Consider the following 44,297-nt stretch of genomic DNA (forward strand, 5'->3'; position numbering starts at 1 on the left):
GGCTACGAATACTCTACCGTTGCTGGCAATCCCGGACACTGTATGACGAGTCGAAGTACCTGAAGGCCCTTCAAAAGCGAGGCTCGCCACTGGTAGCTGCGGCGGCATGAAATCGTTGACTGAACACCTCAGGGAATGAAACGTTTTCGCAGCACATGAACCAGGTGCGGGCCGATGCACTGGTGTCCGTGATGGAGCATTTTCTGGCCTCGGGACCGGATTATCGGGGCCTGCAGGGCCTGAAGGGGTCGGAACGCTGCCAGGTGGTGCTGCACGTGGACGTCAATACCCTGCGCGAACAGCGCTCGGGGGTGTGTTGCACGCACGGGCGGGCGCACTTCGAGGACAAACCGTGGCTGGCGCCGTCTACCGCGCGGCGGCTGAGTTGCGATGCATCCCTGGTCACGGTACTGGAAGACGACGCCGGCAAGGTGCTGAATGTGGGCAGAAAGTCGCGGATTGTGCCGGAGCGTATCCGCCGTGCCCTGCGCGAGCGGGACGGGGTGTGTCAGTATCCGGGCTGCCAGGAATCCGAGTACGTGGACGCCCATCATATCCGCCACTGGGCGGACGGGGGCGAAACGCGGCTGGATAACCTAACGACCCTGTGTCGATTCCATCACCGGCAGCTGCACCGGGGATGCTTTGATATTCGTCTCAATGACGGCTCCGCAGAGATAATCGACGCTTGAAAATACAACCCGGAGTCATTCCGCCAGGCAGTGTAGCCAGGGCGGCACCGGTGATACGAAAACGGCAAGTTCTCCATCTTGCCAGCAGGCAACGCGTCGATAGGGGTTGGTGCTGCTGGAGTTATCAAGAATATCGCAACGATCGCACAGTGGCAGGGCTTTGCTGACGTTGTTCAGGGTTCGTGCGATTCGCTCACGTATTTTCCGCTCCGGCACGGTGTGGCCTCCGTCAGCAACTCGTTGCGCGACGCGCGCGACGTTCAGGTCGGCCATTTCGAGATGTATGTAGATCATGTTTATCTCGTAACCCAAACCCTTTGCTTTGGCGAGGAAGTCGATTTTGCTCGGGTGCGAGAAGACTGTTTCGAAACAGAAACTGATACCCCTGGCGAGCAGGTTCTCCCGCAGCTGCTGTGCAAGTCGCGCCGCGGCATAGCTGTGGCCTTCCGGATCATTCGGAAAAAGGGACTTGGCGAGCAGGTCGGCGTTTACGAAGGGGAGGCGATTCAGGTAAAGCTTCTGGAAAGTGCTTTTGCCAGCGCCATTTGCGCCCGCAAGCAACCAGAGGCGCGGACGCAACGGGACAGGATCAGCCGCCATGGCCTGCTCGATGCGGCTGCAAGCCGGAATCGGGCAGGAATTGGCCGTTCTCGAAGCGGCCGGTTGTACGCCGCCCATCGCTGTCTATCTGTTCCAGCAAACCGGGGTGATCGAGGCTGGCCTGATAGCGTGTCTGGCTGCTGCTTACGCGATCCGCCAGCCGCCCCGCCTGGCGATCACGCTCGACAGCGGCAAACAGCGCATCTGGTTCTGGCCCGGGATCGTTGTGATATTGAGCGGAAGCTTCAGCGACACCGCTGCTGATCGCGAGGAGGTCGTTGCCTGACAGCGTCTGCGCAGCCAATTGGCCAATAGTGGCCCAGTATTCGATCTGCTTGGCACTGCTTCGGTGCTCTATCCGACCGGCCAGCTCTGCGGCTTCGTAGAGGCTGCGGCTGACGCGGACTGGTGGTACGGGCTTGGACATCAAACACCTCTCCAGACAGAAACGGGGGCTTTGTAGCAAAACGCAGCAAAATAGTAGCGTAATGCGACATTGAGGTCAAGATCAAGGGGTCAGGCTACCCCAACCTCTGGCCCCGCAGCCGCAGCGCATTGCTGATCACGCTGACCGAGGACAGCGACATGGCAGCCGCGGCGATCATCGGTGACAGCAACATGCCGGTCAGGGGGTAGAGGACACCGGCGGCAATGGGCACCCCGAGGGCGTTGTAGGCGAAGGCAAAGAACAGGTTCTGGCGGATATTGCGCATGGTCGCCCGCGACAGCTGCAGGGCATGCACGATCCCGTTCAGGTCGCCCCGCAGCAGGGTGATGCCGGCACTTTCGATGGCGACGTCGGTGCCGGTGCCCATGGCGATACCGACATCCGCGGTGGCCAGCGCCGGCGCATCGTTGATGCCGTCGCCGACCATGGCGACAATCCGGCCCTCATCCCGTAGCCGTTTGACCACATGGCTCTTGTCTTCCGGCAGTACTTCCGCCTCTACCTCATCGATCCCCAGAGTGCGCGCCACCGCCGCAGCGGTGGTGTGATTGTCCCCGGTGAGCATCACCACCCGTATGCCCGCCTGCTGCAGGGAACGAACAGCGGCTTCGCTGTTTTCCTTTACCGGATCGGCAACCGCCAACAGACCGGCGAGCGCCCCGTCCACTGCCGCGAAGATAACCGTAGCCCCCGCTGTGCGCAGTTCCTCGGCCGCGGCATCCTGCGCTCCGGTGTCAGCGCCTTCCGCATCCATCAACAAGCGATTCCCCACTGCCAGGCGCTTGCCGTTGACCTGCCCGGTGACCCCCTTGCCGTTCCGGGCATCGAAATCCGATGCGTCCGGCAGGGTCAGCTCCAGTTCCCGCGCCCGGTCGACGATGGCCTGCGCCAGCGGGTGTTCACTGCCCTGTTCCAGCCCTCCGACCAGTGTCAGCAGGGCCGCGTCGTCATAGCCCTCGGCGGGCCGCACTGCCGTGACCGCTGGTTTGCCTTCGGTGAGGGTTCCGGTCTTGTCGATCACCACCGTGTCGACTTTCTCCATGCGTTCCAGTGCCTCGGCGTCCCGAACCAGCACGCCCAGGCCCGCGCCGCGGCCGATGCCGACCATGATCGACATCGGAGTGGCCAGCCCCAGGGCGCAGGGACAGGCGATGATCAGCACGCTGACCGCCGCGATCAGGGCAAAGGCCATGGGCGGTTGCGGGCCCAGCAACGACCAGGCGATGAAGGCGACCACGGCCACGGCGATCACCGCCGGCACAAAGTAGCCGGCAACCTTGTCCGCCAGGCCCTGGATCGGCGCGCGGCTGCGCTGGGCGCTGGCCACCATCTGCACGATGCGGGCGAGGAGGGTGTCACGACCGACCTTGTCGGCGCGCATGATGAAGCTTCCCTGGCCATTGATGCTGCCGCCGATGACACTGTCGCCGACCTCGCGGGTGACCGCCAGGGGTTCACCGGTGACCATCGATTCGTCCACCGTCGAGCGACCTTCCAGGATCTCGCCGTCGAGGGGGATCTTGTCGCCCGGGCGCACACGCAGCCGGTCGCCTACCGCGACCTGGTCCAGTGACACATCCTGCTCTCCACCCTGTCCATCGAGACGCCGTGCACTGGCCGGAGCCAGGTCCAGCAGGGCGCGAATGGCGCCTGAGGTCTTTTCCCGTGCCCGCAGTTCCAGCACCTGGCCCAGCAACACGAGGACGATGATCACGGCTGCAGCTTCGAAGTAAACGGCGACTGAGCCATCGGGCTGGCGAAAGGCTGGCGGGAAGATCCCCGGCGCCAGGGTCGCGACCACGCTGTAGCTCCAGGCGGCGCCGGTACCTACTGCAATGAGAGTGAACATGTTGAGGCGGCGACTGAGAATAGAGCGCCAGCCGCGCAGGAAGAACGGCCAGCCGGCCCACAGCACTACTGGTGTGGCCAGCGCCAGCTGGATCCAGTTGGATTGCTGCGGAGCCAGCAGTGCTTCGGTGGCAAAAAGATGGCTGCCCATTTCCAGCAGGAAAACCGGCAGTGCCAGCACCAGGCCGATCCAGAAGCGCCGGCTCATGTCCAGCAGTTCGGCCGAGGGGCCGGTATCTGCAGTGACCTCCTCGGGTTCCAGTGCCATCCCGCATTCGGGGCAGTCGCCGGGACCCTCCTGACGCACCTCGGGGTGCATGGGGCAGGTATAAATGGCGCCGGGAATGGCAGCCTCGGGCTCCTTTTTCTCACTCAGGTACTGTTCCGGGTCGGCCTCGAACTTTTCCCGGCAGCGCGCGGCGCAGAAATACCAGGTCTGGCCCTTGTGCTCGCTGTGATGTTTGGCGGTGGCCGGGTCCACGGTCATGCCGCAGACGGGGTCACGGGTCTGGTCTGATACGGCGGCCTCTGTGGTCATGATTCGCCTCCTGCATTGTCGGGGGCAGTATACGTCAGTCTGGGTAATGGTTATTGCCACCCTAACCCGTAGCGGGCCAGCGGGCCAGCGGGCCAGCGGGGCTGTTTGCTGCCCGCACTGCGGCTGCGATGTTATTATCTCTGCTTCAACCATCCGGTACGGACAGACTCCCCATGACCACCATCGGCACGCCACTCACCGCCAACGCCACCCGCGTCATGCTGCTTGGCAGCGGCGAACTGGGCAAGGAAGTCAGCATCGAGCTGATGCGCCTGGGCTGCGAGGTGATCGCGGTGGACCGCTATCCCAACGCGCCGGCGATGCAGGTGGCCCACCGCAGCCATGTGCTGAATATGCTGGACGGGGCTGCGCTGCGGGCACTGGTGGAGAGGGAGCAGCCCCGGTTCATTGTCCCGGAAATCGAGGCCATCGCCACCGATGAGCTGGTGCAGCTGGAAGCCGAGGGCTGGCAGGTGGTGCCCTCCGCCCGCGCCGCGCAGCTGACCATGAATCGCGAGGGGATCCGGAGGCTGGCGGCGGAGGAGCTGGGACTGGCAACCTCTCCCTATCGTTTCGCGGCCACCCGGGAGGAGTATCTTGCCGCCATCGAGGCGATCGGGTTGCCCTGCGTGGTCAAGCCCATCATGTCGTCGTCAGGCAAGGGCCAGAGCACAGTGCGCAGCCCCGCTGATATCGACCAGGCCTGGGACTACGGCCAGGCCGGCGGCCGCACCGGGGCCGGCAAGCTGATTGTCGAGGGCTTCATCGACTTCGACTACGAGATCACCCTCCTGACCGTGCGCCATCGCGACGGCACCAGTTTCTGCGAGCCCATTGGTCACCGTCAGGAGAAAGGGGATTACCGCGAGTCCTGGCAGCCCCAGGCCATGAGCCCGGTCGCCCTCGAAGAGTCTCGCCGCATCGCGGCGGCGGTCACCGGCGCCCTGGGCGGCCACGGCATTTTTGGCGTGGAGTTGTTCGTCAAGGGTGATGCGGTCTATTTCAGCGAAGTGTCGCCGCGGCCCCACGACACCGGCCTGGTCACCCTGATTTCCCAGAATCTGTCGGAGTTCGCCCTGCACGCACGCGCGATTCTCGGCCTGCCGGTACCGGCTATCCACCAATTGGGTCCCTCGGCCTCGGCGGTGCTGCTGGTGGCGGGGGATTCGGCCGACATGCGCTACGGCAACCTGGCGGCGGCGCTGGCGGAGCCTGATACCGACCTGCGCTTGTTCGGCAAGCCGGAGGTGCGCGGTGAACGGCGTCTCGGTGTTGGTCTGGCCCGTGGCGACTCTGTCGAAGACGCGATACAGAAGGCGCTGCGGGTGGTCGGCGCAATCGAGGTCACACTGTGACGCGGGCGTCCGTTGGTCGCCCGTTGCCCGCCGCTCCATGAACGCTTCGCACCTGCCACCAGCGCTGTTCCTCCACGACCTGCCTGCGATCCAGGCACAGCGGCAGCCAGATGCCGTGGCCCTGTGGTGGCAGGGCGCGCCGACCACCTATGCCCAGCTCTACAGGCGGGTCGCGGAGCTGGCGGCGCGCCTTGCCGCGGTTGGCGAGCGGGGAGACCGCATTGGCGTCCTGGCCTGGAACGGTCCGCGGTTCATTGAGCTGATCTACGCCTGCGCCGCCAGTGGCCGTATCCTGGTGCCGCTGAATGCCCGCCTGGCGCCGGCGGAATGGTTGTACCAATTGCAGGCGGCGGGCATAGGCATGCTGTTCGCAGACGGCGACCTGTTACAGTCCCTGCGCAAACATCCGGAGTTTCCGCCCGGGCTGGCGACCATCGACCTGCAGGCGGACCATGACCGCTGGCTGCGGGAGGGCCCGGTGGCGCCGCTGCCCGCGTTGCACGCGCAGGATCCGGCCTGGATCCTCTTTACGTCGGGCTCTACCGGCCGACCCAAGGGCGCCGTACTCAGCCACCGCTCCTTTCTTGCCGGCCTGGAGTCCGCCGCTCTGGCGCGGCCGGTAGCGGCTGGAGACAAATACCTGTATCCCTTTCCCCTGTTCCATGTCGCGGCCCACAACGTGCTGCTGCAGCACCAGCACGGCGCCGCGGTGGTATTGCTGCGCGCGTTTGCCGCAGAGGAAACCCTGCGCGCCTGCCGCGAGCTGGGGGTCACCACCCTGTCCCTGGCGCCGACCATGATTGCCATGCTGCTGGATCACCCGTCCTTCAGCCCCGGGGATTTGGCGAGTGTGCGCACCATTGGTTACGGCGCTTCGGCGATGCCGGAGACCCTGCTGCGGCGTCTGTTGGACGAGACCGGCGTCGGCCTGTGCCAGAGCTATGGCATGACCGAATTGTCCGGCAGTGCGGCTTTCCTCACGGTGGAGGATCACCGGCTGGCAGCCGCAGGGCGGCCCGAACTGCTGCAGTCGGTAGGAAAACCGCTGGCCACCGTGGAACTGAAGGTAGTGGACGAGAGTGGACGCGAATGCGTTGCCGGTGATGCCGGGGAGATCCTGGTGCGGGCGCCCCAGTGCATGCAGGGCTACTGGCAGCAGCCGCAAGTGACCGCGGCGACGCTGGTCGAGGGTTGGCTGCACACCGGCGATATCGGTCGTTTCGATAACGAGGGCTATCTCTACATCGTCGATCGCAAAAAGGACATGATCATCAGCGGCGGCGAAAACGTGGCCTCCCGGGAAGTGGAGGAAGTGCTGCGTCAGCATCCGGCGGTCAGGGATTGCGCCGTCATCGGCCTCTCGGATTCGCGCTGGGGCGAGCAGGTCTGCGCGCTGGTGGTACTGACTACGGAGGCCAGCGACGCCGAGCTGGCGGCCCACTGCCGCAGCCTGCTGGCGGGCTACAAGACCCCGAAAACCTGGCGCCGGGTGGAGGCGCTCCCCCTGAATGCGGCGGGCAAGGTAGACAAGCCCGCATTGCGGGAAGGGTTATGGGCGCACTGGGGATCAGGTCTCGCAAGGTAGCATTCCTCCGTCATGCGGTCAGGCGAGATCCGACCTTCACCTGGTCTTGAATGACTGATAAAAGTACCCTTGCGATGTACCTTGCCTGTCGATGCTCCTGCACACTGGATTCTGGCCAGGTACCGGCAGGGAGGCTATGATTGTGGCTACGTTGGCGTTCGACACACTGCAGTATGCCCGCCGCCTGAAATCGGCGGGAGTGCCAGAGCAGCAGGCTGAGGTACAGGCAGAACTGATGGCAGAGGCGTTTGGTTTCTATGCGGATAACCTGGTGACCAGGGATTACCTGGACGCCCGGCTGGATGCGCTCGAGAGCCGCATCAGCCAGCGCTTTGCAGAGCAGGACGCGCGGATCGACGAGCGATTCGCGGAACAGGACGTTCGGTTCGAGCGGCGCTTCTCCTCTCATGAAGTGCGCATGGCGGCGCTGGAGGCAACCATGAAAGGCGGGTTCCGGCTGCATTCGGTACTGCTGGGCCTGGTGCTGACAGCGGTTGTGATCCCGCTGGCGCGGGACCTGTTACCCTTCTAGCAGTCAGTTGTCTTCCTGTTTCGCGCCGCCCATTGCCTTGCCGACATAGGCCATGAACTCCTTCATGTTGGCCTGCTGGTCGGCATCCACCTGCTTCGACACGGCATCTTCGGCCATGCGTGCGTCCCACTCTGCGAGGCCGGGCACCGCAGGCAATACATCCCACTGCAGCTGGCTGGGACCCACCAGTTTGGGAATGGCCAGTACGTAGCGCAGGTAGATGTCCGCCAGGGACAGCTCGTCGCCACAGACCCAGGGCTTGAACCGCGCCAGCTGGCCGAGACTCGCGGTGCCCTTGTCCAGGGTGAGCCGTACCTCCTTTTTGACCGCGTCGGACACTGGCACATTGCCCAGCACCGCGGGTAGCAGTCGGCGCGCTGGCAGCTCCAGGTACAGCTCCGCCATTTTCATGACCTGCCGCACCTGTGCCCGCTGCTCCGGATCTTTCGGCAGCAGGGGCTTGTCGGGGTAGGCTTCCTCAATGTACTCGATCAGGACGCTGCTTTCGGACAAGGTTGTGCCGCTGGCAGTTGTCAGCGCGGGTACCTTGCCCGCCGGGCTCAGAGCCACCAGCTCGGGCATGCCCGGGTAGACCAGATGCTCGTCGAAGGGCACGCCCTTGTGCAGCAGGCAGTGCTTGACGATGTTGTAGTAGTTGCTGGAGGAGAAACCGTGCAGTGTGAGCATGAGTGGTTGTCCGTGCTTTGAATGATGAACCGAGTGTACACCAGAGCGCCTGGCCAATGCAGTGCAGCATCAGGCAATGCGACGATCAGGCAATACGACACCTGACCACAGGTCCACGCTGCAGTAAACTGGCACCATCAGGGCCCGCCATGGGGGCGGGCCCGCAGCGAGCAGGGCAGCGTTGGTGACGAAATCGACACAGTTGGGAACAGGGGGCGCGGCGCCGGGAGAGCGCATCGTCTGCAAGTTTGGCGGCTCCAGCCTCGCCAGCACGGAGCAGATGCGCAAGGTACGGGCGATTATCGATGCGGATCCGCGCCGCAGCATCGTCGTGCCCTCGGCGCCGGGCAAGCGCGACAGCAAGGATACCAAGATCACCGACCTGCTGTACCTGTGCCACCACGCCGCCAGCATGAACGCCGATTTCAGCGGTCCCTTCGACCAGATCGTCGAGCGCTTCACGGGCATTGAGCGGGAGCTCGAGATCGCGCCGGTGATCGCGCAGCACCTGGAGCAGTTCCGGGCGCAACTCGCTGCCGGCGTCAGTGCCGATTTTGCCGCGTCTCGCGGTGAACACTTCTGCGGCCTGTTGCTGGCGGCCTGGCTGGGCGCGGAGTTTGTGGAGCCGGCGGAATGCATTGTCATCGGCGGCAACGGTCTGGTGGATCCGCAGACCTGGACCCTGCTGGGGTCGCGCCTGGCGGACCCGGGCAAGCGCTACGTCCTGCCCGGTTTCTATGGCCGCGATCCGGAAGGCCAGGTGCGGACCTTCTCCCGCGGCGGCTCCGACGTCAGCGGTGCGGTGGCCGCCCGTGCCGCCCACGCTGCGCTGTACGAGAACTGGACCGATGTTTCCGGGCTGTTGATGGCGGACCCGCGCATCGTCAGCCAGCCGCGGCCGATGGAGGAAGTTACCTACGCCGAGATCCGCGAGCTCGCCTACATGGGCGCCAGCGTGCTGCACGACGAGGCCATGGCGCCGGTGCGTGAAGTGGGTATTCCGGTCAACATCCGCAATACCAACGAGCCCGGGCACCCGGGCACCCGCATTGTCGCCGAGCTGTCGCCGGAGATTATCCAGAGCACCCAGATCGCCGGTGTCGCCGGCAAGACCAGTTTCTCCATGATCACCATCGGCAAGCACCTGATGAACCGCGAGGTGGGCTTCGTCTACCGCCTGCTGGGGGTGCTGGAACACAACGGCATACCCTTCGAGCACTGCCCCTCGGCCATCGACAGCGTCAGTGTGGTACTGGAGTCGAAGTGGCTGGAGGGCAGGGTAGAGCAGGTGCTGGATGAAATCCGCCGCACGCTGGAACCGGACGAGATCGATTACGTACCGAATATTGCCCTGATCGCCGTCGTGGGCGAGGAGATGGCGCGTACCCCCGGGATTGCGGCCAAGGTCTTCACCGCACTGGCGGCGGCGGGTGTCAACGTGCGCCTGATCAATCAGGGGGCGTCGGAGCTCAATATCATCGTCGGCGTGGCCCCGGACGATTACCCGCTGGCGCTGCGGGCGATCTATGGGGCGTTCGTGGCGCAGCCCGGGTGATCGCGGATCTGGGTGGCTTACTGTGGGAGCACACTCTGTGCGCGATCGCCCGCTATCGCCCGCGGACAAGGTGAATGGCCGCGCAGCGGCCAGAGAAGGTGGCCTGGGCCACAAGGTGAATGGCCGCGCAGCGGCCAGAGAAGGTGGCCTGGGCCACAAGGTGAATGGCCGCGCAGCGGCCAGAGAAGGTGGCCTGGGCCAGCGGGCTCCCACATCGGGCTCCTACCGTTGGCCGCCCGCGAGGCGGTGCAGCAGCACCGCGGCACGCTTGGCCTGCAGGGGTAGCGCTGGCAGGTAGCCGGTTTCATCGACGGTGTGCCCTTCGGTTCCGCTCATGCCGAGGCCGTCGATCGCCATTTCCACATGGTCGGCGGCAAAGGATATGTCGGCGGCGCCCGCCCGCAGCGGGTTGACCGCCGTGACTTCGCCAAAGCCCAGGTCTTCGCTGACCTGGGAGAACAGCGTCAGTAGCCGCAGGTTGCCCGCTCCCGGCGCCATGGGCGGATAGCCCTCGTCGAAGCTGATGCCGGCGCGGGTGCCGGGCAGGTTGTCCGCGACGATTGCCGCCATGCGGGCCTGGGCACGGGCGAGTTGCTCTGCCGACAGCGCCCGGATGTCCCCCTCCACCCGCGCCGATTCGGCCACCACGTTGTTCTTGCCAAAAGCACTGGTGGTGTTGTCTGCATCGTTGTTGTGCAGGGTGGTGCCACCGGCAATGCGGCCGGGGTTGAAGGTCAGGAATTGTTCGCCGCGGAGTGTATCGTCTTCGTGGAAGCCGTGGAGGATGCGGGCAGCCTCGTAGATGGCGCCGGAACCGATGTCCTCGCGGAATACCTGCGACGAGTGTGCCGGGGTGCCTGTTGTTTCCAGGGTCCAGCCGCTGCTGCCGCGGCGAGCGACATTGGCGGTGCGGTAGTCGCCATCGCCGTTTTCGAAACCGATGGCAATATCGGCGTCTGTCGCGGCCTCCACCAGGGCCTGCTTGGACAGTGCCAGTGGACTGCCACTCAGTTCCTCGTCCCCGGTCAACACCACGGTGACATCCAGCTGCTCCAGGGCGCCGACTTCACGCAGCGCGGCCAGGGCACGCAGCATGATCACGTTGCCGCCCTTCATGTCGGCTATGCCGGGTCCGGTAGCGTTGTCGTCATCAACCCGGGTAAAGGTCTGGAACGGGCTGTCCGGTTCGAACACGGTATCGAGATGCCCGATCAGCAACACCTTCACCTGCGCCTCGTTGCCCCGATAACGGGCCAGGAGGTGCCCGGCGCGTTCGAAGCCGCTGCCGTCCAGCCACTCCACCTCGAACTCCAGCGCGGCGAATTCGGTACCGAACAGTTCACCAACTTCCCGAACCCCCGCCAGGTTCATGGTGCCGCTATTGATATTGACGCTGTCGACGAGGAGCTCCAGTGCCGCGGGATTGGTCGCGTCAATGAACTCCACCATGCGCTTTTCGGTGTCGGAAAGTACGGCGGTCACAGCCTGCGTCGGCAGCATCGCCAGCATTATCGCCATGCAGCAGAACAGTTTTTTCATGTTTTCATCCTCTCAGTCACTGTATTCCTGTCCCGCCACCAGCACCCGGGTGGCGAGCTGCACTTCCTTGATCAACAGCAGCAGCGCCGCGATCAGCAGCAACATCGCCAGCACGAATGTCACCACCACGAAGGTCTCGATATGGAGGGACCAGAAGTCACCCACGAACAGGCCCACGACCACAATGCACACCATCAGCGCGGAGGCGGTGCACATGCCGATAGACCAGTTGATGATGTGCACCCGCCGCCAGAGGGTGCGCAACTCGCGGCTGGCGCGCTCGATCCTGGCGGCATCATTCAGCGTGGTTACCCTGCGCTCCACCACCCGCGCGCGATCGACAATCCGACCGAGGCGCCCCGACATGACATTGAGAAAGCCGGCGATGCCCGCGAGCAGGAACACCGGTGCCACGGCGATCTGGATGATGCTTGCGAGTGCGGTGAGGGAGTCGTCCATGGTGCATGGTCCCGGAAATATCTTGGGGGCAGGTGTTGCATTGTAGCAGTCCGCGCACAACCGTGAGCCCCAATCACGCTGCTGGCATGCCCGGTTCCCGCATCGAATATTGATCCAGCGCAGGTAAAACCGCCATGCACCGCTCCGGACCGGGTTCCCGGCTCCCCCGGCCAGCCATTTTGTGTTATTTAAATGCAATCAACGGTGAGTGTCTGCTTCTGCAGTGCACTTGAGGTCGCCCCGCATAACCATAACAGGGAGGGGATGATGAGGTTGCTGGCCATTGCCGCCCGTGCGCGGGTGCTGTTGATCGCGGGTATTCTGCTGCCGGCCGCAGTGCCAATATCCGCAGTGGCGGAACAGGCGCTGTTGCTGCCACGCGCCAGCGAGAGCCTGTTGCTGGATGTAAAGCGGGCCGGGGAGCGGCTGGTGGCGGTCGGGGAGCGTGGGCACGTCCTGTTGTCAGATGACCACGGAGCCAGCTGGCGACAGGTCGAAGTGCCGACAGCGCGGATGTTGACCGCGCTCTGGTTCGTGGACGAGCGCCGCGGCTGGGCGGTGGGCCACGACGGAGTTATCCTCGCGACAACTGATGCCGGCAGCAGCTGGACCTTGCAACGGGGTGGATTGGCAGGGCGGGCGCTGGAGCCCCTGCAGGATCCGCTGTACACCTCACCCCTGTTGGCCGTCTGGTTCGCAGACGCCGACCAGGGCATCGCGGTGGGTGCCTATGGGCTGTATCTGGAGACCCGTGACGGCGGGCGCAGCTGGCGTACCCCCGAAGAGCCACCCGACAACCCCGACCAATTGCACCTGTACGCGATCGCCTCGCCCGACGGCCAACGCCTGCTGCTCGCCGGTGAGAGCGGGATTCTCTACCGCTCATGGGACCGGGGCCAGTCCTGGGAGTCGCTGCCGCCCGCCAAGGCTGGCACCCTGTTCGGTCTGGTGGCGGAGCCGGATTCCGATTGGGTCACCGCCTTTGGTCTCGAGGGTAGTGTTCTCGTCTCGACGGACTTCGGTGACCGCTGGGTCGCTCTGGACAGTCCCGTCGCGGTCGTCCTCGCCGGCGGTACCCGTCGCGCCGACGGAGGCGTGCTGATTGCTGGCAGCGTGGGCACCCTGCTTGAGGTCGATCCCCGCTCCGAGGTGGTCAGCAGCTGCGACACCGGCACGGTCACCGGCAATTTTGCCAGGCCAATCGAGGCGCTGGATGGCGGCATCGTGCTGGTCGGCCAGGGCGGGGTAGTCCGGTTGGCGCCGTTGAGCCCTGATGAGTGCCACAGCCGGGGCGTGGCGGCAGGCTCGGCAGCGGGCGCCAGCCAGGATACCAACGCGAGCCGCGTCGCGGCCGACGGGAACCTTCGATGAGCCCGACGCGTACCGGCGCCGATCCGGTCGGGCGCCATGAGGAGGCGGTGCTGGAGACGCTGATCTTCGGCCGCAGGCGCCTGCTCATCACCCTGTTCCTCATCGCCACCGGCATTTTTGCCTGGCAGGCGTCAAAGCTGCGTCCCGATGCCAGCTTCGAGAAAATGATTCCGATGCAGCATCCGTTCGTGCAGACGATGATGCGCCACATCGAGCATCTGGGCGCCGCCGGCACCTCGATCCAGATCGCCGTGGAGAGTCGCGAGGGTGACATCTTCGATCCGCATTACCTGGACGTCCTGCGCCAGGTAACCGATGAGGTGTTTTATCTCGAGGGGGTGGATCGCAATCGACTGAGCTCCCTGTGGACGCCCAATGTGCGCTGGACCGAAGTCACCGCGGCCGGATTCGAGGGGGGCATGGTCATGCCCGACACCTACGATGGCTCGCCGGAGAGCCTGGCACAGCTGCGCCGGAACCTGCTGCGCTCGGGCCAGGTTGGTCGCCTGGTGGCGGACGATATGCGTTCCAGTATCGTCGAGGCACCGGTCTTCGACCGCGATCCCATCACCGGCGCGGCGCTGGATTACCACGCGTTCTCGCAGCAACTGGAGTCGCGCATACGCGATCGCTTTGAACGGGACGGCATCCGTATCCGCATTGTTGGCTTCCCCAAGATGATCGGCGATCTGCTCGCCGGGGTGACCGCAATTCTCCTGTTTGCCGTGATCACCCTGGCGGTCACCGCGGCGCTGCTGCTGCTCTACACCCGCTGCCTGACGGCCACGATCGCGCCCCTGCTGTGTTCGGTGATAGCGGTGATCTGGCAGCTGGGACTCCTCAATATCCTCGGTTTGGGGCTCAACGCCTATTCGATCCTGATTCCATTCCTGGTGTTCGCCATTGGCGTCAGCCACGGCGTCCAGGTGGTCAATGCGACAGGCGCCGAGACCGCTGCCGGCAGGACCCGGGTAATGGCGGCGCGGCTGGCCTTCCGCGGCCTGTACATCGCGGGTATGGCGGCGCTGGTGTCGGATGCGGTCGGATTCCTCACCATGATGTTGATCAACATCGAGGTTATCCAAGACCTGGGCATTGCCGCCAGTGTCGGCGTTGCGGTCATCGTGCTGACCAACCTGGTACTGCTGCCTGTGCTGATGTCCTACCTGGGCATTGGCCAGCATGGCATCGACAGGGTGCGACGCCGCCAGCAGGCTGACCCGTGGCTGTGGGGGGTACTGGCCCGCTGCGCGACTCCGCGGGTGGCCCTGGTCTCGGTGCTGGTGGCTGCAGCGGGCTTTGGCATCGGTTACCTCGGTGCCCGCAACCTGCATATCGGCGATCTCGATCCCGGTGCGCCGGAGCTGCATCCCCACTCCCGCTACAACCTCGACAACCAGTTCATCACCGAGAACTATGCCACCAGCTCGGATGTGCTGGTGGTGCTGGTGGAGACGCCGCCCGAGCAGTGTTTCCTGCATCACAACCTGGAGCGCATCGATCTTTTCACCTGGGTGATGCGCAATGTGCCCGGGGTCGAATCTGCCATCTCCCTCGCCGAGGTTGCTCGCCTGGTGACCATGGGCTACAACGAGGGCAGCTTGAAATGGGCGGCGCTGATCCGCAATCAGCGGGCTCTGGATACCACCTTCGGCCAGGTCCCGCCGCAGCTTGTCAATCGCGACTGCAGCCTGGCGCCGGTGGCGCTGTTTCTCAGCGACCACAAGGCCGAGACTCTGGAGCGGGTGGTGACCGCGGTCGAGGATTTTGGCGCCAGCCACAACAGCGATGACATTCGTTTCCTGCTGGGTGCCGGCAACGCCGGGATCCAGGCCGCCACCAACCAGGAGATCGCCACCGCCCGCACCCAGATTCTCATCCTGGTCTACAGCGTAGTCGCGGCGCTGGTATTTTTCAGCTTCCGCTCTTTATCGGCGGTGATCTGCATCATGGTCCCGCTCGGGCTTACCGGCGCTTTGTGCAACGCCCTGATGGCCTGGCTGGGTATTGGTATCAAGGTGGCGACCCTCCCGGTGATTGCCCTCGGGGTCGGTGTGGGGGTGGATTACGGTATCTACATCTTCAATCGGCTGCAGGGTTTCCTGCGCCAGGGCCTGGACCTGCCCGAGGCCTACCTGCGGACCCTGCGCGGTACCGGCGCCGCCGTCGGTCTGACGGGGTGCGCCCTGGCGGTGGGGGTGGCGACCTGGATCTTCTCGCCGATCAAGTTCCAATCCGATATGGGCATGCTGCTCACTTTCATGTTCCTGTGGAACATGCTCGGGGCGCTGTGGCTGCTGCCCGCGCTCGCCCATTTTACCCTGCCGCGCAGTGTGCGGGAGTGATGCCGGTGGCACGCAAGCATATGAACTCACAGGCAGGTATTACCGAGGGAGATAAACCATGACCATGAACCTCACCGGGCGCAGCAGGCTTGCCCTCCTGCTCGGCAGCGCCCTGCTGACCTGGCCCCTTCGGGCCCTGCCGCTCAGCTGGGAAGCCACCTCCGGCTGGACCATGGACCTCGACACCACGCTGACCTACGGCGCTCAGTGGCGGGTGCAGGGCGCGAAGGCGAGCCAGTTGCGGCGCCCCGGTCCGGAACTCGACTTTGCCCAGCGGCTTGCCTTTCTGAGCGAGCAAAACACAGTGATTGCGCAGAATATGGATGATGGCAACAACAGTTTCGATACCGGACTGGTCTCGAACCGGGTCAGCGCTGTCTCCGACCTGGAGCTGCGGTATGGCAATCTCGGCGCTTTCGTTCGCGGCCGTGCCTTCTACGATCGGGTATACCGGGACCAGCGCAGCGATATGGATGCGGTTGGCGCTCTTACCTGGAACAATCGCGACAGTACCGACCTCGGCGATTTCGTCGACGCTGCCCGGCGTGAGCACGGCGCCAAGGTAGAGTTGCTGGACGCCTGGGTCTACGGCAATTTCAGCATCGGCGAACGCAGCGTCAATCTGCGCGTCGGGCGCCAGGCCATCAACTGGGGCGAAGCTACCTTTTTTCCTGGCGTCAACGGCATGCAGAATCGCTTCGATGCCGCCGTCGCCAATGTACCGGGTACCGAAGTCAGGGAGATCCTGCTACCCACGGGCGCGGTCTACGCGCAGTTTGACCTCAGCGCAGCCCTGGCGATGGAGGCTTATTACCAGTACGAGTGGCGCCCGACCCGGCTCAATGCCGTGGGCAGTTATTTCAGTCAGCAGGACTACCTTGGACCCGGTGCCGCCAATTATTTTGTCGGTGCCCTGGAGCTGTTCGGTCTCAATCCGCTCATCCCCCGTCTGGCCGATGACAGTCCCGGTGACCAGGGTCAGTGGGGTACGGCCCTGCGCTACAGCCTCGACTCGGGCACAGAGCTGGGTTTTTTCTACGTGCGGGCGCACAACAAGGCACCGAGCTTTCGGCTTAACAGTGTCGAGCTGGCGGGGTTCGAGTTGCCGGTTGATTATCAGGTGATCTACTTTGATGACATTCACACGATCGCCGCCAGTTTCTCGACCCTGTTCGGCGACGTGCAGGTCAATGGTGAACTCTCCTGGCGTATGGATGCCCCCTTCGCTGATGCCGGCGGTCTGCCTCAGCGGGAAGACCTGGTACAGGCCCAGGTCGGTTTCACCCAGGTTGTCCGCCCGACGCGCTTCTGGGACGACCTGGCGTTGGTCGGTGAGGTGGTGGGTGTGAACGTGGTGGATCGTGGCAGCGCCGATCTGGCCTTTGACGGGGCCGCGCTGGCCTATGCCCTGCGGGCAGAGTTTGCCTATTTCAATGTTTGGCCGGCGCTGGATGTTAGCGTGCCTGTGTTCATCATGCACACCATCAGTGGCACCCTCCGGGAAGCCAATATGGTCGATGGCGCGGTGGTGGCGAGTGTGAGCCTGAGAGGAGTCTGGCGCGACCGTTTCATCGGCGAGTTGAGCTATGCCCACTACGCGGGCGGCGGTTTCGACAACTGGCTGCTCGATCGAGACAACATCGCCTTCAACATCAAGTACAGTTTCTGACGGGAGATATGGCATGCAAAGAAGAATTATCGCGGGATTGATGCTGGCATTGCTGACGGCCGCCGGGCAGGCGCGCGTCAGCGAGGAGGATGTGGCCAGACTCGGCGCGGACCTGACACCCCGCGGCGCGGAGCGGGCGGGCAATGCCGACGGCTCCATCCCCCCTTGGGACGGCTCCCTGCTGGGGCTGCCGCCAGGCCTGGCCTGGGACGGCCCCGGCCACAATTATCCTGACCCCTTTGCCGACGAAGAGCCTCTGTTCTCGATCACGGCCGCCAATGTGGAGGAGTATGCGGAGCGGCTCAGTGATGGCCAGCTGGCACTGTTTCGCACCTACCCTGACAGCTTCCGTATGGACGTCTACCCGACTCACCGCAGTTTCGGTTACCCGGAGGAGGCCGCTGTGCGCACCCGCCGCAACGCCCTGCACGCTGAGCTTTTCAACGGCGACGACGGGATTAATGGCTTCGCGGGTGGAGTACCCTTCCCGATTCCCCGACTGGGAGCGGAGCCGATCTGGAACTCCCGACTGAACAGTCCCAGCCAGCACCAGGAGGGGCTTGGGGATGACGTGGCTGTCTACGCCAACGGCAGCCGCTCCCTGCGCCGGGGCCAGACCATCCAGAAGACCCTGTTCTCGGATCCAACCCTGCCCCTGGACGCCGATTTCAAGAGCATCAGCCCGTATTCCGCCTTCGTCTGGTTTGAGGTGCAGGAACCGGTGCGTGACAAGGGCACCATTACCCTCATTCTGGAGCCGCTGGACTACTCGGAGACCCCGCGCACGGTGTGGCGCTATCTGCCGGGTTCGCGGCGGGTGCGCCAGGCACCTAACGTGGGCTACGACACCCCGGATGGTCCCGGCGGAATTCTTACCATCGACGACACCCTGGGTTTCAACGGTGCCATGGACCGTTTCGAGTGGAATATCGTCGCGCGCAAGGAAGTCTACGTGCCGTTCCACAGCTATCGTTTCGACGATCCCGGGCTGACCGAAGACCAGCTGCTGACCGTGCACCATCCCAATCCGGATTACATGCGCTACGAGCTGCGCCGCGTATGGGTGGTGGAAGCCACTCTCCGGGAGGGTTTCCGCCACATCTACGGCAAGCGGCGTTTCTATGTCGAGGAGGATGGCTGGAACATCGTCATTACCGAAAACTACGATGGTCGCGGCGAACTCTGGCGCACAGTGCTACTCAATTCGATCTATGCCTATGACGTCATGGGTTACGAAAAGCGCAGCCAGATCTTCCACGATCTGCGTGCCGGCATCTACAATGCCACGCGCCTCACCAACTGGACCCGGCCCTGGAACTTCTCCGCCGAAGAGCGCCCGGATGACTTTTTCACCGCAGCCAACCTGCGCCGGACCGGCACCCGCTGAGAGCAGCTGTCACTGCCCGTAGCCGAACACCACCGCCAGCACCAGCACCACGGCGGCTGCTGCCATGAGTTTCAGCAGCAGCGGCAGGCAGAAACGGAACCAGTGGCCGTAGGGCACGCCGGCGATGCCGATGATGCCCATCAGCACCGCGTTGGTGGGGATGATCATGTTGGAGAAGCCGTCGCCAAACTGGTAGGCCAGCACGGCGACCTGGCGTGGCACGCCCAGCAGGTCGCTGAGCGGCACCATCAACGGCATGGTGACATAGGCCTGGCCGCTGCCGGAGGGCACAAAGAAATTGAGCAGGGTCTGGATCAGCAGCATCCCCACTGCCGCCGCTTCCGCGCCCACATGGGACAGCGGCAGGGACAGGCCGTGCACCAGCGAATGCAGGATCTGGCCGTCCTCCATCACCAGGGAGATGCCGCGGGCCACGCCGACCAGGATCGCAGTGGGGGTCAGCTCGATGGCGCCGCTGATGAATGTGCTGGCGGCGGTATCGGCATCCAGGCGTCCCAGCACGATGGTCAGCAGTCCCCAGGCGACGAAACAGGCGCTCAGTTCATCCAGATACCAGCCGTGTACCCGGATGCCCCAGGCGATGGTGGCAATGGTCAGCAGGAAACTGCCCAGAATCAGCTTGTGGTTGAATGCCAGCGTTGGGTAGCTGGTCGCTGCCTGGTCGCCGAGCGGACAGGGCAGGCCAGCCATCATCGAGCGCGATGGATCCGCCAGCACTTGCTTTGAGTAGCGCCAGACATGGTGGAAGCCGATCAGCACAAAGGGCAGGAAAATACCGACACGCAGGGGCCAGCCCGACAGTACCGGCAGTTCGGCGATGTTCTGGGCGATGATTACGGTGAACGGGTTGATCGCCGACACGCCATAGCCGATCCCGTAGCCGGCGACAGTCATGCCCACTGCAGTCATGGCATCCAGGCGCATGGCCTTGCACAGGGCCACCAGGATCAACACGAAGGGGATGTACTCGCCGGCGGTGCCGATGGCGCTGGAGGCCAGGGCAAAGCAGAACACGACCATGAAGATGAGTTTCTGCGGCTGCTCGCCAAAGCGCTCCAGCAGACGGCCGATGAGTGCATCGACAGTGCCGGTGGCGCGGGCCACTGACAGCACACCACCGAGAATCAAAACAAAGAAGATCACGTCCTGCGCGCTGGCAAAGGCCCGCGGGATTGCGGTCAGCAGTTGCCAGGGGGTGAGATAGTGACGTTCCTCCACCAGGGCAAAAGTGCCCGGGACCACTGCACTGCGGCCGTTGGCGAGAACCTCGGTTGCGAAAAAGCCCTGGGGCACAATCCAAGTGGCGATCATCGCCAGCACCATCATGCCAAACAGCAGGGTGAGAGTATGCGGTACCTTGAATCGGGTCATGCCAGTCCGCCGTCAGGGAAGATGTACCATTCTGGCTGCAGCGCCACGGTTTTGGAACCCGTTGCCATCTTCACGGTTCGCCGCTCCCCCACGCCTGCATTGCACTCCGCGCTGCTCTGGGCCTAGCATGGAACTATTGCTGCCTGATCCAGGCCAGCCGGAGCATGCTGATGAAACTACTGCGCAAACACGTTTTCCACCTGAGCGCTATTCCCCGTGACCTCGATTCGGTCATCACTGTCGACAGCAGGAAAGAAGTCGATCCCCGTGAGGTTGGCTTGCTGCAGTCTGACGTCGATCGCATCTGGGACGAGATCATCAGGCTGTACAAGACTGGCGTGCACCCGGCGATCAGCGCCTGTATCCGCCACCGGGGCAAGGTTCTGCTGTCCCGCGCCATCGGGCATGCGCGCGGCAATGGCCCCAATGACACCCGGGATAGCGGGAAGGTGCTCGCGACCCCCGATACCCCGATGTGCCTGTTCTCCACCTCCAAGGGCATCACCGCACTGCTGATGCACATGCTGCAGGAAGACGGACTGATCAATGTCGCCGATCCGGTGACGTTCTACGCCCCGGAGTTCGCGCGCAAAGGCAAGGAAAACATCACCATTCACCAGATCCTGGCGCACCGCGGCGGTATCCCGGGGTTACCGAAGAACGTTGCGCTGGAAGTGCTGTGGGACGAGGACCAGACCTGGGAGCTCCTGTGTGACTCCAAACCGATCGTCACGGACGGCTCGAGGCTGGCCTATCACGCCATTACCGGCGGCTTTGTGCTGGAGCGGGTACTGAGGCAGGTTACCGGTGGGGACATCAATGCCTATATCAATCAAAAGATCCGTGAACCCATGGGCATGAAGTATTTCAGCTACGGGATCGAAGCCGGGCACCTCGACGAGCTGGCGCTGAACTACGCCACCGGGCCCCGGCCCGGCCCGCTGCTGGGCGCCTTTATCAAGCGCGCCCTGGGCACCGATATCCGGTCGATAGAAAAGCTCTGCAACGACCCGCGCTTTCAGCAGGCCATCATTCCCGCCGGCAACCTGGTCAGTACCGCCGAGGAGGTCTGCCGCTTTTTCCAGATGATGCTCAACGGCGGCAAATGGGGCCGCCGGCGCATCTGCGCCGAGCGCACCGTGGCGCGCGCCACCCATGAATTCGGCAGCCGCACGCTGGACAGGACCCTTTTCATTCCCATGCGTTTCAGCGCCGGCCTGATGCTCGGGGACGAGCCTTTCGGTATCTGGGGCCCCAATAGCCGGCAGGCCTTCGGCCATCTGGGGCTGATCAACAAATTCGCCTGGGCCGACCCGCAGCGGGACATGTCGGCGGCGGTGCTGACCTCCGGACTGCCCATGATCGCTCACCACGTACCCGCTCTGGTGAGCATGATGCGCAGTATCGGCAATACCATTCCGGTCAGGGGGGGTAGCCCTCAAGCGTGTGCACTGCAAGTCGAGTAGCGGTCGGCGCGGGCCGCCTGTAATGGTCAATGTTCGCGGTTCACCAGCGCCTGCATCTGCAGAATCCGGTCAGTGAAAATCCAGTCGGCACCGCGGTGGGCTTCCCGTCTCAGGGCGCCGGCGTTTTCCACGAATCCGGTGCCGATCCTGCGTCCTGCCGCCCGCAGCAGCGCCAACCGGCGGCTGCCCAGCAGGGCGAAGGAGCCGGCGACGCCGCCGTGCCCCAGCGCCAGGTTCTGGCGGATGATGGCGCCGGCATTCATCCAGGCGACATCCACGAAGGCGGATCTGGGGATGTCGCGAAAGCCTTCCAGGTGGTCGGGCTCAAGCGACAGCAGGTGGTAATCCTGCCCCGGCTCCAAGCCTATGAGCGCGGCGGCAACCCGCGCCGGATAGTCCGGGCGCAAGCGCCAGGACTCTTTCACCTCCAGCATCAGGTGCAGGCGGCCGGCAAAGCGCTGGACTACTTCCTGCAGGTGCGGGATTGCCGGTATCGCCGCGCGCAGGGTGGTGAAGTCCGTGGCGGCAATGACCAGGTCCGGTCGGCCAAACAGGCGTCCGCAGTCGGGGTCATGGTGAATCACCGGTTCGCCGTCGCGGGTCAGGCGGATGTCCGTTTCCACGGCCCAGGCGCCGATGTCCGCGCAGAGCTGGAACCCCGCAAGGGTATTTTCAATGGCGGCATCGGGGCCGTGGGCGCCGCGGTGGGCGACCAGGCGTACATCCTTGCCGCGCAGGCTGCTGCGGGCGCCGGGTGCCAGTGCCCAGGCGCGGTTGGCGAGGTGGTTGGCGATCGCCGACAGGTTGGGCATGGCCAGTCTATTGCCCTCGCGGGCGTTGCACGGTGCGCTTGCTGTCGAACACCGACCAGATGAAGCCGCCGCCGAAGTTCACGGTGTAGTCCTTCTCGAACAGCGGGCTGTGGCGGTTGGCGGCACCCTGGTGGCTGATGATCTGGGTACCGCCGAACACCTGGAAACGGTCGGTGAAGTTCCAGCGCGCGAACAGGCTGAGCTGGGCACCGAAGTAGCCCTCGCTCGCTTCATAGGCGGGGCGGTCGGCCGTAGCGAACTCGGGAGCGACGCCATAGAAAAAGTCGTGCAGCTGGCGGTCGGCCCAGATGGGACGCAGGGAAGCACTGGTTTCCAGCTGCGGCCAGAGCAGGCCCCAGTGGCGATAGCGCAGCATGGGCTCGGCGACGTAACCCTGGTGATCAATGCCCCTGAAATCCGTGGAAAAAACCGCCCGCGCCTGCAGCGCCAGGTCGAGTTCACCGTAGCTGTTGTCCTCGAATTCGTAACGACCAAGCTTCAATCGCAGCTGCGGCCCCACCTCGAACAGGAAGTCCAGGTCCGGCATGCCCTCGCGGCGTTCATTGCGGTCGCTGCGGGCATCGAAGGCGGCGTCGAAGGACATGGACAGCTCGAAGCGCGAGCTCTCCGCCGCCACCGCCCGCGCCGCCTGGCCGTCGCCCACGCGCAGCACGTCGCCACGGTACACCACATAGGGCAGGGCGATGGCGCGGGTGCTGCGTTCCGAGGAGGAGGGATAGTCCGGCGTATAGAGGACCCCGGTGCCGAACCCCAGTTCCCACAGCGGCAGCTCCTCCATGGGGGGCTCCGCTCGCACGCTGGCGGCAAGCAGTAATCCGGGCAACAGGCGAAGGAGAAAGGTCAGCGGCATTTGGGCTCCCAGGAGTGGGGGTCAGGTCTCGCATTGTAGCATCCGATTGAATGCTACAATGCGAGATCTGACCCCAACCCTTCACGAACAAGCGGACAGATGCAATCAGTACAGCGGAAGCACGCCTACGCCGGGACTCTGGTCATGGCCGAAGATCCCATGGTGGCGGTGATGGAGCAGGTTCTCACGGAGGAGGAAATGGCCCATGTCATCACCTTGGCCGGAAGCCGCATGCAGCGGGCCAAGGTGTCGCTTGATGACTCCTACACGATCACCGAGGGGCGTTCGGGCAGCAATTGCTGGATCAGCTACGACAGCGACGATGTCATCGCCCGGATCGGGCAGCGGATTGCCGGAATCGTGGGCATCCCCCTGTCTCACGCGGAGGCGATGCAGGTCATCCACTACGGCCCCGCGCAGGAATATCGGGCCCACTACGATGCCTATGACCTGGCAACAGCGCGGGGCCAGCGCTGCTGCGCCTACGGTGGTCAGCGTCTGGTGACGGCGCTGGTGTATCTGAACACAATCGAGGAGGGCGGGGCCACGTCCTTTCCACGCCTGGACGTGAGTGTTGCCGCTGCGCCGGGCCGGATGGTGATTTTTCACAATACGGGCGACGACGTGGGCGTGCCGCATCCACGCAGCCTGCACGCCGGCACCCCGGTGCTCCGGGGGGAGAAGTGGGCCTTCAATATCTGGTTCCATGCGCGCCCCATGCGCGAGCGACAAACGTTTGCCGCGGTTGCCGACAGCGACCGGGCACAGGGTGCAGGTCTGGCGCCGCCTCCCGCGATGGAGGCCAAGGGCACAGTCAGTGACCACTTCAGCACCAGAATCAACCGCGCCTCTGCCATTTTTGCTGCCGCACTAGAGTCCCTGGAAGTGGATATCGCCGCGCTGGAAGAGCCGGTCTGTTTCACGTACTGGGATACTTACGGCAACAACATGCTGCCGGCAGAAGGCCTGGTTGCGGGGCAGAGGGTGATCCGCCTGCTGGACCGGCGTATCAGCAATCCGTTGGCTCACAAGGGCGATCTGGCGAAGCTGCTGCGGGAGCGGGGTCTGACCCACCTGGCGCCTCCGACCTATGGCTCGATTGCCGCCGCCCTGGCGGCGCATCCCGATGACACGACAGTCTGGTATTTCAAATCCATTTACGGCACCGGCGGCAAGGGCATGTTCTGTGTCTCGCACGGCGATCTGGAACAACAGGTGCTGCCAAAGGACTTCATTCTTCAGGCCGGAGTGCGGGACATCGAGCTCAACACCGGACGCAAATTTACCACCCGCATCTATCTCCTCATCTGGGCGGGCGACTTGTACTTCTACCACAACGGTTTTACCGTTACCCATGGTCGCGATTACGAGCCTGACAGCACGGATTACGCCGTACAAATCGACCATCGTGGCTACGAGAAGGCCGATGGAGCGGTCAGGGTCGCGCCGGGGCTGGGCAACGCGACCTTTCGTCGTTTCCTGCCGGCCCTGGGGCGGCTTGCGCAGGAGTTGGTACCGGCGCTGGCGGAATGCCTGCATGCTTCCGATCGCGACACCTATCTGGTACTGGGTGTCGATACCCTCCTCTGCCGGGATGGCACGGTGAAACTGATCGAGATCAACACGGCGCCGAACTTCATCCATTCACCCGAGGTCAATGCGGAAGTCAACGTACCCTTCTTCGAGGCGGTGATCAGGACCCTGCTCGGCGGCAGTGATCCGCGTCTGGAGCGAATCGAGACCTGACCCCGAAGCTCGACTTGACCCCAAAACTGCTTAAACCCCGGCCGGGAACCGGTCGACTTCGCGCCAGCCGGCGGAGTGCGGGTTGATGTCCAGGGTGCTGTGGCCGGCGTCGGGCTGGCTCCAGTGCAGCAGCGGCCCCACTCCCCAGCGACTCCCCAGCGACTCCCCCGGTAACAGTACCGGCCCGGGGCGCTGTGCCTGCAGCAGGTCCATCGCCTGGAGGGCAGCACCGCGCAGGCTCTGCTCTGTCGGGCGACCGGGGCGGGGCCCGTAGCCGGGATACTCGAGAGTGATGTCAGCCGCACTGCGGCGAGTCCCTGTGTTGTCGGTGCGGCCTGCAAGCGGACACTGCGTTCAGCTTCCGTCGTACAGCTTCGCATAGGCGAGGCTGTCGGCGTTGTCGATCAGAGCGCCGTTTTCCAGCTCTTCAGTGCGGGCGCCTATAACCAGCATCGCCCGGCCCAGTTCGGTAGCCGTTATCACCAGTCGGCCCGGTCGCAGCAGCAGTTCCAGCAGGTAGTGCGGCAGGTTTGCCTGTTCACTGGTGGGTCGCACGAATGCCGAGCGGTAGCTGAATGTGCGCAGGGCCGTGTTCTCCGCCAGCGCTGCCAACTCGCGCTCGGCGCGGCCCTTTTCACGGGCCCAGTGAGCGCTGCCGTCCGGGTCCGTGCCCATGCCGGTAACGTAGTGGAATGACAGCGGTCCCCGCGGTTCAGCCCCCAGCCAGGCGGTCACGAAGGCAACGGGGAAATCGACATGAATGCGGGTATAGGCGGCATCATCGACATTGAATGACGAGGTACCGAGGCCCCAGAGTACCGTGCTGACTTCGCTCAGTACTGGTGCGAGCGCGCCATAGTCGGTGAAGTCCCGGTGCAGGTGCATCTCGACCTTGCCCGCGGCAACGCCGGCATCAATGCGGGGTGATGAGCGCCGGGCGACCACGTGAACCCTGTCCACTTCCGGTGCTTCCATGGCGGCCTTGAGCAGGCCATCGCCGACGGTGCCGGTGGCGCCAAACACCATCACCACGCGATTGGCCCCGGGATGGTGCGGCGTATTGGGAGCCGGGACCAGGGTGCCCTGACCGAAATGTCCCCAGACTGTCAGGCCCGCGACCAGCAGCAGTAAGGCTGTAGCGGATATGATGGCCACTGATTTGATTATGCTCACGGCAGGGACCCGGTCTGCTGTGTATCGATCCAGCCCTGAATCATGGTCAGCACCTGGTCGATGCCGGCCTTGTCCAATGGCCCTTCATGAAACAGGGCGATGGCGCCATCCGGGGCGATCACCGCGATGGCGGAATTTTTTTCCGCCAACTGCCAATGGCTGAGTCCGGCACCCGCTTCATCCGCCACCAGCACCGCGTCCGGGTGCTTCTTCTTGTTGCTCTCCAGCTCCCCCAGCACGAATCCCCGCGTGCCCCAGGCCGCATCCGCCAGGTTCAGGATCGTGGTGACCCGCAGCTGACCCGGTGGGAATCCAGCCGCCTGGAGGGCATCGGTCAGGGGCTCATTGAGTTTGCTGGTGGAGATGCGCGCGGCCATGTACTGGATAACCTGCGGCTGCCCCAGGCCGCTGTCCGAGTGCCAGGGCTGGAAGTGGCGGCGCCCATTCTCAAGCAGCAATTCTCCCTGGTCTTCGATCAGCAGCGGTGGCAACGGCTGGCCTGCCGCGAGCGGTGCGTTGGCCTGGGCGGTGCTGAGGGCGAGCAACAGGGACACTCCCAGCAGCAAGCGCAGGCACTGTTCTGCAACGTCTCTCATGGCGTACTCCTGGCGGCGTGTCTGCGGTAAATTTTGCGGCTATTGTGTCGCATTCGCACAAGGTACGGTATCCTCGGCTAACAACCATTAGTCTGGAGTGCGCCATGCTGTCACAAATGGACGACTATCCGCTACACCAGATTGCGGATCTGATGCGTTTCGTCGGTACCTCGGATCGCAATTTCTACGACCGCTACTACTTCAACCTGCACGCGTCCAGTGACGAGCTGTTCATGGTCATGGGTATGGGCCAGTACCCGACCCTGGATGTGCAGGACGCTTTCGTGGTGGTGCGCCGGGGCGACCAGCATCACGTCGTGCGAGGTTCCCGCGAGCTGGGGCACGACCGCATGGATACGTCGGTCGGCCCCATCCGCATCGAGGTGATCAAGGGCCTGGAGAAGGTGCGATTTATCGTCGAGGAGCGGCCCGGGCAGCCGCTGGCCATGGATGTCACCTGGGAGGGTGCGATTCCCGCCTACCAGGAGCCGCGGCACTATGTCCGCAAGCACGGCCGGGTGCTGTTCGACAGCATGCGCTTCGCTCAGACCGGTTGCTGGACAGGTAAGCTGCGCATTGGCGAGGAGACCTTCGAGGTGACCCCGGACCGCTGGAAGGGCAGCCGTGATCGTTCCTGGGGTATCCGCCCGGTGGGCGAGTTCGAGCCCCCCGGCGTGCATGCGGGCACGCCCATCATGGAGGGCATGTGGAACTACGCGCCGATGCAGTTCGACGACTTCTCCATCCTGTATATCGTCAATGAGCACAACGATGGCCAGCGGGTGCTGGAGGATGCGGTTAGAGTGTGGAAGGATCCGGCGCGGGAGACCGAGTGGCTGGGGCGCCCGGAGCACGACCATCACCTGGTGGTGGCCAAGCCCTACCAGTCCTTCATCGACCGCTCGGTGATTCGCTTCCCCGAGGCCCCCGGTGGCCCGCTGGAGGTGGCGGTGACGCCCCTGACCCATGTCTGGGTGATGGTCGGCACCGGTTACGGCCTGGAGCCGGACTGGAAGCATGGCATGTACAAGGGCAAGGAAGTGGTGGAACACTTCAGCCTGGATCTGGAGCAGGACAAGGAGCGCATGTTTGGTCTGGTAGATAACGCCGCCCGCTTCGAACTCAGTTCCGGCGAAGTGGGTTACGGTCTGTTCGAGTACTGTTTTTTTGGCAACTTCGACCGCTACGGCGTGGCCTGAGGTCGATTACAAGGAGAGCAAGTGAACGTGCACAGCGCATTGGCGATACATATCGGGCAGGAGGAACTGCCTTTCGTGGACATCGGCGACGGCAGCCTGCTGAAGGTGCTGCAGGTGAAGCCCGATGAGGGCATCTGGGTCATCGAGAACATTTTCCAGGCGGGCTATGAAGTGGAAACCCACCGCCACACGGGGCCGGTGTACGGCTTTACTACCTCCGGTGCCTGGAAGTACAAGGAATACGATTACGTGAACCGGGCCGGTTCCTTCCTGTACGAACCCGCGGGCTCCGAGCACACGCTGCAGTGTATCGAGGACGACACCCGGGTCTGGTTCCATATGACCGGTTCCAACATCAACCTGGACGCCCAGGGCAATATCACCTCGGTGGTTGACGGTGCCCTGACCCTGGAGTTCTACCTGGCCATGTGTGAGCAGCAGGGCCTGCCGCGGCCGCAGGTGCTGGTGGGCTGAGCATGGAGATCGATGTCTACAGCCCCGACAGCTATACCCGTGGTATTCCCCATGAGCAGTTCGCCTGGTTGCGTGAGCACGCGCCGGTGTACTGGCACGAGCATCCCGATGGCGGTGGCTACTGGGTCCTGAGCAGGCACGCGGATATTGTCGCTGTATCCCGGGATTTCAAGACCTTCTCCGCCCAGCAGGGCTTTGTCATGGTGGATGACCTGCCGCCGGACATTCTGGCAATGGCGCAGAACCAGTTGCTGGGCATGGATCCGCCCAATCACGGCCCCATTCGCCGCGCGGTGATCACCCGCTTTACCTCCCGGCGTCTGGCGGCGCTGGAACCGAAAGTGCGGGAGATCGCCCGCGCGGCGATGGCCCGGGTGCCGGTGGGCGAGGAGATCAACTTCGTCGACGATCTCGCAGGCGACCTGCCCACCGCGGTGATCTGCTCGCTGCTGGATATTCCCGAATCCATGTGGCCGCAGATCCGGCGCTGGTCAGACCTGCAGACCTCCGGCTCCGACCCGGACCTCGGCGGTGCCCCGGAGGAGGTCACCCAGGCCTCGATCGAGATGGGCAGCTACGGTTACAGCCTCGCCAGCGAGCGTCGCGATGGTGACGGCGAGGATCTGGTGTCCTTGCTGGTCAACCAGGAAATCGACGGGCACCGGGTGTCGGAAATGGAGTTCGCCTCCCTGTTTGTGCAACTGGCAGTGGCCGGCAACGAAACCACACGCGGCCTGATCAGCTCGGGCATGGACCAGTTGCTGCACCAGCCGGACCTGTATCGGGAACTGGCGGCAGACACCAGCAGGTTGCCGCTGGCCGTGGAGGAGATGCTGCGCTGGACCTGCCCGCTGCACTACTTCCGGCGCACCGCTACCTGCGACACCGAGATCCGCGGCCAGAAAATAGCTGCGGGCGAGCGGGTAGTGATGCTCTACAGTTCAGGCAACTTCGACGAGGAGGTCTTCGCTGACCCCATGCGCTTTGATATCAGCCGTGATCCCAATCCGCACCTGGCCTTCGGCCACGGCATCCACCTGTGCCTGGGCGCCAACCTGGCGCGGCTGGAGGCGCGGATCTTTTTCGAGGAGTTCTTCCGTCGTTTCGCCGGCATTGAGCGCACGGGGCAGCCGGTTTACATTCGCTCCAACAATATCCACGGCTTCAAGCAGATGCCAGTGCGGTTGCGGGAATAGGGCGGGACAGGTCTCGTTGCGCGCCCTGTCGCAACGTTCCCAGGCAGATTCCGGTGCGATTGCCTGGGTGGCAGGCTGGAGTCGAGCGGCTGGAATCAGTGGCAATCGTACTCCTGCAGGCCGCTGGCATCGTGCAGTTTGCAGAACTCGCGATAATTCCCGGGAAACAGGAACGGCGCGTGGCCGGCGGCATTGCGATAGTAACTGTGGCAGTCGCTGGCACCCCAGGAAAAGCGCTCGAACCTGCCTGCCATCCAGTCGTTGTAGTCCGCGAAGGCTTCTTTTCTTACCTCCATGCGCCCGGCACCGGCCGCGCACATTTCCTGTAGCAGCCTGACAATGGTTGCCACGCTCTTTTCCGCGGTCTTGAAGTAGGACACGTTCAGCACCAGACCATTGGGGCCCACCGCGAAAAAATAGTTGGGAAACCCCGGCACCGAGATTCCCTTGTGCGCACGTGGATTGTCGGCCATGACATCACCCAATCGAGTTCCATTGCTGCCGGTGACTGTGATCCGGTCAAAATCCAGAATCCGGTAGCCGGTGCAGTAGATGATGATGTCGACGTCAATCTCGCGACCGTCAGTGGTAACCAGCCCGGTGGCCGTGACAGCCTGCAAGCCGGCGGCGACCAGTTCCACATTGTCCCGGTTCAGGGCGGGGTAGAAGTCGTCGGACACCAGGCCCCGCTTGCAGCCGTAGCGGCTGTCGGGGGTCAGTTTTTCGCGCAGTTCCGGGTCGCTGATACTGCGGGCAATGAATTTCTTCGCCACGTTCTCGAACTGATCCATGCGTTTGTGACCCAGAGTGACCGCGTACTCGACCTGGCCCATCAGCGCGTTCTGCCATTTACGCAGCAGCGTTATCAGCAGCGGAAAACGGCGGGCAAGGCGCCGCTGCCTGGCGGAGTAGGGCTTTTTGCCGCGGGGCATGATCCAGTTGGCAGAGCGCTGCAGCACCGTCAGATGTCCGGCCACCCTGGCTACCTCGGGCACGATCTGCACTGCGCTGGCTGCCGAGCCCACAATGGCGATGCGCTTGCCCGTCAGGTCGACCGCGTGGTTCCAGCGGGTGCCGTGCCAGCTGTCGCCCTGGAACAGGTTCATGCCGGGCACATCCGGGAACAGCGGTGTGTGCTGGTTGCCCATGGCGTTGATCACCACATCGTACTCCAGCGCCTCGCCGCTTGCGGTTTCCAGGCGCCAGCTACCCTCTGGCTGAAATGTGGCGCTGGTGATCCGGGTGTTCAAGCGCAGGTGGGGGTCGAGGCCGAATTCCGTCGCGCAGCGCGCCAGGTAAGCCTGGATTTCCGGCTGGTCGACAAAGCTGGCGCTCCAGTCCGGGTTGGGGGCATAGGAAAACGAGTAGGAGTGAGCCCAGACATCGCAGGCAAGACCGGGATAGGAATGCAATCGCCAGGTGCCACCGGGGGCGTCGAGTGCGTCGATAATTGTAATGTGCCTGAAGCCCTGGCGCAGCAATTCGCGACCGCTGGCAATTCCTGCCGGCCCGGCGCCGATAACTGCGACACGCAGGGTGGAAAGGTCTGGCATGGTGCGGTCCCTGTTTCAACGAAGCCGGTTTATTTGCAGACATGATTCACTGTCTGTTCAACCCTTTCTCATCGCCAGCAACTCGTCCGTGGACAGTGTCTCGGTGTAGCGGACCAGCCCGGTCTCCCGGCGCTCCACCGCCAGCATGGACATGCGATCCGCCAGCTCGTTGCCTTCGATACCGGCGTGTCCCCGCACATGCAGCACCTGCACGGTGTTGGCGATTTCCAGGTAGAGCGCATGGGCCCGCTGAATCAGTTCCAGGTTCTTTATTTCTCCACCCTTGCGGGTCCAGCCCTTCGCTTTCCAGCCGAAGGCCCAGCTGGTGATGCAGTCGATTGCATACTTCGAGTCGCAGTGTATGGCGACACTGAGCTGCTCGGCAACGGCCGCCCTGGCAAATTCGAGGGCGTGGTGCAAGCCCAGCAGTTCGGCGGTGTTGTTGGTACCGGCGGGATTGTAGAGGCCATGCCAGAGCTCTGCCAACGCGCCCTGGTGGTAGATGGCGATACCGGTGCCGGCCTGGCCGGGGTTTGGGTCACAGGCGCCATCACAGTAGATATTCACCTCGGCACTGGCGCCGGCAGCCATCGCGGTCCCGGACTTTTTTGCTGCTGTCTTGCGCGCGGCGGGGCGCGCCGGGGCGCCCTTGCTGTAGGCGGCCTCGGCCTCCACCCGGGTCGGGAACGATTTGTAGCGGGCACCGGGAAAACCCTTCACCTGGCGCTCCGCCTCCGGCCAGCTGGTGTAGAGGCCGGGCGCCTTGCCGGTCCAGACAACGTAGTATTTTTGCTTCGCCATGGGTGGGGCCTTTTTTTGCGGGTGGAGAACTTGGCACAAACCAGTGGCGGTCGCAAACACTATCTGGCTCGCCTGGCGGATGGTCAATCCCTGACCACCAGCTGTGACTTGGTGCGCTCCCGGCGGTGAATGGCGTTGTGAGCCTTGGGCAGCAGCCAGCGCAGGTTCCGGCCCAGGCCCCCGCAATTGATTTCGCTGTTGTGCAACTGCCGATGGCCGCCGGTCACCAGGCGACCGTGTACCGCGGCCTGCATGCTCTGGATCGGGGTAGTCGGTCGTTGCCCCAGGAAGGTGTCCGGCATGGGTCGACCTTGTCCGTGTAATGCCATGGATGGTAGCAACTCGCCGCCGCATTGCGTTCATCCAGGCTGCCATAGCCCCGCTCAGTCTGTATGATTGAACTGCTCGTTTGCGCAGACGCTGCGGGCCAACCAATCAGGCAGCAAGATCGGGAGCAAACAGATCTGATGAATAACAACAACCGGACACTATTGGCGCTGCTGCTGTGGCTGCCACTGACAGCGGCAGCACAGGGCAAGCAATTGCTGTGGGGCGATACGCATCTCCACACCACCTTCTCCTCTGACGCCTTCGCCAACAACAACCTGCTCGCGGATGCGGATACGGCCTACCGGTACGCGCGGGGCTTGCCCGTCATCCACCCCTACCACAGGGCCCGGGTACAGATAGATACGCCGCTGGATTTTCTTGTGGTTTCCGATCACGCCGAATACCTCGGGGTGATCAGGCACCTGTATTTCAACGGCTCGGAAGGTGTGGAAACTGGTTTCGTAGACCAGTTGAAAGCCGGCTTCGTCGGCTGGCTGCTGCGTCGTCGGGTGGACGCAGGACGCGGCAGCGAGCTGTTCATGTCGGTGCTGCCCGAGGCGGATGCGGATCCCAGGGCGGCCGCCGCGGAGCCTCTGGGCTCCAGCATGATCCCGCCCCTGCCCAAGGTGGAGGCGGATACCTGGCGCCAGATCACCGATGCCGCCGAACGCTATAACGATCCCGGCAACTTTACCGCGATGATCGGCTGGGAGTGGAGCTCCATACCCGGTGGCGCCAACCTGCACCGCGTTGTCGTTACCGACGGCGACGCGAGCAGCGCGCAGCAATACCAGCCCTTCGGCCTGGATGACAGCCCTTACCCGGAGGATCTGTGGCGCTGGCTGGCGGAGACCGCCGCTGCGACCGGGGATGATTTTGTCGCCATTCCACACAACTCCAACATCTCCAAGGGCTTCATGTTCGACGACCAGACCCTGCGCGGTGAGCCGGCAAGCGCGGAATGGGCGGAGACGCGCAGTTACTGGGAGCCGGTGGCGGAAATTACCCAGATCAAGGGTGACTCCGAGACCCATCCCGCGCTGTCCCCGGACGACCCTTTCGCCGACTTCGAGACCTATCCCTACTACATCCAGCAGGGTACCAGCGACTACCTGCCCCAGCCGGGTGACTACCTGCGGCCGGCGTTGCTGCGGGGCCTGGGCCTGGAGGCGACAACCGGGGTCAACCCCTACCGTCTGGGCTTTATCGGCTCGACCGACTCACACACTGCCCTGCCGTCGGCTGAGGAGCGCAACTTCCACGGCAAACTGGCCACTGATTCCATTCCCGAGAACAAGAACAATCGTTGGGACGGCGGTGAGGGCCCAACCGGCTGGGCGATGTCCGCCTCGGGCCTGGCGGCGGTGTGGGCGGAGTCCAATACCCGCGAATCCATCCTGGAAGCGCTGCGACGGCGTGAAGTGTATGCCACCACCGGCCCGCGTATCGGTGTGCAGCTCTACGCCGGCTGGAACCTGCCAGTGGTCGAGGTGGATGGGGTCGAAGACTGGCGCGCGGCGGCGGCGGCCGGCGTGCCGATGGGCAGCATGCTGCCGGCGCCGGGACAGACGGGCCTGGCCCCGCAAATTCTGGTGCAGGCCACGCGTGACCCGCTGGGCGCCAACCTGGACCGGATCCAGGTGGTAAAGGGCTGGATCGACGCCGCGGGTGCGACGCATGAGCGCATCCATGACGTGGCCTGGTCCGGTGAGCGCAGCGTCGCAGGTGGCCAGTTGCCCACTGTGGGCAATACAGTCGATGTGGCCAGCGGGAGCTGGGACAACAGTATTGGCGAGCCCCGGTTGGCCGCGCTGTGGCAGGATCCCGATTTCAACCCGGCGCACACAGCGTTCTACTATGTGCGGGTACTGGAAATTCCGACCCCGCGACATTCGTTGCTGGATGCGATTGCCCTCGAAGAGGAAGAGGCCGCGGGGCAGCCCGCGACTCTGCAGGAACGGGCCTACACCTCACCGGTGTGGTATTCGCCCTGACCCCGATGCTTCACCTCAGAGACCGTTGGCGTCCGCTTCCAGCTCGGTGATCAGCTCACTGATCTCTTGCAGATGCGGTGCCTCTGCCTTGAGGATCGCCAGGAACAGCGCTTTCTTGATTGCGGTGAGGTCGACACCCGCCGCCACCGCTTCGGGAACTGCGCTGCCGACAATGTCCACCAGCCGCTCGGCGGCAGTGAGCCGACCCCAGAGGTAATCGTTTTCGCGGAAGCGGCGTGAGAAGAAGGCGCCGAAATTGCCGAACTGCACGCCCTTCAGTACCTCTCTGGCGCCACCCTGGCGCAGGGTGTTGGCGTCGTCCACGGCAATGCGATCGACCTTGATCTCTTCCAGGGCATCCAGGTTCTGACTTCGGGTCATGGGGAAGGTCAGTACGTCGTACTGGGCAAAGCCAAAATACGCGGTGAGGATTTCCCGCACCAGGATCATGTCGTCCACTTCGTGACACCAGGCCGCAAGCTCTTCGTCCAGCGCGTCATCGAATTCCACCAGGTCCAGGTTCTCCCGCAGCTGTACCAGGAAGGCATTGAGGTGGTCTCCCTGCAGGGTGGCACCGGAGCGCTGCAACTCCTGACTGCGCCAGTTCAGGTGTTCGCGCAGCTGCTCGGCGCGGTGGTACAGGCGCAACTTGAGCCGATCGAGCTGTTTCTGCAGCCCCGCAATCCCGGCGGTACCCGGGTCGGTATACAGTTCATTGCTGCGCCGAATCAGCAGTAACACCCGGCGCATGCGGTGACGGATATCGTAATTGCGCAGGAAACGCACCCAGGGGGCAGCCTCGCGATAGCGGGCGCTGCTGGCGGTCTCACCCATGGGGCGGATCCGTTTCATCCGCGCCCAGGCCTGCATGCGCGCGACTGCGTCCACCCGGCTCAGGCCTCGAGTGCTGTGCTGGAATAGTGCCGTCAGCTCATCCAGCAGTCCCAGCACCTTGAGCCGGGTGTAGCCCTCGTAGGCATAGCCGGCGTCGACGGCGGCGCGGGTATTGGCATCGATGCGCCAGCGGCCGATGGCGCTGGCGTCAGGCGCAGCGGTCAGTTCTGCGTCCAGTAATGCTCCCATGCTGGCCATGACCTGGGCCCTGACGCTGTCGGCGACCTCGCGATGCAGGTGCACCTGTTCATTGAAACGGGCAATCCATTCGAGATCGTCGCGAATGGGCTGGTGCCTGGGGATGTTGGACATTGCGCCCAGGATAGTCTTGAAGAACCCGGGAATCTCGTGGTCTATCTCCCGCTCCACCTCCGGGTTGGGCTCCAGGTAGACCAGCCGCCGATCGGTCTGGCGATGGGCCGGGTGGCGCTGCACGGCGTCGAGTGCCACCGAGACCGGCTTGTTCATCAGTACGCTGCCGTCGATAAAGGCGGCATCTTCCGCCGTTTCACCGGCACGGCGCGCGGTCTTGAACTGGTCCCGGATAAAGGCCTCCCTTCCCGTCCAGTCCCGCCCCCGTTGCTGCAGCAGGGCATCCATTTCCGGCAGCCGGGTGGGCGGGAAAGCGCCGGGAAAACTGCTGGTGGCGCGTGCCGCAAACGCCAGCGACGGCAGATGGTCGCGCCCCAGGGTGGAGTTGCTTTCCCCGCCCTGGTTGAAGTGGTGGTGGAACTGGAACAGGTGTCGATGTTCCCGCTCCGTGATCTCGGGTGGATCGTGCAGCGCAATGGTCTGTGGTTGACCCCAGAAATCCGTCGTCGTGACGAATAGTTCCAGCGGCTGCCCCGGCGGCAACAGGGAATCGTGGCTGCCCGGCTGTTCCTCGCCCATGGCCTCCAGGGCATCGAGCATCATTTCGCTCATGCGCGGGCCGGAAAAGGGGGGCTCGAACCAGCGCGAGCGCATGAACAGTGACAGGTTGTGCAGAACCTCCGGGTCCTTGCTGGCATTGCCCAGGCGGCGCGCCCGCCGTCGCTGGTGCCACCCGGCGAGCCAGAACAGCGGCCGCATGAAGGCCTTCGACAAGCGACTGGCCCGCGCCTCGGGATCCAGCAGCTCATCAACGTCGGCCAGCTCCAGCCACAGTTTGCGATGGTCATCCAGGGACAGGTCGAAGGCCAGCGCCCGCGCCAGCATGATGCCGTTGATGCCGCCGGCGGAGGCGCCGGCGATGACATCCACCAGCACCCGCAGCCGCACGGTGCCGCCAATCTGCTGCAGCAGCTTGAAGTAGACCGCTTCGGTGTCCAGTTCGCCGCGATGCCGGCTCTCGTCCTCGTAGCGCGCACTGGCTGCCTCGTCCCCGGCCAGCGCATGGTAGGCGCGCGACGCCCGCACCAGCTTGAGGATTTCCCGGGTAATGCCGTGCATGTAGACTGCGAGGGAGACACCGCCGTAGCACACCAGGGCGAGGCGCAGTTCCCGTTCCGGAATGGCGCCGGGTGTGCTGTTGTCGGTCATGCTCGTAGCTCCTGTTCCAGTGACCGGACGACCCGGGCAGCGGTGCCCCTGTTGGCATACGGCGGGGAATTCACCAAGACGCGCCAGATCGCGCAGGGCCTTGCCGATCCGGCACTGCGGGATGGTCAATCATCATGCCATTGTCCACATCCGGTAGCGTTTCACGGCTTGAGCGACCCCGCCCCTCCTCCAGAGCGACCGGGACGTGAGTCAACGACCTTCTCAGTGTACTTCAATGAGCAACGAAGGACAGCGAGCCCGGGGTGGAAAATTGGACTGGTGTTACCAGATAGCGGTGCCAGAGGACTTTCGTGCTGGACAAAACAATCCCCGCTTTCGCCAGATTCGGCTTGTGCTGCGTCTGTCCTTTTCTTGTCGCGCGTTGTCCTTTCAAAGTGGCGCAGGCCTCCCGTGTCCAACAATGCGAGATAGACTCTCGTGCGGGGCGATCAGGCTGTATTGCCACCGTCAATGGGAATGGCCGTGCCAGTAATTTGCGCGGCACTATCGGACGCAAGATACAGGCATAAAGCGGCTACTTCCTCCGGCAGGGTGATGCGTCCCGTTGGGCTGTCAGCATTGTTTTGCGTCATTGCAACCTCGTAATCGATGCCACGCTGTGCGGACTCTGCTTTTAACATGGGAGTATCCACATCACCCGGGCAAATCGCATTAATACGAATTTTATCCCTGGCATGATCCAATGCCATGGCTTTGGTCATTAATACCAGACCACCCTTGCTGGCACAGTAAGCGGCTGCCAGTTCTCCACCTTGCAACCCCCAGTCAGAGGCAATATTCAAAATGGTACCGCCTGCTTTCTTCATGTGCCGAATGGCTGCTCTTGAAAGAAAAAACGGCGCATCCAGATTCACCGCCATGGTGTTTGCCCACTGTTCATCTGACGTGTCTTCGGCGGTATGCCTGTGAATTACGCCTGCGCAGTTGATTAATACATCCAGGCGGGAAAACTGTGACATGGTAAATTCGACCAGGTTATTGCAGGCCTGGCTATTGGTCAGATCGCCCGCCCAAGTGATGGCACCGTCAAGGTTGTCAGCTGCTGATTTGAGCCGCTCTTCGTTGCGACCTGCCAGTACGACTTGATAACCCTGCTGACTGAACACTGCGGCAGTTGCTGCGCCTATGCCGGAGCTGGCTCCGGTGATAATGGCTACTTTGGGCATGTAAAGCTTCCTATTTATTTCCGTAAATTGTCCACGTGGAATCAAGTTTCCATCCCAGTATAGCGCTTGTGATTTTTTGCAACGCCCTGGCCGGGTTGTTCACCACTTCTCTGCTGCATCGGGCTGAAGACGTGAGAGAGAGCATGCTTGCAGCGGCGACCAAGACACTGAAGGTTCCACCCCTTGATCCAGCAGGTGTTGACACTATCGAGGGCGTCGGTGGAAAGATTACTCCGCTGCACCTGAATATTCGTGGGCCGAGACCCTTCGGAGAGAGTGTCTGGCAGATGGGTGGTATCGGCTTCCGGTGGGATGATAGCATTCCCATGCAGAATTGATCTGCGCCGGGGTCTGAGCGCCGTCAGTCGATCATTCATTAGTTAATTCCTGCTTCCATCAGCCGGGGCCCATCAATGCCAAAGCCATCCTTGCAACAGCGGCGCGACCTCGCCCTCGGGCCGGGAGCCGAGCTGTTCTACGACGAACCCGTGGAGATCGTTCGCGGCCAGGGCTGTTATCTCTTCGATCCCGACGGCAATCGCTTCCTGGACCTTTACAACAACGTGCCCTGTGTCGGCCATGGCAACCCGGTGGTCGCAGATGCCATGGCGACGCAGCAGGCAACGCTGAACGTGCACAGCCGCTACCTGCACGAGGGAATCGTGACTTACGCGGAGCGGCTCGCCGCCCGCCACCACGAAGGTATCGAGAGTGTGATCTTTTGCTGCAGCGGCACCGAGGCCAATGACGTAGCCCTGGCCATGGCGCGCGACGTCACAGGGCAGCGTGGGATCGTTTGCAGCGACGCTGCCTACCATGGCAACGCCGGGCTGGTGGCGGCGCTCTCCGGGGGCGGGAGGGGGCAACACAGGAACAGCGCGATTCGGGGTTTCCCCTACCCGGACTGCTACCGGCCGCTCGCCGATGGTCTCGGTGACGCCGAACTATGTGACGCATACCTGGAGCGGGTCGTTGCCGCCATCGCGGCGCTGAAGCGTGAGGGCCACGGCCTGGCGGCATTCATTGTCTGCCCTATCTTTGCCAACGAGGGGCTGCCGCGGGTACCAGCAGGCTTCCTTGCCGCAGCCACGGAACTGGTACACCGGGAAGGCGGACTCGTGATTGCAGACGAGGTACAGTCCGGCTTTGGCCGCACAGGGCACTGGTGGGGCTATGAGACCATGGGTTTCCGCCCGGATATCGTGGTGATGGGCAAGCCAATGGGCAACGGCCTGCCGCTGGCCGCCGCGGCCGCCAGCCGGGATCACGTCGCGACTTTTCGTCGGCAAACGGACTACTTCAACACGTTTGCTTCGACGCCTTTGCAGGCAGCCGTGGGCATGGCGGTACTGGACGAGATCGAGCGGCTTGGGCTGGTGGCGAATGCGGGCGCCGTCGGTGGACGGCTGCTCAGCGCCCTGCAAGACCGAGGGAATCACGGGGGAATCATCGGCGAGGTGCGAGGCTGCGGCTTGTTTGTCAGCATCGAGATCGTCAGCGACCCGGTAGCAAAAACCCCGCATCCGGAACTCGCCAGGAGACTCGCCAATCGATTCAGGAACCACGGTGTTCTCCTTGGCAACGCGGGGGCCTTCGACAACGTGTTGAAGCTGCGCCCACCCCTCGTATTCAGCGACGCCGACGCCGATGCCTTTCTTGCCGTCTTCGATGCCTGTACCGAGGGTCTGGATGGCGGATAAAGAGGCGGCTGAAACTTATCTGCCCGCCGCCCGACAAGCACTTGCTGAATTCCCCGTTGCGGTCCAACAAATCCGGACTGCGGCGATATCCGAGAATGTCAGTTTTCGCGTAACGACCGCCGATGGCAGCGATTTCGTGCTGCGATTGCACCGGCCTGGCTATAATTCGCTGCGGGAGCTGGAGTCAGAGGGACTCTGGCGCGACGCGCTCGCGGAAGCAGGACTCCAGGTACAGCGCGCACTGGCAGCCCGCGACGGGCGGCATTTCATACCGGTTACTATCGAAGCCACTGGTGAGCGACGGTACGCGAGCCTGGTCAGCTGGCTGCCCGGCCAGGTTCTGGGCGGCGGCCCGCTGGCCGTGGCCGGCGCCGCGGAGCGCCAGGCGATCTTTCGCGACCTGGGCCGTTTCGCAGCCCGCATCCACAACCAGGCGGCCGGATGGCAAGAACCGCCCGGGTTCGAGCGGCCGCGCCTTGATAGCGACGGGCTTCTCGGTGAGCAACCGCGGTGGGGACGCTTCTGGGAGCATGGCGCGCTCACGCAGGCCGAGCGGTCTCTCCTGCTTGCGGTACGGGAACGTCTTCGCGCGATGCTCGAGAGCTACGGCGCCAATGCGGAAAACTTCAGTCTGATCCACGCTGACCTGCACCCGGAAAACGTGCTGATCGACCCGCAGGGGCGGCTCGGCGTCATCGACTTTGATGACTCGGCTTACGGCTGGCACGGCTATGATCTGGCCTCGGCGCTCATCGAGGAGCACTGTGCCGAGGATTTCAGCGCACTGCAAGGTGCACTGTTGGCAGGCTACCGCGAGTTCCGGACACTACCGGCACGAGACGAAGCCATGCTGCCACGCTTCATGCTACTGCGCGGCATGGCGCTCACCGGCTGGGTTCACGAACGCCCGGAACATGCTGGCGACGAGTATTTCGAGGGTATACGCGCCATGGTTCTGGCGCGCAGCCGCGCCCTCCTGGAAGAACCCTGACCGCGCCACAAGGTACAATACGGGTACGTAGGGTCTATTTGAGCTTGCGAAGCGCGAACCCACCAAGGCCGCCCGCCAGCAGCACCAGAAGAGATAACGGGAGAGCAGGCACGGGAGTGGGAGGTGCCGGTAGAGCGCCACTGACGTTGACCGTCTCGCTCAGGGCCGTCGGTGAAAGATCCGCTGTCAAGCTGCTATCGATGCTTGCGAAGCTATTGAACTGCTGCGCATTGGCTGTGGCGTTGGCGGTATCCGTGCTCCCCGTCCCGTCGATTTCCGCAATACCGGCAAAAAACATCAACCGACGTGTGGAATTGGCCGGTACTGTAAGAGGGAAGGTGGCCCCGAGGCCCTGAGTGCCGGAACAGTCGAAAACGGTTTCGGTGTAGGCGGAGGGCGTAAGGGCCCCACCGGGCAGGTAGAAAACACTGGTATTGATTTCACTGGAACCATCCCAGGTCTGCGCCCAGTTGTCCGCCGTGGTGAAGCTGGTATCACCCGAGGATGTGCTGACCAGGGCCGTGCCGCTGTCTGACCCGAAATTGGCCGGCACCTCCACTGTCACCGAGAGGGGACTCCCGGTCGGGTTGGTGAAATTGGCGAGTAGCCGGAAGGCTTCGATAGTGTCGGAGAACAGGTAATCGGCCGATACACTCAACCCCGACAGGGTCTGCGCCGCTACCGATGCGGTGGAGCCTGACGTGGTGATGGCGCCGGAGAGGGGCACCCCATCCACCCAGATGCCCCAGGCGTTGTCGTACATGTCGCTATCGCCATCTGTCGATTGCGCATCGCTCAGCAGGGAGGCTGGAGAGCTTTCGCAGCTACCCGTAAAAGCGCCACCGTCAGTGCCACCTGTTGCAGTAAAATCCCAATTACTGCCCAGTGTGGTTGTGACAGACTGCGCCTGGGCACCATTACTGGCCATCCAGGCAGTGCAGGCCAGTGCAAGCCCGAGTTTAATGTGTAATTTCATTGACTTTCCACCCTATTTTATGCCATTTACCCCGAGCATTGGCCATCTGGGGCGAGAAGTCAAGCCAGGCCTGGCTGCTGATTGGAGTCGAGGCTCGTTGCGACCTGTCAGTACGACCTTGTAGTCCTTGCTTGCCAAAAGCACCGGCTACCCGCCTTGGTTCAGGGCAGCTCAAGCGTTCGCTAAAACGAGGCAGACACGGCTATAATCCAAGGATGATCACGACCATCGAGAGCCACTGACAGTGACGCGATTGCAGCTATCCCAGCTGGCGTTCATCCTGTTGACTTTGTCAGTGAGCATCAGCGGGGCACACGCAGAACAGCCGGCGGAGGGACAAGCTGCCGATCCCACCTCAGTGATCGAAGCCGCCCCGCGCGCACTGGCGGACCAAACAATCCAGAAGCGTATCGAGGATATCTACGCGCAGATTGATGCGCTGGCCAAGGTCGATGTCTCGGTACAAGAGGGTGTCGTTACCTTGTCCGGACAGGTCTCCAACGATGCGCAGGCGCAGAGGGCTCTGGGGTTGGCGAACCGGCTGGAAGGTGTCGTCACCGTCGAGGACGAAATCGAACGAACCCTCGACGTAGAAGGCAACGTGATCCCGATACTGGACCAGTTTGCCGCAAAACTGAAGCTGTGGATGAGAGCCTGGCCGCTGATGATGCTGTCATCTCTGGTCTTCGTGTGCATTGCCTTTGTGGGCCATCGCTTCGCCAACTGGGGAGCGCTGTGGAATCGAGTCGCGCCGAATATCTTCCTGGCTGAACTCATGGCCCAGGCAATGCGGGTGGCCTTCCTCATACTTGGCCTTGTGGTTGCACTCAACCTTCTGGGGGCAACGACGCTGATGGGGACAATTCTGGGTGGTGCCGGCCTGCTCGGTCTGGCCATTGGCTTCGCCGTGCGTGACACCATGGAGAACTACATATCCAGCATCATGCTGAGCCTGCGTCAGCCTTTCCGAGCGAACGATCACGTCGTGATCAATGAACATGAAGGCAAGGTTGTTCGGCTGACGTCCCGCGCAACGATTTTGATGACACTTGCTGGCAATCACCTCCGTATCCCGAACTCAATGGTCTATAAGGCCGTTATCCTGAACTACACTCGCAACCCGGAGCGCCGCTTCGAATTTGATCTGGGAATCGATGCCGCCGACGACCCGGTTGCGGCGATGGCAACCGGACTCGAAGCGATCCGGGGCATCGAACACATGATCGCTGACCCCGGGCCCAATGCCATCATCAAAACGGTTGGTGACTCTACCATCGTGATTACGTTCATGGCCTGGATGGACCAGACGATAAGTGATTTCGGGAAAATGCGGAGCCTGGCGATAAAGGTGGCGAAAGACGCGATCGAGCAGGGCGGCTTCACACTTCCTGAGCCGCTATACCGGGTTCGACTCGAAGACGTCAGTGGGCGACTCGCCGTGCCGCAGGTCGGTTCGCACCCCGAGGCGACGCGGAGCGTAGCGGAGAAAGAAAACCGGCAGAAGGCGGGCGCTCCACCCAATGACCCAGTGCTGGACGTGAGTCCTGATCGGCATATTGAAGAGATGGTCAATGATGAACGTTCTCAAAGTGGTGATACCGATCTGTTGGACAGCGCCAGGCCGGTAGAGTGAGCGGGAATCGCGCCAGATACTGATGCTTCAGGCACTCTCGGCCTGCATCAGTCGTCCCATCGCCACGGTGCTCTTCAGCGTCGTGCGATGTACCAGGCGGGAGACGTCCGGCGGGTTGCCAAAGGCGTGGTGCATGCTGCGCAAATTGTCCCACAACACCATGTCATTGGGCTGCCAGTGGTGCACATAACTGAAGCGTGAGTCGGTCGCGTGGGCGACCAGTTCGTGCAGCAGTGCATCCCCTTCCTCTGCCGGCAGGCCCAGGGCTTCGCGCAGATGCAGCGGGCTGACACACAGCGCCTTGCGGCCGCTGACGGGGTGTCGCCACACCAGCGGGTGGACAGTGTCCGGGAAATGCGGATAAAAGGCTTTTTCTCTCTCCAGATTGGTTTCGTCATGGCGCTCGACGTTGGGACGTCCGAAGCGCATTTCTCTCGGGTCTGCGATGAACCGGAAACGTGCCTCAAGGTGTTCGATGCGCTGTTTGGTGGTTTCCGGCAGCGCGTCGTAAGCCGCCGCGGTGTCAATCCAGCCTGTCTCGCCGCCGGTGTAAGGCATCTCCAGCATGCGCAGCAAGGCACCCCGGTTGGGGGTGGTGGTGTAAACCAGGTCAGTATGCCAGGGGATGCGCCCCACTGTGGCGACCCCGTTATAGTGGTAAACAGGCGCAGTTTCGTCGCTCTTGCGGTTGGATAGCCAGATGAGCTCCGGATAGCCCTCAACCCGGATGTTCTCGATAGGGTGCACTTCCAGCTCACCAAATGCGCGGCTCAGTGCCAGCTGTTTTTCCGGACTGTCGCCGATGCCGCGAAACAGCAGGATGCCGGCATCCTGCCAGGCTTCCACCATGGCGTCGCGCGTCGAGTCGCTGATCTCGCGGTTCAAGTCCAGGCCCCGGACCTCGGCGCCGATACCTCCTTCCAGCGGGAAGATCTTCAATTGCTGCATCGTTGGTGCTCCGCATGAATGATCGAGATGCTGAAGGGTTGATGTTAGGCCCTTGGCGGCGGCGATTCCAGCGCTGTCGGGTATGCTCAGTTGAGCCAGGCGGCGTTCACTCGCACGCCAGGCACTAGTGGGCTGCGCGGCTAATTCGGTAACATTCAGCCCTCGCACAAGCGTTGTGGGCAAGGCGCGCGAGCGCAGGACTGGCCGTCGCCAATTCAAGTGAGCGCAACGCAG

The 44,297-nt window shown here is 63.3% G+C and carries 38 protein-coding genes; 19 read left to right on the plus strand and 19 right to left on the minus strand.

Annotated elements, in window-relative coordinates; translation table 11 throughout:
- Positions 1–155: 155 nt before the first annotated feature.
- Positions 156–692: an HNH endonuclease signature motif containing protein gene (locus RLO07_RS09970; RefSeq protein WP_462291989.1), complete on the plus strand. Its 537-nt coding sequence runs from the start codon at positions 156–158 to the stop codon at positions 690–692.
- A 15-nt stretch (positions 693–707) separates the two neighbouring features.
- Here the strand turns inward: RLO07_RS09970 and RLO07_RS09975 are convergent, their stop codons facing one another.
- From RLO07_RS09975 to RLO07_RS09985, 3 genes are all read right to left on the minus strand, one after another.
- Positions 708–1,292 (minus strand): zeta toxin family protein, encoded by a 585-nt coding sequence (locus RLO07_RS09975; protein WP_462291990.1) that lies wholly within the window; start codon positions 1,290–1,292, stop codon positions 708–710.
- Positions 1,282–1,719, minus strand: a complete 438-nt coding sequence (locus RLO07_RS09980) for a TA system antitoxin ParD family protein (RefSeq protein WP_462291991.1) — start codon at positions 1,717–1,719, stop codon at positions 1,282–1,284. Before RLO07_RS09980 ends, RLO07_RS09975 begins: the two co-directional genes overlap by 11 nt.
- Before the next feature lie 94 nt (positions 1,720–1,813).
- Complete coding sequence (locus RLO07_RS09985; RefSeq protein WP_462291992.1) at positions 1,814–4,126, minus strand: heavy metal translocating P-type ATPase; 2,313 nt, start codon at positions 4,124–4,126, stop codon at positions 1,814–1,816.
- Positions 4,127–4,299: 173 nt separating this feature from the next.
- On the opposite strand from RLO07_RS09985, the gene purT reads away from it, so the two are divergent.
- From purT to RLO07_RS10000, 3 genes are all read left to right on the plus strand, one after another.
- Entirely contained in the window at positions 4,300–5,481 is a 1,182-nt protein-coding gene (purT, locus tag RLO07_RS09990; RefSeq protein WP_462291993.1) for a formate-dependent phosphoribosylglycinamide formyltransferase, read from the plus strand.
- Positions 5,482–5,518: 37 nt separating this feature from the next.
- Positions 5,519–7,066 carry a class I adenylate-forming enzyme family protein gene (locus RLO07_RS09995; RefSeq protein ID WP_462291994.1) on the plus strand — a complete coding sequence of 516 codons (1,548 nt, stop codon included), beginning with the start codon at positions 5,519–5,521 and terminating at the stop codon, positions 7,064–7,066.
- Positions 7,067–7,208: 142 nt separating this feature from the next.
- The gene (locus tag RLO07_RS10000) at positions 7,209–7,598 is read left to right on the plus strand and encodes a hypothetical protein (RefSeq protein WP_462291995.1); all 390 of its coding nucleotides are present in this window, start codon (positions 7,209–7,211) and stop codon (positions 7,596–7,598) included.
- Positions 7,599–7,601: 3 nt separating this feature from the next.
- Here RLO07_RS10000 and RLO07_RS10005 read toward each other — a convergent pair whose 3' ends face one another.
- The gene (locus RLO07_RS10005) at positions 7,602–8,285 is read right to left on the minus strand and encodes a glutathione S-transferase family protein (protein ID WP_462291996.1); all 684 of its coding nucleotides are present in this window, start codon (positions 8,283–8,285) and stop codon (positions 7,602–7,604) included.
- A 184-nt stretch (positions 8,286–8,469) separates the two neighbouring features.
- On the opposite strand from RLO07_RS10005, the gene RLO07_RS10010 reads away from it, so the two are divergent.
- Positions 8,470–9,840, plus strand: a complete 1,371-nt coding sequence (locus RLO07_RS10010; RefSeq protein ID WP_462291997.1) for an aspartate kinase — start codon at positions 8,470–8,472, stop codon at positions 9,838–9,840.
- A gap of 222 nt (positions 9,841–10,062) precedes the next feature.
- Here RLO07_RS10010 and RLO07_RS10015 read toward each other — a convergent pair whose 3' ends face one another.
- A complete protein-coding gene (locus RLO07_RS10015; RefSeq protein ID WP_462291998.1) occupies positions 10,063–11,379 on the minus strand; it encodes a M20/M25/M40 family metallo-hydrolase in 1,317 nt (438 codons plus the stop codon).
- Between the two features lie 12 nt (positions 11,380–11,391).
- Positions 11,392–11,838, minus strand: coding sequence for a DUF2721 domain-containing protein (locus tag RLO07_RS10020; RefSeq protein ID WP_462291999.1), 447 nt, complete (start codon positions 11,836–11,838; stop codon positions 11,392–11,394).
- Between the two features lie 267 nt (positions 11,839–12,105).
- Here RLO07_RS10020 and RLO07_RS10025 point away from each other — a divergent pair, with 267 nt between their 5' ends.
- From RLO07_RS10025 to RLO07_RS10040, 4 genes are read left to right on the plus strand one after another with little or no spacing between them, the layout of a single operon-like run.
- A complete protein-coding gene (locus tag RLO07_RS10025; RefSeq protein WP_462292000.1) occupies positions 12,106–13,209 on the plus strand; it encodes a WD40/YVTN/BNR-like repeat-containing protein in 1,104 nt (367 codons plus the stop codon).
- The gene (locus RLO07_RS10030) at positions 13,206–15,554 is read left to right on the plus strand and encodes an efflux RND transporter permease subunit (protein ID WP_462292001.1); all 2,349 of its coding nucleotides are present in this window, start codon (positions 13,206–13,208) and stop codon (positions 15,552–15,554) included. The genes RLO07_RS10025 and RLO07_RS10030 overlap by 4 nt, the downstream gene beginning before the upstream one ends.
- Positions 15,555–15,612: 58 nt before the next feature.
- Positions 15,613–17,223, plus strand: coding sequence for a DUF1302 domain-containing protein (locus tag RLO07_RS10035; protein WP_462292002.1), 1,611 nt, complete (start codon positions 15,613–15,615; stop codon positions 17,221–17,223).
- 13 nt (positions 17,224–17,236) lie between these two features.
- Positions 17,237–18,610: a DUF1329 domain-containing protein gene (locus RLO07_RS10040; protein WP_462292003.1), complete on the plus strand. Its 1,374-nt coding sequence runs from the start codon at positions 17,237–17,239 to the stop codon at positions 18,608–18,610.
- 9 nt (positions 18,611–18,619) lie between these two features.
- Here RLO07_RS10040 and RLO07_RS10045 read toward each other — a convergent pair whose 3' ends face one another.
- Positions 18,620–20,002, minus strand: coding sequence for a YfcC family protein (locus RLO07_RS10045; protein ID WP_462292004.1), 1,383 nt, complete (start codon positions 20,000–20,002; stop codon positions 18,620–18,622).
- Positions 20,003–20,172: 170 nt separating this feature from the next.
- Here RLO07_RS10045 and RLO07_RS10050 point away from each other — a divergent pair, with 170 nt between their 5' ends.
- Positions 20,173–21,468 carry a serine hydrolase domain-containing protein gene (locus RLO07_RS10050; protein ID WP_462292005.1) on the plus strand — a complete coding sequence of 432 codons (1,296 nt, stop codon included), beginning with the start codon at positions 20,173–20,175 and terminating at the stop codon, positions 21,466–21,468.
- A gap of 26 nt (positions 21,469–21,494) precedes the next feature.
- Here RLO07_RS10050 and RLO07_RS10055 read toward each other — a convergent pair whose 3' ends face one another.
- Positions 21,495–22,280 (minus strand): glycerophosphodiester phosphodiesterase, encoded by a 786-nt coding sequence (locus tag RLO07_RS10055; protein WP_462292006.1) that lies wholly within the window; start codon positions 22,278–22,280, stop codon positions 21,495–21,497.
- A 7-nt stretch (positions 22,281–22,287) separates the two neighbouring features.
- On the minus strand, positions 22,288–23,151 hold the full coding sequence (locus tag RLO07_RS10060) for a MipA/OmpV family protein (RefSeq protein ID WP_462292007.1): 864 nt from the start codon (positions 23,149–23,151) through the stop codon (positions 22,288–22,290).
- 99 nt (positions 23,152–23,250) lie between these two features.
- On the opposite strand from RLO07_RS10060, the gene RLO07_RS10065 reads away from it, so the two are divergent.
- Positions 23,251–24,897, plus strand: a complete 1,647-nt coding sequence (locus tag RLO07_RS10065; RefSeq protein ID WP_462292008.1) for a prolyl hydroxylase family protein — start codon at positions 23,251–23,253, stop codon at positions 24,895–24,897.
- A 30-nt stretch (positions 24,898–24,927) separates the two neighbouring features.
- Here the strand turns inward: RLO07_RS10065 and RLO07_RS10070 are convergent, their stop codons facing one another.
- The 3 genes from RLO07_RS10070 to RLO07_RS10080 form a co-directional block, all read right to left on the minus strand.
- A complete protein-coding gene (locus RLO07_RS10070; protein WP_462292009.1) occupies positions 24,928–25,110 on the minus strand; it encodes a hypothetical protein in 183 nt (60 codons plus the stop codon).
- 141 nt (positions 25,111–25,251) lie between these two features.
- Positions 25,252–26,070, minus strand: coding sequence for a Rossmann-fold NAD(P)-binding domain-containing protein (locus RLO07_RS10075; RefSeq protein WP_462292010.1), 819 nt, complete (start codon positions 26,068–26,070; stop codon positions 25,252–25,254).
- On the minus strand, positions 26,067–26,666 hold the full coding sequence (locus RLO07_RS10080; protein ID WP_462292011.1) for a YtfJ family protein: 600 nt from the start codon (positions 26,664–26,666) through the stop codon (positions 26,067–26,069). Before RLO07_RS10080 ends, RLO07_RS10075 begins: the two co-directional genes overlap by 4 nt.
- A gap of 104 nt (positions 26,667–26,770) precedes the next feature.
- On the opposite strand from RLO07_RS10080, the gene RLO07_RS10085 reads away from it, so the two are divergent.
- Genes RLO07_RS10085 through RLO07_RS10095 form a run of 3 tightly spaced genes read left to right on the plus strand, consistent with a single transcriptional unit; the run spans position 26,771 to position 29,535 of the window.
- Positions 26,771–27,865 carry a hypothetical protein gene (locus RLO07_RS10085; protein ID WP_462292012.1) on the plus strand — a complete coding sequence of 365 codons (1,095 nt, stop codon included), beginning with the start codon at positions 26,771–26,773 and terminating at the stop codon, positions 27,863–27,865.
- A 21-nt stretch (positions 27,866–27,886) separates the two neighbouring features.
- Positions 27,887–28,339: a 2,4'-dihydroxyacetophenone dioxygenase family protein gene (locus RLO07_RS10090; RefSeq protein WP_462292013.1), complete on the plus strand. Its 453-nt coding sequence runs from the start codon at positions 27,887–27,889 to the stop codon at positions 28,337–28,339.
- A 2-nt stretch (positions 28,340–28,341) separates the two neighbouring features.
- Positions 28,342–29,535 carry a cytochrome P450 gene (locus RLO07_RS10095; protein WP_462292014.1) on the plus strand — a complete coding sequence of 398 codons (1,194 nt, stop codon included), beginning with the start codon at positions 28,342–28,344 and terminating at the stop codon, positions 29,533–29,535.
- Positions 29,536–29,630: 95 nt separating this feature from the next.
- Here RLO07_RS10095 and RLO07_RS10100 read toward each other — a convergent pair whose 3' ends face one another.
- The 3 genes from RLO07_RS10100 to RLO07_RS10110 all read right to left on the minus strand — a co-directional run bounded on the left by RLO07_RS10100 (position 29,631) and on the right by RLO07_RS10110 (position 32,191).
- Positions 29,631–31,088: a flavin-containing monooxygenase gene (locus RLO07_RS10100; RefSeq protein ID WP_462292015.1), complete on the minus strand. Its 1,458-nt coding sequence runs from the start codon at positions 31,086–31,088 to the stop codon at positions 29,631–29,633.
- Positions 31,089–31,145: 57 nt separating this feature from the next.
- Positions 31,146–31,889, minus strand: coding sequence for a ribonuclease H1 domain-containing protein (locus RLO07_RS10105; RefSeq protein WP_462292016.1), 744 nt, complete (start codon positions 31,887–31,889; stop codon positions 31,146–31,148).
- Between the two features lie 83 nt (positions 31,890–31,972).
- Positions 31,973–32,191, minus strand: a complete 219-nt coding sequence (locus RLO07_RS10110; protein WP_462292017.1) for a hypothetical protein — start codon at positions 32,189–32,191, stop codon at positions 31,973–31,975.
- A gap of 165 nt (positions 32,192–32,356) precedes the next feature.
- Between RLO07_RS10110 and RLO07_RS10115 the strand changes: the two genes are divergently transcribed.
- Positions 32,357–34,213 carry a DUF3604 domain-containing protein gene (locus tag RLO07_RS10115; protein ID WP_462292018.1) on the plus strand — a complete coding sequence of 619 codons (1,857 nt, stop codon included), beginning with the start codon at positions 32,357–32,359 and terminating at the stop codon, positions 34,211–34,213.
- 15 nt (positions 34,214–34,228) lie between these two features.
- Here the strand turns inward: RLO07_RS10115 and RLO07_RS10120 are convergent, their stop codons facing one another.
- Complete coding sequence (locus RLO07_RS10120; RefSeq protein ID WP_462292019.1) at positions 34,229–36,628, minus strand: patatin-like protein; 2,400 nt, start codon at positions 36,626–36,628, stop codon at positions 34,229–34,231.
- Between the two features lie 449 nt (positions 36,629–37,077).
- Positions 37,078–37,815, minus strand: coding sequence for an SDR family NAD(P)-dependent oxidoreductase (locus RLO07_RS10125; RefSeq protein WP_462292020.1), 738 nt, complete (start codon positions 37,813–37,815; stop codon positions 37,078–37,080).
- A 35-nt stretch (positions 37,816–37,850) separates the two neighbouring features.
- Here RLO07_RS10125 and RLO07_RS10130 point away from each other — a divergent pair, with 35 nt between their 5' ends.
- The 3 genes from RLO07_RS10130 (at position 37,851) to RLO07_RS10140 (ending at position 40,506) form a co-directional block, all read left to right on the plus strand.
- Positions 37,851–38,153, plus strand: a complete 303-nt coding sequence (locus RLO07_RS10130) for a hypothetical protein (RefSeq protein WP_462292021.1) — start codon at positions 37,851–37,853, stop codon at positions 38,151–38,153.
- A gap of 75 nt (positions 38,154–38,228) precedes the next feature.
- Positions 38,229–39,515: an aspartate aminotransferase family protein gene (locus RLO07_RS10135; protein ID WP_462292022.1), complete on the plus strand. Its 1,287-nt coding sequence runs from the start codon at positions 38,229–38,231 to the stop codon at positions 39,513–39,515.
- Positions 39,505–40,506: a phosphotransferase enzyme family protein gene (locus RLO07_RS10140; RefSeq protein WP_462292023.1), complete on the plus strand. Its 1,002-nt coding sequence runs from the start codon at positions 39,505–39,507 to the stop codon at positions 40,504–40,506. The genes RLO07_RS10135 and RLO07_RS10140 overlap by 11 nt, the downstream gene beginning before the upstream one ends.
- A 34-nt stretch (positions 40,507–40,540) precedes the next feature.
- Here RLO07_RS10140 and RLO07_RS10145 read toward each other — a convergent pair whose 3' ends face one another.
- Entirely contained in the window at positions 40,541–41,482 is a 942-nt protein-coding gene (locus tag RLO07_RS10145; protein WP_462292024.1) for a hypothetical protein, read from the minus strand.
- Positions 41,483–41,726: 244 nt separating this feature from the next.
- On the opposite strand from RLO07_RS10145, the gene RLO07_RS10150 reads away from it, so the two are divergent.
- A complete protein-coding gene (locus RLO07_RS10150) occupies positions 41,727–43,115 on the plus strand; it encodes a mechanosensitive ion channel domain-containing protein (RefSeq protein WP_462292025.1) in 1,389 nt (462 codons plus the stop codon).
- Positions 43,116–43,142: 27 nt separating this feature from the next.
- Here RLO07_RS10150 and RLO07_RS10155 read toward each other — a convergent pair whose 3' ends face one another.
- Complete coding sequence (locus RLO07_RS10155; RefSeq protein ID WP_462292026.1) at positions 43,143–44,063, minus strand: TauD/TfdA dioxygenase family protein; 921 nt, start codon at positions 44,061–44,063, stop codon at positions 43,143–43,145.
- Positions 44,064–44,297 lie beyond the last annotated feature (234 nt).

Source organism: Haliea sp., from assembly GCF_040221975.1.
Taxonomy (GTDB): Bacteria; Pseudomonadota; Gammaproteobacteria; order Pseudomonadales; family Halieaceae; genus Haliea.

What these genes read in the sequence shown, in the direction of transcription:
- RLO07_RS09970 (WP_462291989.1), top strand. Translation starts at nt 156, where the DNA reads ATGAACCAGGTGCGGGCCGATGCACTGGTGTCCGTGATGGAGCATTTT.
- RLO07_RS10085 (WP_462292012.1), top strand. Translation starts at nt 26,771, where the DNA reads ATGCTGTCACAAATGGACGACTATCCGCTACACCAGATTGCGGATCTG.
- RLO07_RS10155 (WP_462292026.1), bottom strand. Translation starts at nt 44,063, where the DNA reads ATGCAGCAATTGAAGATCTTCCCGCTGGAAGGAGGTATCGGCGCCGAG.
- RLO07_RS10015 (WP_462291998.1), bottom strand. Translation starts at nt 11,379, where the DNA reads ATGAAAAAACTGTTCTGCTGCATGGCGATAATGCTGGCGATGCTGCCG.
- RLO07_RS10045 (WP_462292004.1), bottom strand. Translation starts at nt 20,002, where the DNA reads ATGACCCGATTCAAGGTACCGCATACTCTCACCCTGCTGTTTGGCATG.
- RLO07_RS10055 (WP_462292006.1), bottom strand. Translation starts at nt 22,280, where the DNA reads ATGCCCAACCTGTCGGCGATCGCCAACCACCTCGCCAACCGCGCCTGG.
- RLO07_RS10140 (WP_462292023.1), top strand. Translation starts at nt 39,505, where the DNA reads ATGGCGGATAAAGAGGCGGCTGAAACTTATCTGCCCGCCGCCCGACAA.
- purT (WP_462291993.1), top strand. Translation starts at nt 4,300, where the DNA reads ATGACCACCATCGGCACGCCACTCACCGCCAACGCCACCCGCGTCATG.
- RLO07_RS10125 (WP_462292020.1), bottom strand. Translation starts at nt 37,815, where the DNA reads ATGCCCAAAGTAGCCATTATCACCGGAGCCAGCTCCGGCATAGGCGCA.
- RLO07_RS10080 (WP_462292011.1), bottom strand. Translation starts at nt 26,666, where the DNA reads ATGAGAGACGTTGCAGAACAGTGCCTGCGCTTGCTGCTGGGAGTGTCC.
- RLO07_RS10005 (WP_462291996.1), bottom strand. Translation starts at nt 8,285, where the DNA reads ATGCTCACACTGCACGGTTTCTCCTCCAGCAACTACTACAACATCGTC.
- RLO07_RS10105 (WP_462292016.1), bottom strand. Translation starts at nt 31,889, where the DNA reads ATGGCGAAGCAAAAATACTACGTTGTCTGGACCGGCAAGGCGCCCGGC.
- RLO07_RS10050 (WP_462292005.1), top strand. Translation starts at nt 20,173, where the DNA reads ATGAAACTACTGCGCAAACACGTTTTCCACCTGAGCGCTATTCCCCGT.
- RLO07_RS10135 (WP_462292022.1), top strand. Translation starts at nt 38,229, where the DNA reads ATGCCAAAGCCATCCTTGCAACAGCGGCGCGACCTCGCCCTCGGGCCG.
- RLO07_RS10120 (WP_462292019.1), bottom strand. Translation starts at nt 36,628, where the DNA reads ATGACCGACAACAGCACACCCGGCGCCATTCCGGAACGGGAACTGCGC.
- RLO07_RS10145 (WP_462292024.1), bottom strand. Translation starts at nt 41,482, where the DNA reads ATGAAATTACACATTAAACTCGGGCTTGCACTGGCCTGCACTGCCTGG.
- RLO07_RS10030 (WP_462292001.1), top strand. Translation starts at nt 13,206, where the DNA reads ATGAGCCCGACGCGTACCGGCGCCGATCCGGTCGGGCGCCATGAGGAG.
- RLO07_RS10060 (WP_462292007.1), bottom strand. Translation starts at nt 23,151, where the DNA reads ATGCCGCTGACCTTTCTCCTTCGCCTGTTGCCCGGATTACTGCTTGCC.
- RLO07_RS10070 (WP_462292009.1), bottom strand. Translation starts at nt 25,110, where the DNA reads ATGGACCTGCTGCAGGCACAGCGCCCCGGGCCGGTACTGTTACCGGGG.
- RLO07_RS10110 (WP_462292017.1), bottom strand. Translation starts at nt 32,191, where the DNA reads ATGCCGGACACCTTCCTGGGGCAACGACCGACTACCCCGATCCAGAGC.
- RLO07_RS09985 (WP_462291992.1), bottom strand. Translation starts at nt 4,126, where the DNA reads ATGACCACAGAGGCCGCCGTATCAGACCAGACCCGTGACCCCGTCTGC.
- RLO07_RS10020 (WP_462291999.1), bottom strand. Translation starts at nt 11,838, where the DNA reads ATGGACGACTCCCTCACCGCACTCGCAAGCATCATCCAGATCGCCGTG.
- RLO07_RS10115 (WP_462292018.1), top strand. Translation starts at nt 32,357, where the DNA reads ATGAATAACAACAACCGGACACTATTGGCGCTGCTGCTGTGGCTGCCA.
- RLO07_RS10040 (WP_462292003.1), top strand. Translation starts at nt 17,237, where the DNA reads ATGCAAAGAAGAATTATCGCGGGATTGATGCTGGCATTGCTGACGGCC.
- RLO07_RS10025 (WP_462292000.1), top strand. Translation starts at nt 12,106, where the DNA reads ATGAGGTTGCTGGCCATTGCCGCCCGTGCGCGGGTGCTGTTGATCGCG.
- RLO07_RS10065 (WP_462292008.1), top strand. Translation starts at nt 23,251, where the DNA reads ATGCAATCAGTACAGCGGAAGCACGCCTACGCCGGGACTCTGGTCATG.
- RLO07_RS10100 (WP_462292015.1), bottom strand. Translation starts at nt 31,088, where the DNA reads ATGCCAGACCTTTCCACCCTGCGTGTCGCAGTTATCGGCGCCGGGCCG.
- RLO07_RS09980 (WP_462291991.1), bottom strand. Translation starts at nt 1,719, where the DNA reads ATGTCCAAGCCCGTACCACCAGTCCGCGTCAGCCGCAGCCTCTACGAA.
- RLO07_RS10035 (WP_462292002.1), top strand. Translation starts at nt 15,613, where the DNA reads ATGACCATGAACCTCACCGGGCGCAGCAGGCTTGCCCTCCTGCTCGGC.
- RLO07_RS09975 (WP_462291990.1), bottom strand. Translation starts at nt 1,292, where the DNA reads ATGGCGGCTGATCCTGTCCCGTTGCGTCCGCGCCTCTGGTTGCTTGCG.
- RLO07_RS09995 (WP_462291994.1), top strand. Translation starts at nt 5,519, where the DNA reads ATGAACGCTTCGCACCTGCCACCAGCGCTGTTCCTCCACGACCTGCCT.
- RLO07_RS10095 (WP_462292014.1), top strand. Translation starts at nt 28,342, where the DNA reads ATGGAGATCGATGTCTACAGCCCCGACAGCTATACCCGTGGTATTCCC.